We start from the raw sequence: 51,015 nt of genomic DNA on the forward strand, positions 1-51,015 counted from the left end.
TGTGATTCCAGCGATAGCCTTTCACGTTGAGCAAATACAGGAAGCACAGGCCAAAACCCCAGTTGCGCTGGTTGTGTATATGTAGTGGTCAACTAATCCCGGACACTGCGTTAAGTTTTTTCTCAGCCAACGCAGGCGGTAACCCAGCGTTGAACTGAGGTGTCCGTTCCCAGTTGTACCAATGCATCAGAAATCGGCCGATATCCTGCTGCGCCAGCGATGCGCTCATGTAACCCACGCCAGGCGCCATAACGGGGTCACGAAACGCGCCACCACTAACGGGTCCGCAGCTTCGCCTGGATCAAGTTTTTTGACGGGGACTTAGCCTCCCAAAAGCGGACGGCCACTGTCCAGCGATATCAGTATAGTGGGCGTGTTTCTAACCCAATGGGGCGCGGAACGCCGGGGAGGCGTTTTTTTAGAATCGACTTTTCCCGTTCCAGGCGATTGATCCGGGACTCTAGTTCTTGGATCTTTTGCTGCTCGGGCGTCAACGCTTTACTGGTCGGAGTAATGCTGTTTCGCTCCTTCTGGAGCTGGGTTACCCATCGACGCAGGGCCTACTCAACCAGCCCGAGCGAACGGGCTGCTTCGATATGGCTGTAGCCTTGGTCGAGCACCAGGCAGGCTCTCGTTTGAACTCAGGCGTGAACGTACGACGTTGTTTGGCCATCAGACACCTCTCTCTATGGCGAGTATTCTCGCCCTAAATGGGCATCCGGGTTCAGTAGACCACTACAAGCAACGCTCAGTGCGAGGCGAAAACTGCAGAACTAGTATCTCGAACTGATCGTCATCGGCCGCCCACTTGATGATGAATAGGGGTAGGAACTCAAGTCGCAGTGCTCCTCTTGATGACTCGCGCGACTTTGTCAGCAATCCCCATCAGCAACCTATTCCCCGCCGCCCATACAGCTAGGTTTTGACCTGTGGTGGCGATCAGTGCGTTAGGATCTTCGCGTCCCATCTCGGGGTTCTTGTGGCAGGCGACAGGGGCATTGAGGATCAATCGACGCAGACAGGAGTTACTGTGATCGCACCAGATGATCTCGCTATCGCGTCCTTCAAGGACCTTCACCGCATAATCTGGGTCAGCGAGCATCTGCCGAGCTAACATACTGCCGTCGACATGACCTGCCACGATTGCCGCAGCCGCCTGAAACGGCTTGGGCGTACTCGAAAGGAACAACCGCACCTCGCTACCAAGCGCTTTCCGGAAAGCCTGTGGCTCCCCATGATCAAGCATGTTTCCAGAGGTGCTAGGCACGTTGTCGCGCATCGACTCGTAGTTGCCCTCGCTGAGCGAAACGAAATCGAGTCCGGCTTTGGCAATGTGAGCAGCCACCTCCGCAAAGCCCTCGGGCCCTTGGCCGCCGGGCATATGATCGTTCACGCTCATTCGTACACCCACGGGATAATCCGGCCCCACCGCGGCACGAACTGCAACAACCAAGTCATGAAGGATACGAGCGCGGTTCTCAGTTGTACCACCGTACTCATCGGTACGCTGATTCGACAGAGTCGAAAGGAATGACGAGTAGAAGTAGCACATGTGTGCTCCTATCTCGACGCCATCGAACCCGGCCCTTTTAACGCGGAGTGCTGCAGCTACAACGCTAGCCTGCAGCTCCTGGATCTCTTCCTCAGACGCCTCGTTTGGCGTCGGTGAGACATGGCCACCTGGGATGTAAAGGTGGTCAGGCAAGCCTCCTGATCCAATGCGCACGGGCCTCGGGCTAGCAGCAGAGATCGGCTTACCATTACGGGGAATGCCCATACGGCCAAAGCTTGGGAAAAGTTGGGCAAATACTGCCGCGCCTTCATCATGCACAGTATCAGTAAGCCTCTTCAGGTCATCAAGAAACTCCTCCTTGTCGAAACGAAGTACTGGCACAAAGGGAGACTCGCTCCAAGCACGCTCACTGCAGACAGCCCCACCAACAATGACAAGACCTACTCCTCCCTGAACTCTGCGCTTCAGAAACGCAATGCTTTGATCACTGGGGCGACCATCCTCTTGCGGCCTCAATACAGCCATTGGCCCCAGGATGATTCGGTTCTTGATCTCCACTACATTAATTCGGAGTGGGCTTGCCAGCACCGCAGCAGCACCTCGTGGGTTCGACATTTTCGTGGCTTCTCTCGGTATAGGAATGACGTCAAATCGGCTCTCTAGGGCCAAATCTTGCTTATGAGGGAATAGCTGGCGTAGCGCGCCGAAAAAACTCAATTCAAAAACTGCATTTAGAACGAGCCTTCCAGGGCTCCGTCTCACGCCCCCTGACGGCTTGCTGTCTCTCTCAAAGGGACACAAGAAGACGCGTTAAAAGCCATCCTTAATGAAAGGAACACTCAAACCATTGAGGAAAATCTGACCTCGTAGCTTATAAATCAAGAAGCCAGCTTCTTGATCACAAGAAAAACACCAATGAAGCCACTGACCAGTCCGCTGAAAAAACCACTCATGCCGTTGCCAATGGAGTTATCAATCGGATTGAGCGGGAACGGAGCAAGGTAATATGCAACCAGGAAGGCCACGACTGCAGAGACAACTCCACCAATAAGACCAGCAATAACAGATTCTTTCAGGGCAAGATTCATAGCAGTTCCTCTGTTTTTTATTTTCGGGCGTGCATCAGCAAAAAACCTCCTCTAGCGAGGAGGATTACTAACTTAGGTATTTCCTTAAGTTTTCTAACCATCCTCAATTCACCGTTTCCAAGCGAATCGAGGATTCATCCCTGACAAATAAGGGATTAAATGGGGTTCCCCAAATACTGGTAGGTCTGCAGAAGCAGCCCAGCCGATTTCTCTCGGTTACCCAGGGCATCTTCCTGTTCATTCCTACACAGTTGAAGCGATGCATTGCAGATCGTCTTGCAACGTTCGAATCGACGATTGGAGTACATCTCAAGAGCAGATTTTGCTGTTGAGGTGGCCGCGATGCTCTCGGCAAGGACAACAGCATCTTCAATGGCCATGCCACCACCAGAGGTCATATGAGGCGTGGGAGCATGCGCCGCGTCGCCGAGCAGAATCACACGATTGCGATGCCAAGGTGCAGGCACCAGCGTGATATCCAACGGACGGAAAATAACCTGCTTGGCATCGGTCACAAGCTCGAGCGACTCGCGGATTGCCGGAGCGGTGTATTCCATCAAGCGCTCCCGAATCAGGTGGTGAGCCTCTCCTTCAGGAATGCGCAGAGGCTCTTTGCTGTTTTCGAGATAGAAGATGTAACAGCTCGCGCGCGAGGTCGGGAACGATCCCACCGTATGCCCCGTGGGGGTGCGATAAAGGCAGAAGGAATCAATTTCAGCCGGCCTCGGCGCGTTAAAACGCCAGACGCTTTGACCCGCGAATCGGGGGCTGCAGTCCGTACCAAACACCTGATCTCGGATCTTCGAGTAAACCCCGTCGGCCGCAACCACCAGGTCGTAAGTTGCCTCGCGGCCGTCCGAGAACCGAACGTCGACGCCATCCTCACGATTGACCAGATTCTCTACCGTCAGACCACGATCGATGACTGCACCGACACCCTCTGCGGTAGCCTCCAGGATACGAGCCAGTTCAGGACGGCGAATCCCACAGCTGGGTGGAGCGGGATTGGTTACCAGAAGCTCGCCTGCCGAGTTGAACTGGCGAAACTTATCGAATCGGTAACCACTGTCTAGGCAGGGTTCCGCGAGGCCGAGACTTGTGAGCGCTCGCATCGCGTTGTGAAGCATGCAAATTCCAGAGCCGGCAATCGGAGCCTCAGGCTTGATATCGATGCAGTGAACATCGACACCAATTCTACGAAGCGCAAAAGCTGCTGTAGCGCCACCGATTCCGCTGCCCACGATCAGGACGCGTTTAATTGCATTCATTTCTTGTCTCCTCTCCGCTTCTGTGGCGGGTGGTAACTGCTAAAGCGGGTGTAGTCGCCCGCACATTGCTCAAGGCTCTGCACGAAGCGGGTAACACTGCGCTTCTTACTGACCGTGCCGATACCTCGCTGCACATGGCTACAGCTTGGCATCGACGCCCGGCTGATCCGCCCGGATGCTGAACTATCCACCCAGAACGAGTCGCGTCGCCTTTGAACCTCTCAAGCCTCGCGGCTTGAGAGGTTCAAAGGCATAAATTAATAGCAGTACATCTGTTGCTTACATGAACGGCTTGCGACGCTCAGGCCACCAGGACTCTTCCGGTCGCTGTCCAATGCGGTTGCGCAGAACACCGACTCCGGCCACGTCCAGCTCAACCACATCACCAGGGTTCAGGCTACGCCCCAGCTCGAGGGCAGAACCGTTACCCATGGTGCCGGAACCAATAACGTCGCCAGGCTGGATGTGATCGCCGATCGAGACGTAGGCGATCAACTCCTCCGGGGTCCAGAGCATCTCGGACGAATCGCCCTCGCCCCAGGTCTCGCCATTGACACGAACGGACATTTTAATGGCGTTTAGGTCGGAGAACTCGTCAATCGTGGTGATCCACGGACCAATACCGTAGGCGAAGTCCTTACTCTTGGTCGGCCCCATGCCAATTGCGAACTCGTTGGCCTGGAGATCGCGAGCGCTGAAGTCGTTGAAGATGGTCACACCAAACAGGTGGGAGAGAGCCGTGTCGGGACTGATGTTGTTGGCGCGGCTACCGATGACCCAACCGATCTCGAGTTCGTAATCGATACGCTGGCCGCGCGCCGGCCACGGCACCTCGGCGTCATGACCGATGACAGTCCAAGGCGAGCCTTTGAAGTAACCGGGTATTTCCAGCAGGGCCGGTTGCGGAGTGACGTTCATCCGCTCGTGGAATTGGCGAATGTGCTTGGTGAAGGTCAGGCCGTCACGGACGACCGAAGGATCGCATGCAGCGCCCCACTTCAGACCGTCTATCGCCAACGACGCATCATCACCGTATTTCTCCGCAGCGTCAGCGGCGCTGTCCAAGAACTGCTGCCCCAGGGCAATGGCGGCAGACATGCTTTCAGGAAACACCGTAGACGCATAGCGAAGGGCGGCCTCGCGGGTAGCACCTTGTGCCTGAAGACGCAGAGCTTCAGCGGCACGCAGGTCGATAACCCGATTCTGCTCCGGCAGAACCATGCAAATACGCTCTACGGGACCGTCCAGTCCTTCAACCACAAACCGACCTATCTTCATCACTTTCTCCCGATGGATGTTTTGTTCTTTCGATAACAAACTATACGTATCGTTTCATAATTTCAACCACAATCAACCACTCCGTAAATCACATTCTATGAATTGGCTGAATGGTCTTGCTTTAGGAAATCATTTTAGATACGATCCGTATCGTTTATACCAAAAAAACCTTATTACACATCACAATCAAGGGCTTAACTGAGCTGTCATGCACATTGAGAGGGTCGCATCAAAAGACCTTCGAGGCGCTGCCTCACGAGGCAAACTATCTGGCTGCAGTTCTAGAGGGGCTGTGTAGTCAGAACGCCTCGACAACATGCTGATCACGGAAGCAAAACCGCTCTACTCTCGCTCACCCCGTAACCGCCGCTTTTGGGAATCAATCAGATGACTGCCAATCTCCAGAACCCTGTATTCGTTTCTAGCGACACAGCACGAGCCGTCTTTCGCTGGAAAGATGCAATTGCCGCTCTCCAAAAAGCATACGGCCACTCAATCCCTGCCAAGGCGATTCCGCCTCGCACGGTAGCGGTGCTTGAAAAGACCTGGTTGCGCAACCTGCCCGCAATACCTCCTGGCAGCCGTTACTACGGCGCCAAACTGATGGGTTCGAACATGGGGGGCGACGCTCCTCCTGGCATCGAATACGTCATCGTCCTGTTCGATCGGACCACCAACCGAATCGCCGCCTTCGTCGACGGCAACCTGGTTACGGGCTACCGCACAGCGTCTACCTCGGCCGCAGCGGTGGATCGACTCGCCCCCCAAGGCCCCGCTCGCCTGGCAGTGCTTGGTAGCGGCCTGGAAGCAGCAATGCACGCCCGCGCCTTTGCAAGTGTTCGCGAGCTAACCGAAGTCAACGTATTCAGCCCGACTCCTGATCGGCGCACGGCCTTCGCCAAAGCAGTGACCGCAGATACCGGTGTTCCTGCCAAAGGTGTGGCATCCGCCAAAGAGGCAGTGGAAGGCGCCGACATCGTCCTGACCGCAGCGCGTTCCCGTGGCGAGGAGCCGATTCTCTTTGCCGAGTGGCTGAAGCCCGGCGCAACAGTTGTCTCGATTGGTTCGACCATTCCCGAGCAGCGCGAAATAGACGTTTCGGTGGTTGAGCGCAGCGACATCATCATCTGCGACACCCTGGAAGAAGTACTCGAGGAGACCGGCGACATGCTGGCTGCCAAGGCAGCGGGCATCGAGTTCCACAACAAGGCATTCAGCCTGGCCGACCTCATGAGTGGCGTCTGCGCCGATGCGCTGGCGAAAGCTCGCGCCCCGATGTTCAAGTCCGTCGGCGGCGGCTTGCAGGACATCGTTGTCGCCGAGCTGATCCTCACCAAAGCAATCGAAGCCGGCCTTGCCACCCCACTTCCCATCGAATTCGAAACCAAAAGCTAAGCAAGCGTTGGGTCCAGATAGAACAATCCACAGAGGAAACCGAACATGGCCAATTACAACAAAAAGGACGCCCGTGAGTGGGCACGCGAACACCTGCTCGGCGTGGCCAACGTCACCATTCCGACGATGACCTCCGACTTCAAGCGCATCAACGAAAAGGCTGTGCGCCATGACGTCGAACTGGCGATCCAGCATGGCTTCGTGGGCACGCTGTCCTGCTCTGAGGTTGCAATCACGCAGGACCAGTACGTCGAGTTCTGCCAGATCATGGCCGACCAGGCAGCAGGCCGGATGGTCGTGGTTCACCATGCCGTATTCAACACCCTCGAAGACAACATCGAAGCCGTGAAGCGTGCCGAAGCTGCCGGCACCGATGTGGTCCTGCTGGGCTACCCGCCCTACTTCTATCCGAAGGACTACGAAGAGGTCTTCCAGTACACCAAGGCAATCTGCGACGCGACCAATCTCGGCGTAATCATCTTCCCACTGCCGGCCTGGGGCTTCAGTCGACTGCACCCTGCAGACATCCCGGTATCGGTCCTGCGCCGCATGGTCGACGAAATTCCGAACGTTGTGGCGATCAAGGCCGAAGGCGGTCTGCCCTACATCATGTCCGCCATTGAGGTACACCGCGAGTTCCACGAGGAAGTCGTGATCTCGTCCCCCCTGGAATACGAATACGTGCCCCTGGCCCAGGTCATGGACATTCCATTCTGCGGGACCAACTACTCCGCCTACTACGGCCCTCTCCTGCCTCAGATCCACAAGCTGATCCGCGCTGGCAGTTACGATGAAGCCACCCAGCTTTGGTACAAGATGGACCCCGCTCGCAAGGCCTTCGCCAGCCTCCCGATGGCTGCAAACGGCCTGCTCAACCGCATGATGTGGAAGTACCAAGGCTGGCTCCAAGGCTACAACGGCGGCCCGATGCCACACCCTACTCAGCGTGTATTCCAGCGAGACATGGCAGTACTCCGCAAAGGTCTCGAGGCCGCTGGTCTCAACCCCACTCGCGACACAGACGAAGCCTTCTTCATTGGCCGTAATCCCGTTTGAGGCCCGCCATGACCAGTGCAAATACTCTGCAACTGAAAGACCCCGACCTGCTGCGTCAGGCCATGCTGATCGATGGCCAATGGGTTCAAGCCGACAACGGACAGACCATCGAGGTCCGGAACCCAGCCACCGGCGAGCTGGTGGCTCGTGTTCCCAATGGGGGGATGCACGAAACTCAGCGTGCAGTAGCAGCCGCCGAGCACGCTATGAAAGGCTGGCGTAAAACGCTGCCGAAAGAGCGCGCCAAGGTTCTGCGCAAACTCTTCGATCTGATGCTGGAAAACATCGACGACCTGGCGAAGATCATGACCGCCGAACAGGGCAAGCCCCTTGTGGAATCGCGCGGCGAGATCGTCTATGCCGCGGGCTTTATCGAGTGGTTTGCCGAGGAAGCAAAACGCGTTTACGGCGACATCATTCCGCACAACGTCGAAGGTCGTCAGATCCTCGTGCAGAAGGCGCCGATCGGGGTGTTCGCTGCGATCACGCCTTGGAACTTCCCCTCTGCGATGATCACCCGCAAAGCAGGCCCTGGCTGGGCTGTTGGTTGCGCCGGGGTGATCAAGCCCGCAAGTCAAACGCCACTCTCTGCGCTGGCACTGGCAGTTCTCGCAGAGCGTGCGGGTCTGCCTGCCGGCGTCTGCAACGTCGTGACCGGCTCGGCTCGAGCAATCGGCGGCGAGCTGACGTCCAACCCGACCGTACGCAAGCTCTCCTTCACCGGCTCGACCGAGGTCGGTGCCCAACTGCTGGCGCAATGTGCACCGACCATCAAAAAGACCAGTATGGAACTTGGCGGCAACGCCCCGTTCATTGTCTTCGATGATGCCGATGTGGACGCGGCAGTGAAGGGTGCCATTGCAGCCAAATACCGCAACACCGGGCAGGCCTGCGTCGCTGCCAACCGGATGCTGGTTCAGTCAGGTATCTACGACACGTTCGCCCAGAAACTCGCAGAGGCCACCGCGGCTCTGAAGGTTGGCAACGGCATGGACGAAGGCGTGGTGCTTGGCCCGCTGATCAATCATGAGGCGGTCAAGAAAGTCGAAGAGCACATTGCCGACGCGGTAGCGAAAGGCGCCCGGGTAGCAACTGGCGGTAAACGGCACACCCTGGGCGGGAGCTACTTCGAGCCGACCGTGCTCACCAATGTCCCGAACGAAGCGTTGATCTTCAGCGACGAAACCTTCGGCCCGGTAGCGCCCTTGTTCCGCTTCGAGTCCGAGGAAGACGCGATCTCCATGGCAAACGACACTCCGTTTGGCCTGGCCGCATATGTCTACGCACGCGATGTGGGCAGAATCTTCCGCGTCGTCGACAGCCTCGAATTCGGCATGGTCGGGGTGAACGAAGGGATGATTTCTACTGAGGTTGCTCCCTTCGGTGGCGTGAAAACCTCCGGCCTCGGCCGCGAAGGCTCCAAGTACGGGGTAGAAGACTACCTGGAGATCAAGTACGTCGCCCTTGGCGGCCTGAGTCAGTAACCGCAGGCATCACGAGTACTCGGCAGCCAAAGATGGCTGTCGAGCACACTCCTCTCCGGCTTCGCAATGAAGCACTGGCGTCACCTGTCAGCCTCCCCCTATTGGCCTTCCGCTCTGCTCCTCAGGGTTTCACGCTCGACACTGGAGCTGCCCCGGTACATTCGCACCTACGAAGGCTGGCTGTACTTAGAACCTGTTCACGATCTGCTGCGCGTCGCGCCAAACAAGGTTGAAAGCGACCTGGAATGCCAGCCCAGTCGGAATGCTCATTTACAGCTCGTAAAGTCGCCCGCGACTCCGACCGTTCCTCGGCCACTTTCGCCCCTGTTTTGCTCTAGCTCGCGAGATCGTGAACAGGTTCTTAGCGCCATGGCTTTCAACGTCATTGATCAGCCCAGCCTGTATGCTTGGCAGCCTCGTCAGGCAGGTGGAGAAGGATCATCTGGCAAGTCGTCGTTGAAAAGTATGAGCAACAGGCTCCCGCCGCTGTAATGGCTCGCCTGGCACTAGACCAGGCGCTTCCGGCGCAGTGGATAGACGAGGTGTTCGAGCAAAACCGCCAACGCCAGTATCCGCGCGAGCTGCTGTTCTCCAGCATCGTGGAACTGATGTCGCTGGTGGCTCTGGGATTGAGTCCTTCGCTGCATGCGGCTGCCCGCAAGATGGCTGATCGCCTGCCAGTATCAATGGCGGCACTGTATGCCAAGGTCAAACGCACGGAGCCTGCCTTGCTGCGGGCGTTGGTGAGCGGCAGCGCCCAGCGTCTGGAGCCTGTTCTGGCTGCGCTGGATATCGAGCAGAGCCTACCAGGTTGGCAGGTTCGCCTGATCGATGGTAACCATTTGCCTGCCAGTGAAAAGCGGCTGGCCGAGCTGCGCGGTTTACGTGGTGCCGCGTTGCCTGGGCATACCCTGGTGGCGTACGACCCAGACAGCAGCCTGGTCTGCGACATCGTCGCCTGCGAGGATGCTTACGAGAGTGAGCGAGTCGGTGCTGCGCAACTGATCGACAGCGCACAGCCAGGTCAGGCCTGGATCGGCGACAGGCACTTCTGCACGGCAGCCCTGTTGGGCGGGCTTCATGCGCGCGGTGCAGGTTTCATTGTGCGTGAGCATGCCAAGCACCCCCGTCTCCAACAACAGGGAGCCTGGAGTACGCCCAGTGCCACCGAGACCGGACAGGTACGCGAGCAATCCATTGAACTGATTCTGGACGGGAACGAGTCGAACTCATGCGCCAACTGGCGGCGCATTGAAATCGAACTGCATACGCCCACCGACTCGGGTGACCAAACGATCACCCTGTGGAGCAACCTGCCCTCGGCTATCACGGCGCAGACCATTGCTCAGCTATATCGCAAGCGTTGGCGTATCGAAGGGATGTTCGGACGCCTGGAGTCGATGCTCAACAGTGAGATCAAGACCCTGGGCCACCCACGCGCAGCACTGCTGGGGTTTGCCGTAGCGGTACTGCCCTACAACGTACTGTCACTACTCAAGGTTGTCACCGAGCAGGCGCATCGGACCACGCATCCGACGCTAGATGTGTCTACCTATCACCTAGGCCTTGAGGTCGCCAGCAGCTACGGATCGATGCTCGTACTTGTACCCAGCGAGCATCTGCCTTGCGCCGATGTTGACCCTCAACGCCTGCTACTGCGGCTGTTGCGGCTGGCCAGTGGGCTCAGCCCCAAACAACTAGCGACCAGCAAGCGAGGCCCCAAGAAAAGCCAGGTCAATGAGGGCTATGTCGATGGAGCCACCGCCAGAGCACACGTCTCCACTGCCCGGCTTATTGCTGAACAGGGGAAAAGACGTTGAAAGGCATGGTTCTTAGCGCTGGTGCTCGACCTGTTTTCACGGCCGCTAATCGGTTGATCAATGAAACCACGGATAATCAGCGACTTGGTCACTGATACATTGCTGACGGCAGCCTGGTGGAGCAAGAGAAGATCCACTCAGACCAGCGCAGTCGGTTCAGCAGCGGCTGATTGGCAGAGTTATCTGAAAGCCAACAATCTACTGAGCAGCATGGGCAGGCGCAGTAACAGCCATGCCAATGCAGTCTTTCAACTGCTTTCGACTACATCGAGATGCTCTACAACGCCAAGCGTCGACATGGTTCCAACAATCAACTGTAAGCAGTAGCCGTTGAAAGGCAATATTTACCAACCATGGGGAGTATCTAATGAATCCGAGACAACTCACTTGTTAATATCGCGAACAAGAACGCCGGTTTGTAGATGTGTTTGCTCGCACGAACATCATCTATCAAACCGGCGTTCTTGTTTCTATTACTTTATTGGGCGCAGTGAACAACCTGGAAAAGCCCAAGCATGCGAACTGAGCACCTCAGTAGAATAAGTCAGTACTTCAAAAAGCCATTGAGCATGATAGTGTCACCTCCCGAAGTATTGCGGGAGTAGATGTCGTTCTGGTACGCGGCAACAAAGCCCCAGTCGCGCGTGCCGTAGCCGATCTGCGGGCCAATCTTGGTGCTGCGGCTGCGGTTACCTACATTATGACCGCCAGACTGGTCGTCGGTCAGTTGAGTAGAGATGAACCCGCCCACGCCAGCCAACCAGTTCTGGGTCACGCGATAGTTCAAGCCATAGTCAGCCACCAACTGAACGCCCGACTGGTAGTCAGTATCGTTGTTTTCCCAACTATAGTTCAGGCTGATCTTCGAACTCAGTTCGACTCGTTCCATCGGAAACCAAGTAAAGGCATAACCCATGTACAGGGCCCGGCTGTTGTTACCCGCGTTGATGAGTGCGTTCTGGTCATACTTACCCCAGGGTTCGATCAGCTCAATATCAATGTTTTGCAGGTAGGTCGCAGACATCCAGCTGACCAGGAAACCAAACATCGGATCGCCGATACCACTGACGGAGTCACGCTCGTACGGACCAAGAGCCGGGATGTTGATGTGGCCCTTTACATAAGGCAGCGCGGCCTGCAGAGAGACATCACCACCCAGGAACTTCGGACCGTCCAGGGTATGAACAACTCGAATAGCATGGGCATGAATCCGCCCCTTGGCCTTGGGGAATACCTTGTCGCCATCGTTATCTCGAATCGAATCGATATCAATGAGCTTATTGTAGGTATAGACGTGAGTCTCACCAGGAGCACCCACTGCGCCACTCATCACTGTTACAGTACCTGCGGGATAGCTAGAGGTTCCGCCCTCCAACGCATAGGCATGCAAAGTCAACAGGGAACCACCCAAACAGACAACAACGCGTAAAGCACCAGTACGTTTCATGGAGAGACTCCGTATTTTTGTTTTAATTTGATTTGAGTCACCCGGAGAATAGAGTCCCCACCCAGCCATTTATTGGATTAAGGCAAAAGGGCGGAAAAACTACTCTAGGCGTTTACTATAAAAACATTACCATCCTTGTCTATTTCTATAGACAGAGCGGTTAGCTTTTCCCCCAGGCAGGGGCCGTGAATACAAACACCTGTATCAATCTCAAATAACGCACCGTGCCCGTGACAGACTATATATCTCGATTCTCCATCGAGATATTGCCCCCTCCTCATAGGCAGTGTTGATCCGGGCCAGTGCGGACAAGAGTTACGATAGGCATATATTTTCCCGGACTTATTAACCAAGAAAATATCGTCTTTGCCATACGACGAATATCTGAACCCGATGGAGCTTCCAGGCAGAACATCATCGATATGGCAGATTCGTTCCATAGCGGTTCGACCCAGTTAACTCCTATTGGGGGCGTTCACCGCCCGGCGCCCACTGTTCGCGCCAGTGGAACAGGAAGACCTGGGAGTTATCCATGACGCCCGGAGCAATGCGAGGCTCCCAGTTGTCATCGTGCTGGTCCATATCCGCGTCATATTCGATATGGCAGCCCATCGGGGTGTTGAAGTACCAGAACCAGTTGGAGCCGAAGCGATGGCGACCAGGGCCCCAGAAGGTTTCATAACCTTTCTCGACCAAGGCGGTGCCTGCACTGAGCACCTCAGTCGGGCCGCCCATGTGGAAGGTGAAATGCTCACAACCTTGCAGTTGCGGCGGGGTCTGGATGAAAAACAGGGTATGGTGCTCGAAGGTACCTGCCGGACGCAGGAAGGGTCCCATGCCTACAAACTTATCAGTCAGCTTGAAGCCAAGGCGATTGGTATAGAAAACCTCAGCCTTCTCGATATCGGGAACAAAGAAGACGACGTGGGAAAGTGACCGCGGGCGCGCATCGATAGGAGTAGCAACGTCAGATGGAACACCGGTGACGTTTGCAGGACGATGGACATCGCCTGGCGCGTTCACCACCTCGGCGGGCAGATCGAGAGGCGTGCGCACAGTGACCTGGAAACCCAGCGCGAAACCAAGATCGTCCACGAGCTCCAGGGAACCATCGGCCAGGATTTTGACCTCGCGCTCACCTTCGAACTCTTGCTTGATCTGCTGGAGTACCGAGGCATCTTTAACGCCGTAGACAGTCTTGCGCAGCATGTTGGCCGTCGGAAGATCCCAGACCGGCAGAGAAGGATCGTTGCGATGCCTCAGCTCAACGCCAGTGCCATCAAGGGCTTCGAAACGGCCGTTGCCGACAGGCTTCAGACCGTAGTCAGCCAGAAACTGCTCGCAGAGAGCAACGTCATCCACACCAAATACAAGCGTATCCGGGCCAATAATGTTCATTCGATCACCTTTTTATTATTCATTGTGCCGTCGGTTCGACCAGCAGGCCTGACGAAGCCAACCAGCGACTCATACATGAAAGGCCTGCGCTCTTGCGACCACCTGCCACCATATTCTGCCAACGCTTACTGCTTCTCGACGCATCCAGTCATGACCACCTGCCCGGCGGACGCACCAAGCTGCACTTCTGATCATCGCTCATAGTACAAAGCAACAATCCAAGGCTCCTGGGCAGCGATCTCCTCTACAGGCTGAATGAACCTGATGGGTCCTTAAGGTCGGAATAAATATATACGGTACGAATCGTTTTGTAAAGTGATTTACCTGATCAAGTCACGTGAGCCCGGCAATGCCTAATCCTAGGCTTCTAACCTCAAGCTTCACAGCACTGCGCTAGTAAAACCAAAGCGCTGACAATATACTGATCGATTCGTATCGTAAGAATCGCCAAAGCAGGCTGTACAAGCGTTTTAGTCAACTCGAAAGGACAGATGCATGCAGGTTAAGAAGACCGCATCGAACGAAAAAACATCGGTCGGCCGCCCCCGCAGCGAGGCAACTCGCCGCCAAATCCTCAGTGCGACCATCGCCCTTCTCCAGGAAAAATCCATTCAAGCGATCTCCATCGAGGCAATCGCTCGCGAAGCTGGGGTGAGCAAAGCGACGATCTACCGGTGGTGGGACTCCAAGGCACTCATCGTCATCGACGCCTTCATGGAAAACCACCTGGTTAAAACCACCATCCCTCACGAGCTTGGGCCACGTGAAGCACTGGCCTATCACTTCAAGTCTCTGGTCGAGCAATATTCAGGCTGGCCGGGCCGCCTGGTTGCCCAGATCATTGCTGAAGGGCAATCGGACCCTTCGATTTTGCGTGCCTTCCGTGAGCGCTTCCACTATGGCCGCCGAGCTGTAGTGCGAGAGGTGCTCGAAGAGTGGAAAGCCACTGAAGAGATTGCCGCAGACACCAACATCGAGATACTCATGGATGTGATCTACGGCGCGGTCTATATGCGCCTCATGCTCGGCCACGCACCACTGGATGAGGCTTTTGCCGAGTCGCATATCGACTACGTGTACCACCTGCTCAGCATCGACTGAACATCAAAAAAGCCGGCCATGAGGCCGGCAAAGAGGTAGACAAACCTCGGACTTAGAACGCGGTGTTGTCTCTACCTTTCAGCGCCAGGATTTCTCTCGCCTCCGCTGGATTAGCGATTTCGATGCCCAGCCCCTCAAGGATTTCCCGAATTTTGCGCACCTGCGCCGCATTCGATACGGCGAGTTCGCCACGACCGATGTACAGGCTGTCCTCCAGACCGACGCGCACGTTGCCACCCAGGATCGCGCTGATGGTCGACAGCGGAATCTGATCCTTCCCTGCCCCCAGCACAGACCAGTGATACTGATCGCCAAACAGGCGATCTGCGGTGCGCTTCTGGTGCAGAACATCCTCGATGTGAGAGCCAATGGCACCGCGCAAACCAAAGATGGTTTGAATGAACAACGGCGGCTTGACCAAACCCTGATCAAAAAAATACTTCAAGGTATAGAGATGACTGACGTCGTAGCACTCGAACTCAAAGCGAGTCCCCGTGCCACCAATCGTTTTCAGGATCCACTCGATATCCGCATAAGTGTTTCTGAACACCAGGTCCTTGGTCGACTCGAGGTGCTGGACCTCCCAGTCGTACTTCCATTCTCTGTCCTTTTTCGCCATCTCGGACAGATTGAGGTTGATCGATCCCATGTTCAGCGAGCACATCTCTGGTTGCAGATCGATACCGGCGGCGGCGCGCTCATTGATCGGCATGCCCGGACCACCACCACCGGTGGAGATATTCACGATCGCATCGGTTTCACGCTTGATGCGCCCGACAAATTCGCGGAACACCTCTGGGCTCCCCGTGGGACGGCCATCATCAGGGTTTCGTGCATGAAGGTGGACAATGGCAGCCCCGGCCTTAACCGCTTCAATTGCCTGCTCGGCAATCTCGTCGGGAGTCACCGGGAGGTAAGGCGACATCGATGGAGTATGTGCGCCACCGGTGATGGCAGCGGTAATGATCGCTTTTTTCACAGTTCCTCTCCTTCATTGAGAGCCAGGAGGACAAAGAGCATCCGGCAGTTCTTGCCCGACCTGTTCGACCAGCTATGGTTGGTGGCGCGCTGGATCAGGACGTCCCCTGCCTTCATCAGCGACTCACCTTGATCAAGCATTGCGTAGATCTCGCCCTCGAGGACGACTGCGTAATCCAGCGACTCGGTTTTGTGGAACCAGAAGTGCCGTGGCTGCGCTTTATCGCGTACGCCTTCCATGTCGAGAAACTCGAGGAGCGTCTCTTTGTCATACGACTCGTCCGGCGGGAAGTCCACGATCCGCAGCAGCGAACCACCTTCGGAATGGAAGCCGAACTTGTGCCCTGCCGGCGCAGGCTCTCTACCTGCAGCACGGCCTTTGCCAGTAGCCCAGAGCACCTGAGCAACAGGCTTACCTGGCTCGGCAATGACATTCAGCGCATGGCCATCGCTGACGATGACCGACTCACCTTTTGCGTTGTGCCCGGTAACAATTCGTCGTGCTGCTGCGTAGCCCAGGTTTGCCGACTTATTCATTTTTCCCCCAATAAAACGATACGTTTCGAATTTTAATTTATTAAATTTTTTTGGCCTCTGGACTCACATCCATGACAAAGAACGTTGCCGAGGCATTAGCGATCAATGAGTTTCTCTCAAGGTCATGAACCTCACTTCTAGCGAATGCAACTTGGCGACCGACACGATCGACGCTACCAGTAACCTTAAGAAGCTTCGGAGTGGCCGCAGACTGCATGTTCACAGTGATGCTGGTCGTGGCACAGGTCTTTCCAAACGGCAGTTTACTGAGGACCGCATATGCCATTGCATAATCCAGCATGGTCATAAGAGTTCCGCCGCAAACAACTCCATTGCCCTGAACAGCTTTGGGCGAGACGAAGAAACTGAATTCCAACTCACCTGGAGAACCCTTCACCAGTCGAGCACCGAGTTCCTTCAGTCCCCCGGTTGTTTCGAGAGCAACATCAAAGGCCTGTTCGGAGATAATTTTCTCGAGTAATGCACGGTCGGGATTGTCTTTGAGCGCCTGCATGATTTATCTCAATTCGCCTCTACGACACACTTCTGACGCTGATATCCCAACCCGGAAATCTCGCCCCACATTACATCCCCATCAGTGAGATAACGGTTGTAATGGGTGCCGTTACCGGCAGGAGAACCCGTGCAGATAATGTCCCCGGGCAAGAGCCTGGCGTACTTGGAGATGTACGCGATCTGCTTTTCAATATTGAAGAGCATATCGGCTGTCGTCTCGTCCTGCATCGTTGCTCCGGAAACCGTGAGCTTCATCAGCAGATGGTAGGGGTTGTCAATGAAGCACTTGGGCACAACGTACGGCCCCAGCGGCAGGAAACCCGGCTGCCCTTTCGAGCGGAACCAATCGGTGCCAAGCATTTTATAATCGGTTCGCGGGATCAGGTCGCGGGCAGAGATATCATTGACGATCGTATACCCGGCCACATAATCCATCGCATCAGCTTCGCTGATGTTGTATCCCTGCTTGCCAATTACGACCGCCAGTTCCAACTCCCAGTCAGGCTTTTCAGTGGTGGGAGGCAGAATCAGATCGTCATAAGGACCAGAGATAGCGGAAACAGGCTTGGTAAATACATACGGCTCGCCGTTCGCGACCCGATTGTCCATCATCTCCTCAGCCCACTTCTTAAGCTCTTCTTTGCTGAGTCCTTCAGGGCCGACATTGGCATCGACGGTCATATCGATCACATGCTTTCGATAATTTGCGCCGGTGCAGAAGACTTGGCGAGGAAGATCAACTGCCGGGTGGAATTTCAAATGGCTCTCATCGCACCATTCGCTAGTATCAACCCTTTCCACCAGTGCCTTGAGCGCCTGGAAGGAGTTGGACCACGACTCGAGAAGCGCAAGTACGCTTTTCCCGCCAAGCTGCGGCAAACCGTACTCTTCTGCCAGCCTGGAGATTGGAGCAACCTTCCGATCCACAACCAAGCCAGCGAATTTCTCAGCATCTGCATTTCGAGTAGAGAACGTACCCAATGCGAACTTCTTCATGTCTACTATAACCTTATTTTATCAACCCAGGTATACAACTTGACCGTACGTAGCATCTGAGCCGATAAGCCCAAGCAGCCGCCGATGTTCAATTAACAGATTTACCCCACGCTCATCAGGAATGAGCGATACCGGGACAGACTGGAGCATTGCACTAACGGCCTCATCAGGAAGCCCTTCGCTCGAAAGACTATTCCGGAGCTTTTCCAGATTCGCGGGAAGTTGAACGAGGGCCTCTACAAGGCTCTTAAGCCACAGCCGTATGCCTGGATTCGAGGACAGCGATGGTTTTCTGACGACCAGCCCCTGACCTGGGAACTCGGGGTAAGACGCCTGCACTTCAGCGACCTTATGCATCCCCTCCTTGATTGCAAGAGCATCAAACGGAGGGCCAAGGAGAGTGGCATCGCCCTCACCCGCGACCAGCGCCGCGTAGCGCTCTTTGACCCCCCCCACCGGGGCAAGCGTGTAGTCAGGCAACCTCAAGCCTGCTTGCTTCAGCATCGCTCTAAGGGCAATGACAAATCCATTCTCAGGGGCATCGACCAGGATTTTTGCACCACCGAGATCGCTGACGCTCTTGATGCGTGGGGCGGCAACGATAGACAGTGGCGTCGTCGCCTCTATTTGAGCCACTATGACGAAGTCTTTGGGGCCTGGCCGATGATTCCAGTGGAAGACGTTATCCATCGAGGTCACGACGGCATCTACGCGGCCGTCCGAGAGCGCCGCGAACTGCTCATCTGAAGACTGGGTCCGACTCGCTTCAAGCGACAAGCCCACGTCCTCTTGCCAAGAGGCGGCAACCGCGATCGTGGGAGGTACGAACCACATTACTCGGAGTCTGTGATTGGTCATTTTTTGTTCTCTTTCTGCCTTAATCAAATATAATACTATACGTATCGTATTGTCAAGCAAGCGCAGATCAATCTGGCGAAAAGACCATATAAATCAGCGAGTAATGGAAAAGCTGGATACCAGCGAAAGCGACTGATACAGCGCTTCTGGCGTACTTTCGCCGGGACGCCAAAAGGGAGGTGGCCGTTGCCCCTCCCTCGTGCGGGATTAAAGGTCCAGCACAAGTCGGGGCGATTTGCTCCCGGAGCAGCAGACGAACATTGTTTTATTGCTCGAGCGCTCAGACTCGCTGAGGATCGAGTCGCGATGGTCTGGTTGGCCTTCAAGCACCTGGACCTCACATGCGCCGCAGATGCCTTCACGGCACGAGTTCATTACCTCAACACCAGCCTGATCCAAAGCATCCAAGACAGTCTGCCCTGCGACGACACTGATGGTCGTGCCAGAGCGGGCAAGATGGACTTCGAAGCCGCCTCCGATGCTGGCTTCCTGCAGCGGTACGAAGCTCTCGTAATGGATTCGCGCGGAAGGAACGGCCTTCGATACTTCCAGATACGCGTTCAGCATCCCGGAAGGACCGCAGCAGTAGAAATGAGCCTCACCGTCGCCAGCGCTCAAAAGGGCGCCGATCGTGTTGACAGTCTCGTCCACAGACTTGGCAAAATGCAGGTGCACCTCACCGTACTTGAACGAGTTCTCGAGCCGATCCAGGAGCGCTGCGCTTTCACGTCCCCGTGCGAAGTAATGCAGCTCCCAGTTGATGGCCAAGTCTTCCAGCCGCTGGGCCATCGACCAGATAGGGGTAATACCGATTCCGCCCGCCAGCAGAATCGACTTGCCGCCACCTTCGTAAAGCTCGAAGCAGTTCTTGGGTGCGCTGACTTTAATCCGGTCGCCGCAGTGCAGCTTGCCGTGAATCAGCTTGGACCCGCCTCGACTCTTAGGATCCTTGGCGACCGCGATCACGTAGCGATTCTTGTCGCCTTGGGAGTTCAGAAGCGAATAGCTTCTGAGTGGCGCGCCCTCAATGATCAGGTCGATGTGCGCTCCCGCGGTGAACGGCGGAAGTTCGACCCCTGCATCCGGCACCGGCAGGAACTCATAGGACAGAATGTCGTGAGCTTCGTGGACGACAGACTTAACGTAAACAGGGAAGGAATTCTGGGAACTCATGACAGCAATCACCAAGCTTCTGGAGCCAAAAAGCTGGGCGCCAGAAATCTCTGACGCCCATATGGGTAAGCCTTATTCGAAGCGCTCTCTGCGTTCCTGCTGCTTCCGATTCGTGAAGTCCTGGATGTTCGTACCGACAGGAATCATCTCGGCAAGTGCGCGCAGAGCGCGGTAATCACTGATTTCTGCCTGCACACAATCCTCTCCCGCATCAGACTGGCGAATTCGCTCCATCAGTTCGCGACGTAACCGAACGATCGCCAGGTCGCCGCTGCCCAGAAACTCGCGGGTACGATCAACAATCGGAATGCTCTCCGCCACCGCATAGTCTTCGAAGATCACGCCCGGAATACCACTCCAGGTTTTCCCGGCACGCATGGCTTCGCGATCCTGGCCGTAGTTCGGCAGCCCCTGACGCGACCCCGCGAAGTTGTCATCCGACTCGTCCGTACCGAGCAACGCGAAGTCAGGCAGGTTGCTATCGATGTCCTGGCGCGGATCCCAGTAGATGTACCACTGGAGACTGCAGGTGTTGTTCACAGGAACCACGATGATGAGGAACCCAGCCTCAGCGTCAGTCGTGCCGATGAACGCCGAACCAGGGGCAACGTACTCAGTGACTCGTAGGTAGTCCTTCTCGCCACCGGTAGTACGCAGCGAATAAGAGCGGAGCCCGTAAGGGCGTTGTTCGAGGGTGTACTTGGGCGTGTCGTTCCCTGTGACAAGCTGCAGACCGGCTTGCGGAAGGCTCGCATCAGCGGTCGTATCGTGATGCAGAAGGCCGATATGCGCCGAGTCCATCAGCGTCTCCAGATTTTGCAGCCAGTTGGCCTCGTTGTAAGAAGCGCGCGGGCGGGAATTCTGACGACTCAGGTGGGTGAACGCGAAATCAGAGAACTTCGGCATATCGCCTTCTCCCAGGTATACCCAGACGATCCCGCCCCCCTCGCGCACAGGGAAGCCCTGTCCCTTCACCTTCTGGCAGAAGCTCTGATCTTTCTCGGTAGGCATGCGGGTGCAGCTACCGTCCGCGTCGAAACTCCAACCATGAAAGATGCAGGTCAGGCGATTGTTTTCATTCCGGCCAAGCGCGAGAGACACACCTCGGTGCGGACAAGCTTCGTAGAGGAAGCCAACTTTTCCATCGTGCCCACGAAATGCAACGTACTTTTCGCATAGCAACTCGACGCGCTGCGGATCGCCTCCCGCAACCAGTGCCTCGCTGCGTAGTGCTGGAATCCAGTGACGTTTCCAATACCGGTTAAGCGACGTCCCCGGAGTGACGTCCGTCAGAAGGCGGTTCTGTTCTGCAGTTAGCATAGGATTTTTCCTTGTTTTTATAGCCAGCCATGGGCTGATCAGGCTTGATTAATCTTAATGACTATACTTCTTAGCAATTAAGATAAATCCAAGCTATCCACCGCACTCTTTGATGTCAATGAATTTTGTTAACATATAAACAAGCCGCCATAGAACCAGAATGCCTTAGCTGGTCCTGTATCTAACGGCCTTGAGGTATGATCGCCTGATTCAAAGCCCTGGAACTGACCATGAACGAGCTGTTCTCCCCCACAGCAAGCCCCGAAACAATTGCCCAAGCATGGATGAAGGAGCGGCCGGATCTGGACCACACTGGTCTCTCGGTCGCCCTGCGCGTCAGGAGCCTGGCAATGCTTATCGATCAGAGCCTGTCCGAAATTGCTTCGGGTCTTGGGCTCGATCACAAGGAACTGATTCTGCTCTTCGCCCTCAGGCGCAGTGGCAAGCCTTACTGCATGAGACCCACTGATGTGTTCAGGCTGTTGAAGGTGACTTCCGGCGCCGCCACCTATCGCGTCGACAAAATGGTCGAAAAAGGGGTTGTTGATCGAGTGGCGGACCACCTCGATCGTCGGAGCCAACTGATTCGGCTCACAAAGAAGGGAAAAACAGCGATCGACACCGCCGCATCTCAGTTGGCAACCACCAGTGCCACGGGGCTCGGAGAGCTATTAGGCGATGCCGCGCGCCTTGAACAACTGAACGAATTACTTCGCTCCCTGGAGAACGGCTGGCTCAAGCTGACTCCGCCGGAGCAGAATCCCTTGGTGCATCAGAAGATCTCGGCAGACGACGCGGCAGACTGAAGGCTCACGTCAGGGGCATGCCCAGGTTCATGGTGTATCCCTAGGCTAGCTCATGAACCGATCAAAGACCTGCTTCATCATCAATTGACGAAGCCAGATGTCCCCAGAAGGGTAGATTCGCATACGTGCGTACTTGGTCGTTCAGGCCGATCTCACCGTTGGCTAGGGTCTGTTGCCGTTTTGCGCTAACTAACTGATCTATAAGCGCAAGTGCTTCGATTTACGCCACCATGACGAAATTCTTCGACCCCGAACGCTGATTCCAATGCGGGATGTTGTCCATTGAAGTAACAACTGCATCGACATGACCGCTCACTAGCGCACCGAATTGCTCGTCAGAGGATTGGGTAGGGCGGCCCTCAAGACTGAAGTCGGGCTGTGCGCACCAAGTGGCAGAAACGGCAATAGCAGGTGGTACGAACCACATTACGCGAAGAGTCTGATTGTTCACTTTTTGTACTCATATGGCTCGGATAAATAAAATACCATTCGTATCGTATCCTAATTCAGGGCAAATTAAACCGGCCATTTGGTGATCGTTTTCAAGATAGGCAACGTCCTGTCTGACGCGTTGAATCCGAGCCACACCACGACGCGTTAGCTAACGCCAAGGAGTGACCCGATGATTGATACTTCCCTTCTCCATCCCACTCAATCTGATCGCCGTGTCATGCGCCTGCATGAAGTTGAAAAGCGTACCGGCTTCAAGCGCTCCCACCTGTACAACCTGATGAAGGACGGCAAGTTCCCACACACCCGCCGCATCGGTCTACGCGCAGTGGGCTGGGATTCACAGGAAGTCGAGCAATGGATTAACGATCAGCTCGCGCAGGACTGAGCGATGGATGTGCTCTCGATCATCTCGACCAAAGGTGGCGTCGGCAAAACGACAATTGCTGCGAACCTGGGCGGCTATCTGGCCGAGGCAGGCCTTCGAGTTCTGCTACTCGATCTGGATAGCCAGCCGACCCTATCCAGCTACTACGCAATCAAACAGCGAGCAGCACTCGGTGCCTTTGAGCTCATCGCCGAAAACACCCAATCACTCGACCAGCTTGTTTCAACCACGGATGTCTCCGGCCTCAGTCTAATTCACTCAAATGACGATGAAGGCAGGTTAGCTATCTTGCTGTTGCACGCTCCAGATGGCCGGCTTCGCCTGCGCAATCTCATCCCGTCTTTCGCAGATGCATTCGATGTGCTGTTGATCGACACACAGGGTGCCCGAAGCGTCGTATTGGAAATGGCGGTGCTGGCTTCTGATCTTGCCGTCGCCCCTGTCACGCCCCAGATGCTTGCAGCACGTGAGCTACGACGAGGCACACTGAAGCTACTGGCAGAACTTGAGCCGTACCAGCGACTCGGTGTTCAGCCTCCCCCACTGCGACTGTTGTTCAACCAAGTCAGTACTGAAACTGTCGATGCCCGCGTGATCATGCACAGCTTGCGGCAAGCCTTTGCCAACAACTCAGGCGTTTCATTACTCAACACCATCATTCCTGACCGAGTTGCTTACAGAAACGCTGCAACGCTGGGTGTTCCTGTCCACCGCCTTCCACATAACACAATCCTCAAGTCATTAGCGCCTGCAGAAACCATGCAGTCCCTTGCTCTGGAGTTACTACCGGAGTGGGCCTGGCGATTCGGAAAAATATCTCCTGTGGCCTGATTACAACCACACTTCTCGAACCGAGGTTTTCATGTCCAAGATCCGCAACATTCAGAAGATATCCAATATCTTCAGCCCACCAATTGCAGTGAATTGGCCAGAAGAACACGTCACGGTAGTTATCCGTGTGAACCCGTATCGTCTGAATCACGCGAAGATGCACTTAGGACTTTTGCGCGATGACTTAGGAGAGGTAGTCAAATTCAAGGTCGGTGATCACCTCGTTTGAGCAACTCCATGAAAAAGCTCTCTCAAGATCAGATCGCTGAGAAACTGCAAGCCGCCCCCTACCCTCGTGCGTCCTCCAACGGCGAGCTTGCTGATCCGTTGGTAGAAACGCCGATGCGGGTCACCTTGGTGAGGTTGCGTCCGTACGAGCACAATCCGCGCTTCATTCGTAACCCGCTGTTCGACGAGCTGAAGGCATCGATCCGCGAGCGGGGTCTCGACCAACCGCCACCGATCACCCGCCGCCCGGGAGCCAAGCACTTCATCATCCGCAACGGCGGCAATACACGCCTCACCATACTTGGCGAACTGTGGCAGGAAACACGTGATGAACGTTTCTTCCACATCCACTGCCTGTTCAGACCCTGGGATGGAGAAATCAGTGCCCTGCTTGGCCACCTAGCCGAGAACGATCTACACGGACAGCTCACTTTCATCGAACGAGCCGTGGCCGTGGCAAAGGCTAAAGAACTGATTGAGTGCGATGGGGAGCAGTTATCTCAGCGCGAACTGGCCCGCCGATTAGCAGCAGGTGGCTACAGCATTCCTCAGCCTCATATCAGCCGTATGTTCGACACCCTGGAGCATTTATTGCCGGCCATTCCTCAGGTGCTTTACCAAGGTCTTGGCCGCCATCAGATCGAACGCCTGATCATCTTCAGAAACTACGCGCTCAAGGTTTGGCAAGAAGGCGGCGATAGTAGTGAGCGATTCACCGAATTCTGGTTCGATACATTGTCTGGCTGGGATACCTCGCCAGCAACCTTTGAAGTCGATCAGGTCGAGCACACCATTCAATTGCGGCTGAGTGAGTTATTCCCTCCCCGCTCGTATCCTCAAGAACGCGCTGAGAAAGCAGTCCTCGATCGAGGGAAAAGCGAAGAAACGGCGGTTGATAAACCGGTTCTGTTGCCAACGACAGGACCTCCAGCATCCCCTCAGAATGCCCCCCTTGAGTTCTCGTCTTCTCGAGTGAAACAGATCCGAGAGATGGTCGATCAAGCTTGCGCCGACCAGCCTGTTCACTCTGTCGAGAGCACACCACCTGAGTCCTTCGAAGCTGCCTGGAATCTGGATCAGAGCCTCGATACAACTAAGCAGTTACGCAAGCAGATTGCTCATCAAACCAGGCAACTGCTTGCGTCAGGAAACAGCTTGGCCAAGGTCCACAGTAACGAAGAAGGACTGGGCTTCACTCTGAGCCTGGAACAGGCCTCAACGGACACACCACTGGCCATATCCGTCAACCTGCTACTCGGCGCGTTGATGCGTGAGCACGACGGCCTTGACTGGCAGGACCGCCAACTCCTGCCCTCAGCCCTATTCGGGCAACTGCTCCTGGGCATCTACGACATCGATCTACCCAATCGTCCCGCACAGGACATTGGTCTAGCCAGGCTGCCGGACGATGTGTTGCTGAGCTTCATTCGCCTGCTGCGCTTGGCCCGAAGACTGGTCGACTACGAATCCACACCTTAGAGGAGGACAGCTGGTGAGCCACAAACTGCTTCACCACGCCATGATCTCGCAAGTACTCCATGAGATTCAGAACGGCAATTTCGAACGCTGCTTTGAACTAGGGTGGAGCCCGGAAGACCTTCGGCTCCTGCAGTCCCTCCCTGCCCAAACCATCATGCGCCTCAGCCACTCCTCGGTGATGTGGGTCGAGGTCAATGTCGACTCCACCGTTTTGCGTCGGCTGGCCGATCAAGCAGCTCGGGAAGAAGCTCACGAGCGCACGATCAACCGCGCACTGCACTTGGGCGCTAGCACCAACCTGATGTACCGTTTCTTCGGACTCAGCCATTCAGAAACCGCTGCACGTCGACGACTACTCAATATCGATGCCCGGCGGGGACGTCCGACACAGTTGAGCGAAGAACAAGAGATAGCGCTTTGGAAGCGTTGGGTTGAGCTCAAGGACCGCGACAACAATTCCGAGCAGCTCGACCTGCTGATGATATTGGCCGAAGAACAGAACCTGAGCCTCACAGCTGTGTGGCATCAGATCATGTTGCACAGTGATCCGTGATGCCCTCGCCAGCTCATTCACGCTGGAAGGGGCTGATCCGGCATTACAGGCCAACAGCCAAGCCAAACCGGCATCTGCAGGATGGGATGCCGGTTTTCTGTTCAGCGGCCAACGCCAGGACATCGTTCCATGCCTGCTGCTCTTGTATAATCGCCTAACACCACTGGAGCGCAATGCCTGGCAAATCCTGCGCATGCTCACCTCTCAAGGACTGGCAAACTCACGCTACGAAGATCTGCAGCCTTTTCTGAGCAATGTCCCCTGTGGCGGTAGGGCTTCACGAGAGACCGTTGCACGCGTGCTGACCATGCTACGTCTGACACGCTGGCTAACCCTCGTCGATCGGCCACGTCGTCCTGGCGATGGACGTTTTTCAGGCTCGCTCTACGTCCTGCATGAAGAACCCTTGACCCACCGCGAATCGCTAGAGCTCGACAAAGAGTATTTGGAGCTGCTGGGCAACAGCTTGTCCCACGCCACCAAGGCCATTCGCATCGTTGCCGAGGACGCAGTTGGTGATCTGCTGAAAGACAACAGCCTTGATCTGCCAGTACTGCCAACACGCCTGGAAAAATGGGCAGAGCGACTTATCCACAATGAAGGACTGCACGATTCCGAACGCGGCAAAAATCACCGAGTTCGGAATGCTTCAGGCCCGAGTTCGGATTCCGAACCGGGTTTCAAAGCACCGCCTCATCACGCCGTTCGGAATCCGAACGGCAGTACTGTACAAGGTATTAAAAAACATACCGCGCGCGCTTGTACGCAAGAGGGGGCTGGTCTCGTCGACTGGGCTAGCGCGTTGACGCTCTCTCCAACGGAAACCTGGACCTGTCGTGCGGCGTTGGAGAAATTGCCGCAGACCAGTCGCCAAGGTGTGCTGGACGAAGCCATAGCACGCCACGCCAGCGGAACGGTTCGCAAACCTGCTGCGTACCTGTTGGGCCTGGTGCAGAAAGCCTTGGTGGGTGAGTTCGTGCCTTGGGCGGCTCAACCGCCTCCTGAGTCAACCTCGGTAGAAGCCGCTGTCGCAGCACCTTCTCTGCAGCCTCCACGAAAAGCTCGCAGCAAGGGCGAGGCAGTGTCTCCTCTCGCCCAGTCCTACCTGGCTGAACTTCGCGTGCTGACAGGAAGAACGCTCCCGGCTGGAACAGAACTAGACGACCCTGATGGGTGATACCCGGGGTATCACGACAGAGAGCTGCGGCAAGGAGCAATCGACCAGGCAAAAACAATGGCGCAATGATCAGCTTGTTTGCGACAGCACACCTATGGCATCAGCAACGTGTTTCGTAATGCAACTGCGAGGACGCCACTGCGGCCGATCACCACCCAGCCAACGCATCTACACATTGTCGCAGCGCCTCTTCCAATGACGCCTGCTGCGCCCGGAACCGTCGTATTGGAGCAGGGATTGCGATTGCATGACGCTCTGCGGTTCCAAGGTCGATCACGCACGCTAAAGCGCAGATATCGTAGGCGTGCTCTTCATGATCAAAGGCCAAACCGGTCTTGCGTATTTTGTGAACATCCTTCATCAGAGCAGTCATTGTATTGCGGCTATGGGCTGTAGGCCCAGGTTGCGAGCGAGCAACCAAGGTTTCAATGTCGGCATCCCTCCAGCCAGCTAAGAATGCTTTACCTGGCGCGGTGCAGGTCAGTGGGAACACACTGCCAACGGGTACGACGATTCGCACCTCCTGTGGGGCAACGACCTGATCAACCAGTACCGCCGCCTCATCTCGAAGAACCCACAGGTCGATCGACTCGCCCGTTTGCTCCGACAACCTCTCCAAGTGTGGACGCACCCGTGTGCGAACGTCCTGATGGGCAGCAGCGGCCAAACGCGCCAACGCAACCCCTAAACGGACCTGACCGTCACTGACAGCTACCAATTTCTCGGCCTGCAGCGAACTGACAAGCCTTTGCACCGTAGTTCGAGGCAAGGTACTCGCACGCGTGATCTGCGCGATAGTCAGTCCGTTGGGCGCCTGCTCCAAGGTGCGAAGCACTTGGGCCGCACGGGCAATCACCGCTCGACTGCCATCATCTCCGACACCTATCGCAGTGTTTGGATGCTCATCGGTAAGTCGTTTCATCTTGGCCCCAAATAACCATATAACGGCTAATATATCCGAATAACGGTCAAAACACGCCAACGATAAATTAATCCGGGAATGCTATGAACTCCAAGTCTTCCGCCACCATGGTCAATAGCTCCACCACCCGCATCATTATCGTGCTGGCAATGCTGTCGGCTTTAGCTCCCTTCGCCACCGATATGTATCTCCCGGCATTCAGCAAAATGGCAGAGTCGTTCAACACTGATCACGGACGAATCGAGTCCACTCTGTCAGCGTTCTTCCTCGGACTCGCTTTGGGGCAAGCCTTCTATGGACCGCTTATTGATCGCTTTGGCCGCCGTATACCATTACTGATTGGGGTTGGCCTGTTTGCCTGCTCTACCATCGGTTGTCTGTTCATTCACGATATAGATCTACTCACCGGGCTACGCGTCCTCCAAGCTATCGGGGGATGTGCCGGAATGATCATCGGGCGAGCAATCGTTAGCGATCTGTTCGATCAGACAGAAAGCGCTCGTGTACTGTCGTTACTGCTAATGCTCATGACGCTCGCGCCTATCGTGGCACCATTGTTGGGCGGCTGGATTCTTGTGCTCGCGGGCTGGAAAGCCATCTTTGTGTTCATGCTGGTGTTTGCGTTGTTGTGCGGGGTTCTTGTCTGGAGATACGTTCCCGAGACCCAGCCAATCCAACGACGCACCACGCTCAGCGTGAGTCCGATTCTATGCGCCTATGCCAACTTGTTTCGGCATCGCGCCTTCATCGTTCCAGCTATGGTTGGCGGGCTGGCGCAAGCGTCCATGTTTGCCTTCATCACCGGCTCGCCTTTCGTTTTCATGGGGCTGTTCGAGGTCGGCGAGCAACAGTACGGTTGGCTATTTGGACTCAACGCCCTAGGGATCATCGTTGGAGCACAGGCCAATCGCTTAGGACTAAAGCGATGGTCCGCCCACACGATGCTGACAACTGGTCTTTTGATCAACTTAATGGCTGGAGTGACGCTATTGGCCATTGTTCAAACCAAGAGTTTGGCAATTTTGATGCTGCCGTTGTGGTTTGCCATCGCCTCTCTAGGTTTCATCGGTGGAAATGCGGCGGCTATCGCTATGGCAGCCAGCGGCAAGCACCCAGGCAGCGGCTCAGCTCTAGTCGGTATCCTGCAATTTGGTAGCGCCTTTGTGATCAGCAGCCTAGTAGCGCTCATGCAAAATGGCACGGCCTATCCGATGTCACTCGCTATTACTGCAGTGGGTATTTCGGCCACTCTGCTCTGGCTCATAGGAAGGGACAGCCCTGAGCCGATATGACAGTTTGAAAATTTTTCTAAGACTGTCATTGCCTGGCGCCTCCAAGCAGTCCACCGAACGCAGAGGCATTGTTTAGCCGGCTCGCTGGGTTGCCGCGCAGTTATCTCAAGGTTGCTTCTAACAAAATCCCCTACAGATCCGCGTAGCATGAGGACTCGGTCAAGAGTGATACCACTGGTATCACCCACAAAACGACAGCGGCAATGCATCCGGCGTAGCTGGAAAACGATGGCGCAATGATCGGCTTGTTTGCGGCAGCGCACCTACTGCTACGGCAACGTGTTTTCGCAATGCAACGGCGAGGACACCACTGTGGTCGATCACTACCAACTCAACCTGGGTTCACTGCGCAGCACCATCACCCTGACCCTGCACACCCACCATGCGGCTCGTCTGTGGCAAGGCCGTGCAGCCCGTGAAGGTGTGCAGCCAATCATGGGCATGGCTGGCTATATCAGCGCGACCAACCTGATGAAGCAGGCATCGGCCAACGATGATCCGTATGCCGACTGGGCCATGCTGCAGGTCGAGGAGAAGCTGACGCAGGCCAGGAGTGGGATGGATACCCTGGCCCAGCAGATGGGTCAGTTGAGGGAACGGCTGCCGCAACAGATCGATGTCAGCGATAACCTGAATATCCAGCCCGTCACCCTGCCCCTGTTCATCGGCAGCCAACTGGGTTTCCTTGCTGTCTACCTGCTGACCGATTACGACACGCTGGTGCGCCACGCGCTGCTGGCCCATCACACTGCGCTGCTCAGTCGGCGCGAGATGGAGCAATGCATCGATGCCGGCGCACATCTGCTACGTAGTCTTTTCACTCTGGCGCAAAGGTTCAAGCTCGCGGGTGTCACACGCGCTGACATGGCTGCCAATAATGCCCGAGCCCGCGTGGTGATCGAACGGTTGGGAGAACTGCCGCAGGATGTTCTGGAAGGTACTCGGCGCTCTGAATTTGCACCGCCAGTCGTGAAACGTTCGTCATCACCTGAAGCTGAAGATGAGCCTGCTGCGCTTGCCCTTCCCCATGAGGAAACGGGGGAAGAGGCATGACCCAGATACAGCGTCGTCCCCTTTACCCGGGTCTATCACAGGATGCCTATCGAAACCTCGAACAGGGTGCCTCCCTAAAAGGCCTTTTAAGGGTCTTTAAGGGTAATAGGGATCTGGAACTGCTCGCGGTCTCTGCTGCGAAGTGGGAACGACAGTTGGCCGATCTGATGCAAGACCTGGTCGCTCAAGCCAACCAGCCTCCGCTGTCGTTGCTCGACATTCGCCTCGTGCGCCAGGACACCTTAGCCGGCAGCAGCTTTCTGCGCTGGCGTACACGTGACTACTCACAGATGGGCGTGGCCGTGTGGCAACGGCTAATGGACAACCCTGCGCTATCGCCGGCTCTGCGAGAGGGCCTGCATCGTCTTGAGTGCGATCGCATCACCTTAAACATGCAGATGAGCGTGGTGCATTCACTGCTGCGCCAGAGCGCCGAGTGCGTGAACAAGTTCAACAGCGCCGAGCAGGCGCTACACCGCTTCATTCCCAGCGAGGTACAACCATGAGCACGTTCTTTCTTGGTGAAGGCAATATCGGCAGTGCGCCGGAGTTTTTCGAGTTCGGATCAGGCAACGACGAGCCACGGCGATTGCTCAAGCTCAACGTCTATTTCGACAACCCGGTACCGAAGGATGACGGTTACGAAGATCGTCGCGGGTTCTGGGCACCAGTTGAGCTCTGGCACCGCGAAGCTGAAGCGTGGAGCAAGCTCTATCAGAAAGGCATGCGTATCCAGGTCGAGGGCCGTACGGTCCTCGATCGGTGGGAAGATGACAACAACACGCCGCAGTCGACCTTCAAGATCGAGGCGCGCAAGATCGGCATCATGCCCCATCGGCTGCAGTCCATTCAGATGATACCCCGGGTATCAGGCAATACGCCGGTCACTGAAGCAGGAGGCGCCGAAGAGGACGAGACTGAAGACAGTCAGTGAATAGCAGGCACCAGCACCTCCGGTAGATCGGCGATCCGCTCGAGCAAGTCGTCGATCTATTCAGCAGCCACGTGATCTCAGACCGCACAGAGGTAGACGCTCCATTTCTCGCAAGTAACCAACACGGCGAGCTTGTCGTTAGCATCTGGAACATTCCAGGTAGCCTACGAGAAGTTCGCCGTCTCCGTTGAGCGAAATGAACTTCCCCGCGAGCGCTGCGCCTGATGTAATGCATAGACCCTTGTCACCACTGGTGACTGTCCCAAGATCGCAACGCTCCGGTAGACTCGGTCGGCCTTTCAGGTTGGAGCCACTTTCTCTCTTTTTTGCACACGTCTTTGATTGCAGGCGGATGCCCTGTACTGCTTCGCCATTTGCGTGATACCCGGGGTATCACTGGCCAGGCCATACAGGACATCCGCGCTGCGGTCGCACTCAGTGCCGGTGCCCGTCGGCGAAACACTGGGATCCTTTTGTGCGCGGATGCGTGCCTTGCCCTTTCGATCCCGGCCACGACACGGATCGGCTGTCTAGCTCGCTGAAATGACACGCAGCAGAGTCGACAGAGGTGGCCTTTCTTGAAGTCGCCTGGACATGTGCCAGGCCCCTTCGTCGCCTTTTTCAATCCATCGAACGCCAGCCAAATCCATCATTCAAAAACGCCCCTATTTCTCGTTGACGCTGTGTTTTAACGGACCTATACAAGGTGCGTGAACTGCTGTCGTTGACGGCACACGCCCAGGTAGCTTGGACCTTTGAGGCTACGCCACTTTAGTGGTGGTCCATCCCAAGTGCGTTGCGCATCCGGTAGTACGCACGCTCATCAATGATGATGGATGCTGACTGAACATCTGACTCACTCTGCCCCAACGTCCTGGTCTTTTCTCAGGTCGACCTTTACTAACCCAGACGGGATTCCACTCCCGTTATGGGCTTGTGGATTTTCCGTTTTTATAGGAGATCCACCATGACTCACTCCACTCAAGAAGCAGTCACCTACTTCAATCTGCACACCACCGGCATTGGTTACCTGAACCGTATTCGGGAAGTGCCTGTACGCCGTGGCAAACCCTTTATGGCCTGCGATATCGCAGCGCTGCATGGGGCTGCCGATGACGTCGAGTACACCCGCTTTGACTTGAAAGTGTCGGGTGCCGATGCCGAGCAATTGGTGCGCGAATACAGCGATGCTGTCCAGGCCGAGCAGAAGGTCCTTGTGTCCTTCCGCATTGGCGATATCTGGGTAGCACCGTTCATGTACGAAAAAGGCGAACGTGCGGGTCAACCGGGCGCGAGTCTCAAAGGCCGACTGCTCTATATCGACTGGGTCAAGGTCGATGGCGAGATGGTTTACAAGGCCCCCTCAAAAGACGGCAGCTCTCCTGCTGAACAAGCAGAGCCTGAAGATCCCACTGCACTACTAGCCCAAGCAAAACGTACTCGGCGTGCGGCTGCTAAGGCTTGACCCAACCGAGAAGCCGTTGGCTTTTTTCCTATCCCAGGCGCTCATTCGAGCGCCTTTATTCAACCATCAGGAGACGCCATGGAGACTTTCTGGCTGTGTGACGACTGCCTGCTTGCCGAAGCGTATGGCGATTTCACTGCATTGTCCTTCAGCTTGCCGGAGCATGAAGTCGATCAATGTATTCAGCAGATTGAATCAGCACTGAAGGAGTTGATGCCATTTAGTGCTGATTTCGATTCTGAGAGTGGCTGGGGGATCGATGAGTTTTCACGATCACCTTGCGGCTGTTGCAATTCACTTTCACACGGACGCCGGCATCGATTCGTCCGGCTCTAGCTTTCACACTGTTCCTACCACAGGGTTAACCATCCCTGTGGGGCTGGTGCCCTATATTGGAGACCCAGCATGACTACTCAACTGAGCTTGATTCAAACCCCTAAGGGCTGTGATGAGCAACGTCGACACGAAGACTGGATCCTCGCACAGGCTCGTATAATCCTCGAACACCGCATGTACACCCGTGGTGAGGAACTGTCCTCGCCAGAAGCAGTTCGAACCTATCTGAAATTCGCCATCGGTGAAAATGAGCACGAGGTCTTCGGCGTTGTCTTTCTCGACTCGAAGCACCGCGTACTCAACTTCGAAGTGATGTTCTACGGCAGTATTGATGGTGCCAGTGTTTACCCCAGGCAGGTTGTGAAACGCGCTCTTGCTAACAATGCAGCTGCTGTCATCCTTACCCATAATCACCCTTCTGGTATTTCGACACCCAGTGAAGCAGATCGAATTCTGACGGCACGGCTGAAAGAAGCTTTGCTACTGATTGAGGTTCATGTGCTAGACCACTTCATCGTCGGAAAAGGTGAACCACTGTCAATGGCAGAAATGGGTTGGCTCTAACCTAAAGGCGTCCTCGGACGCCTTTTTTGTAGTCTGTATCCGGTAAGCCAAGAGGAGCAATCATGCCCTCTGCGCCATAACATCTTCCAGGCGATAGGCCGGTTAGAAACCGACCTATCCTAGTCACTACGCACTCACTCGGGCAGCGCGTAAGTAATGACGTAATCTCCTGTTGGCGTCTCCATGAAGTGATGGCCAGTGGCGACAATCATCAAGTACTGACGGCCATTGGCCTCATACACCAATGGATTGGCCTGGCCACCGGCTGGTAATACGTCCTGCCATACCGTCTTGCCGGTTTTAATATCAATTGCCCGTATCAGATCATCCGTAGCGGCAGCGATGAATATCAATCCACCAGCTGTGACCGCCGTTCCACCATTATTCGGTGTGCCGATATCGATCGGCAGACCCGACTTGATATGCCACGGTCCATTAGAACGGGCAGTTCCCAAAGGGCGATCCCATAAGGTCTTGCCGGACTTCAGGTCGATGGCGCGGATGCCGCCATAAGGGGGCTGCTTACACAGCAGCCCTGTGTATTTTAAGCGCCACCCCGCATTGACATTGATCGCATAAGGCGTGCCAGTCTGCGGGTCGCCGGCCCCCTCTGCGCCACCACGATCCGAGGAGAGTTCCTCACGAGGTTTCCAGCCCATACGATCAGCATCTTTGCGCGGGACCAGTTCCACGTAGTTAGGCATGTCGTTGTAGTTGGCAATAATCACTCCGCGCCGGGTATCGATAGCGACACTGCCCCAGTCCGAACCACCGTTGTAACTGGGATATTCGATGCTCGGGCTACCAGATTCAGGTGGTGTGTAAATACCGTCGTACGCAGCTTGCTGGAACTGGATGCGACATGCGAGTTGATCGAATGGGGTCATACCCCACATATCATGGGCAGTCAGGTCAGCTTTGCGCAGACTGTGGTACGTCGAGAACGGCTGGGTCGGCGACCGCTGCTCAGGCTCAGCGCCACCCTTAGGTACTTGACGCTCTTCAATATCAAATAGTGGCTTACCTGTTCGTCGATCAAACACGTACAGCTCACCCTGTTTGCTAGGCAATACAACTGCCGGTACCGGACCATTGGCGGTGGGAAAATCCACCAGACTGGGCTGCGAGCCCAAGTCGTAATCCCAGACGTCCTTATGCGTGGTTTGGAATTTCCATGCAGGTAGGCCAGTTTCCACGTTCAACGCCACCAAAGCGACGCTCCACTCATTCACATCAGACGTACGCGACGTACTCCAGTAGTCAGCGGCTGCGTTACCCATTGGCAGAAAAACCAAACCCAGCTTGTCGTCGCCCGTGGCGATGGTCCACATGTTCGGCGAGCCACGCACGTAGGTTTCACCGTCGGGCAACGGCTCGCTCTGATTGGGCCGGGCAGCATCCCATGCCCACTTCAACTTGCCAGTGGCAGCATCAAAGCCCTTGATGACGCCTGAGGGTGGATCCACGCGCTGGCCGTCTAGCACCTGGTGGCCGGTAACGATGGTATTACGCACGATTACCGGAGGCGAGTTGATGGATACATAGCCTGCTGGAGTGGATCCCATACCGGTGGTGATATCTACCTGACCGTTGTCGCCGAAGTCGCTGCAGGGCTTGCCAGTTTTGGCATCCACGGCAACGATACGGCCGTCTAGGGTGCCGGAAATAACTCGCGCCTGACAGACTGCTGGTGCTTGCGCCCCATCCTGTTTGGGCACCTCGTAGTAGGAAACGCCGCGACAGGCTGCTGTGTAAGGAATAGCGTCCTTGGGCACCTTGGGATCGAAGCGCCACAGCTCCTTGCCACTGGCCGCATCTAGACCAATCAAAATATTGCGTGAAGTACACAGATAGACAGAGTTGCCGATCTTGAGCGGTGTTGTTTCCGCTCCCCAGCGATAGTCGAGTTGATCGCCAGTACGGTAGACCCACGCACGCTGCAGCTTGCCTACGTTGTCCGCGGTGATCTGCTGCAAAGGTGAATAGCGTGTGGCGGCGGCGTTGCGGCCATACGCGGCCCAGTCGCCGTCCTGAGGTGAATCCGACTGCTGCGCGGCTCCAAGATCGCTTTCCAGCGTGGTCTCTTGCGCATCCGGCACGTCAGCCAAGTTCACGTATCCGAAGGGAACGAAAGCCAGCGCCCCTGCGCCGATCAGTCCAAGGAACAGCACGGTGGCGAGCCCTCGCGACAGGCTGCGTGAGAAGGCCGGCTGCAACCGCGGCAATAGCAACGCAACGATGATCGCCAAGATCAGCACGACATCCAGTCGGGGGATCCAGCGCCAATAGTTAAGTCCAGACTCCCAAGCGGACCAGATGAAGGTGCCGACAAAAACCAATGCATACCACCCGGCTCCTGCGCGCCTTCGCTTGGCTAGAAATACCCCTGCGCTCAGCATGCCGACTCCAGCCAGGAGGTAATACCAAGAGCCACCCAGTATCACCAACCAGGCTCCGCCGACGGCAAGCATTAAGCCAACCAAACCGACCAAAAATCCTGTTATCAGAAGTGGAATGTCACGCCTAGGGCGATGTTCGTGTGTATCCGTCATGACCAGACTCCATGGGGTTGCCTACAGAAACAAAGCCCGACGGCCTATCTGGGCAATTAATGTAAGTCGATGTTTCAAGGAGCAGGAAGTTCAGGAATAAATCCCATCCAGTATGCAAAGAAATTGGATTACTCAAGGGGCGGGCTGAATGAGCACGAGGTCTTCGATGTTGTTTTTCTTGACTCGAAGCACCGAGTACTTACATTCGAAGTGATGTTCTATGGCAGCATTAATGGCGCCAGTGTCCACCCTAGGCAGGTTGTGAAACGAGCTCTGGCTAACAGCGCCAATGAGGTCATCCTTACTCACAACCACTTTTCTAGCGGATCTAGTTCTGACAGTGCGGCTAAAAGAAGATTTGCAGCTGATTGAGGTTCGTTTGGAACACTTCATCGCCGGGAAAGATGATCCACACAAGCACCTTTGGGCGTTTTTTTACCGCTACTGGAGAGCAATCAACTGGCCTGTGAGCGTCAGACTGACCTTCTATCTCTTCGGTTTCATCGCATAGTGAATCTCTCTGGCCCGGCTAATCCTCTAGCCTGGCCATAATTGATCCGGTTTATTTTTCCCTTCAAGGCCAACCAAGCACCGTAAAGACGATCAGCCTCGGTGTAATCGACCTGCTGTTTCATACTGCCTCCAAGTGCCTGCAGAACGGCACTGCATTTAGAAACGATGCGGCGCCAATCGTTTTTTTGACTGACGAGCCGACCGGATTTCATTGAGCTTAGCTGCACACCTCAACGAGATCCCGTCATGAATCGTGTGAGCTTGATCGTCATCGCCGCTCTGACCTGTGCCAGTTGTACATCATCTTTGAAGCACACACAGGAAGCCACTGAGCCAACCACCGCCAAGCGAACTGAAGGCATCGCCAACGACTCTGTTCGTTACGTTGAGCAGGGTCGCTACACCCTGCTGAGCGTTGAGCCACGCCCGGAACAGATCGACCTGTTGAAACAGATCATCGACATCCGTATTCCAACCGGGCATACGCCGGCTGTTCGTGGCGCCATGCTTCATGTGCTGCAGCGAACCGGGTATAGCCTTTGCGCGGGCTCAGCTTCACAGGCTGCTCTTTTCTCTCGACCGCTTCCTGCCGCCCATTACAACCTGGGACCAATGCCTCTAAGCAGCGCATTGCAGGTACTCGCGGGCCCCTCATGGAATCTGCTTCACGACGATGTGCAGCGCACCGTCTGCTTTGAGCTACGGGAAGCGAAACAGCCATGAGTAGACAGATGCGATTGATCGCTTTGGGATTGTCCGTTGCCCTGGCAATTTCTGGAGCTGTGCTGGGCTATTACCAGCACTCACAGCGATTGGAAGCAGTTGAAGGAGCCAGCAATCAGCAGGCAGAATGCCTTGAAAACTTCTCAACCAGCCTCGGTCCTAGCCGAGTAGCGATAGATGGCTTTCGACAGCAGCAAAAGGCTCTCGATAATCGTATTTCATCACTCGAAACCCATTACGCCACTTGGCAGACTGAGAAATCCAAATGGTCTGCTCAGCTTGAGGCCATACGCTCGGAGCTCTCTTCGCGTGCATCAGAGGATGCTGTCGAAGGTCTCGTACTAGAGCAGCGCGATCTAGCCAATGCAGTAGCCGACATTCGTCGTCGAATCGCCAAACCCTCGAACCGAGCGGCACAAGTCGTCACGCCCCGAAAGCCGACCGAGAAACCACCTACCTCTCCGCCCCCTCCATTTCGTGTGCTCGGCATTGAAGGCCGCTCCGATCAGCTATTTCTTCTTGTCTCCCCTCCGCACAAGTCCACGCTTACTGACGTCCGCTTACTGGGTCTTGGCGAAACTATCGGCGGATGGACGCTGAAAGCACTACGGCCGAATGCAGCGACCTGGTCGGTGAAAGGTTATCTGGACCAAGTCACTCACTTGGAGCAACGATGATGGATCGTCGACTGACAGGGTTACTCGCTTGCGGACTGCTCATCGCCCACGCATCGAGTGCTTCATACGCCGCAAATCTGCACATTCAGCGATCAGTAAAGCAGCCTCTCTCAGCAGATGCGCCATCACACACAAAAGCCTGGGGTTTGAACGAGCAGGAATGGTCTCGCTACCAAGACATCCAGAAAGGTCCGCGAGGAATTTGGAGCCCAAACCTTGATCCGCTGACGGCGCTGGGGGTAGAAGCCAGAAGTGATGCGGAGCGGCAGCGCTATGCCGAACTGCAGGTGAGGCTTGAAGCACAACGGGCAGAGCGTGAACTGGCTTACCAGAAGGCCTATAACAATGCCTGGGCTCGCCTCTACCCTGGCCTAATGCCTGTTGAAGGCCTTGGCACAACATCTACCCCCTCCGTAACCCGCCTTGCATTGTTCGTCGAGGACAACTGCCCATCGTGCATGGATAGGCTCAAACAGCTCCGAAATCGGGGCTCTCAGGTTGATGTTTATCTTGTCGGCAGCAGCAATGATGATGCCCAAGTGCGTAGGTGGGCGGCTGAGGCTGGGGTCGATGCCAAGCAGGTCCAACAGCGGGTCATTACCCTCAATCACGACAATGGTCTGTGGTTCAGCCTTGGAGCTAAGGGTGGCCTTCCTGCTGTATTTCGTCAGGAAGCTGGCCAATGGCAACGTGTCGAATAGCCATGTTCGCATTCCTGGCATTTTGTGGGCCACTCTCGGCTGAGAGTGAAATTCCTGATGCGTATGTGGTGATCGCGCAACAGGCCGGCATACCGCCTGAAGCCCTGTTCGCCGTTGCGTTGATTGAAAGCGGAACACCGCTTGAGCATGGCCTCCGCCCCTGGCCCTGGACGCTCAACATCGCGGGCGAACCTAGACGCTTTTCCACGCGCCAAGGCGCTTGCGACACGCTCACAAGAGCTCTGAGTAAAACCGATGCCAAGCGTATCGATGTGGGTCTTGGCCAGACCAATCTTGGCCATCATCCAGAGCGCTATGAATCGCCCTGCGATGCTCTTGATCCCTACAAGAACCTGATCGTCACCGCACAGTTGCTCAAGCAAAGTCGTGATCAAAGCAGCAATTGGAAGGCGGCGGCTGGTCGATATCACAGACCTGCTGGTGGCGCGCCTGCAGCCCGATACCGCGCCCGCTTCTCTGCCGAACTCGAGCGACTTACGTATCCCTCGATAGGTGTCCGATGAAATCTTGTTCGCTTGCATTTTGCATGGGTGCAGCTCTGTGCTGCGCCAACTCGCTCGCTTTCAGCAACGAACAGGAATCGCCCTGGATGCGTGCCGATGTCCAGCAGGCACTCATTCATGAAGACGCCATGTTGCCCGTGAAGAGCCAAGTCCTCAGTCCCGGAAAGCTTCAAGCGCGGAAGCTAACGATACCGGGCCTACCGCCCTTCTTCCTGGTGGGGGCAGATGAGTTTTCTATCCAGTGGCTGCGTGCTCGTGCAGCCGATCTGAGGAGTATCAATGCTGCCGGCCTGGCTGTTGAGGTCCATACGCCAGCCGACCTGGCACGCATACGAGCTACTGCACCGGGTCTGATGATTCTGCCAGTCAACGGAGATGACATCGCACGACGTCTCCAGATCGAGCACTACCCCGTGCTCATCACTGGCCAAACGCTTGAACAGTAGCGGTGGCGGATCATGTCATGGAGTCCATGCTTCGGCCTGCCGTAGAGCTGTACTCCGTGGCGATGTGTGCCGCAACAGCAGGTCTTTGTATTCACTCACCGTGGGCAGTGGCGCTCTCTCCTGAAATAGGATTAGGTGCTGCGGCCGGCTTCTGCAGCCTCGGCACGGTTCGTTTTCGCCAGGCCCAAGCCGTGTTGCGTTACCGCCGCAACATTCGTCGGCTTCCACGTTACGCCCTGACTAGCCGACAGATTCCGGTCAGCTCATCACGCCTGTTCATGGGCCGTGGTTTTCGCTGGAACCGCATCCACACACAGAGGCTGGTGGAAGCACAGGAGCCTGAGGTTGCTCGCTACATCGATCAGCCAGCGCTCTATCGTTTTGCACGTGCGATGGAGCGACAGCTTGAGCCAGCCCCCTACCCGCTCAACCTCATTGGCAAGGCCACGCGCTGGGACAGTCAATTCAATCCGGTGCGCCCATTGCCCCCGGTGGGAGGCTCACCACTGCTGCATGGGGTAGAGCCCAAGGAAAGTGAAGCGTGGCTACCTCTTTCTGAACGGGTTGGGCATACCCTGGTGCTGGGCACCACACGAGTGGGTAAGACACGCCTCGCTGAGGTGTATATCACCCAGGATATCCATCGTAAGCCCCATGAAGTGGTGATCGTCTTCGACCCCAAGGGCGATGCAGACCTGCTCATCCGCATGTACATAGAGGCCAAGCGAGCAGGACGGGAAAACGAGTTTTACATCTTCCACCTTGGCTGGCCAGCTATCTCCGCGCGCTACAACGCCGTCGGCCGGTTTGGTCGGATTTCGGAGGTGGCCTCTCGAATTGCCGGGCAGTTAAGCGGAGAAGGCAACTCGGCCGCATTTCGAGAGTTCGCCTGGCGTTTCGTCAACATCATCGCCAGAGCGCTGACCGAGCTTGGGCGGCGACCTGACTATCTGCAGATCCAGCGCCATGTAGTGAATATCGACGCCCTGTTCATCGAATATGCCCAGCATTTTTTCGACCGTACTGACCCCAAAGCCTGGGCGTTCATCGTCGAACTCGAAAGCCGGTTGAATGAACGCAACATCCCCCGGCATATGCAGGGACGCGATACACGCGTGGTTGCCATCGAACAGTACCTATCGGCCAAACGCGTATTCGATCCGATCATGGACGGTCTGCGTTCAGCCGTGCGCTACGACCGGACCTTCTTCGACAAGATCGTCGCTTCGCTGCTGCCATTGTTGGAAAAACTCACCACCGGCAAGACTGCGCAGTTGCTCGCCCCCAACTACACAGACCTCGAAGACCCAAGACCGATATTCGATTGGATGCAGGTCATTCGAAAACGCGGGATCGTCTACGTAGGCCTGGATGCGCTGAGTGATGCTGAGGTCGCGGCAGCAGTTGGCAACTCGATGTTTGCGGATCTGGTATCGGTTGCCGGGCACATCTACAAGCATGGCGTCGACCATGGTCTGCCCAATACAGGCAGTCGTACCAGCCGACTGCCCATCAACCTGCACGCGGATGAGTTCAATGAGCTGATGGGCGATGAGTTCATTCCGCTGATCAACAAAGGCGGTGGTGCTGGTCTGCAGGTTACCGCCTACACCCAGACCCTGAGTGACATCGAAGCCCGAATAGGCAACAAGGCCAAGGCCAGCCAGGTCATTGGTAACTTCAATACGCTTCAGATGCTGCGTGTGCGTGAAACAGAGACGGCCGAACTGCTAACGCGCCAGTTGCCGAAAGTGAATGTCCTGACCCGGACATTGGTCTCAGGTGCAACCGATACGGCAGATCCAGATAGCAAGACCGACTTCACCTCCTCGTCACAGGACCGAATCAGCAGTACAAGCGTGCCCCTGATTGAACCTGCGCACATCGTCAGTCTGCCCAAAGGACAGATGTTCTCTCTGCAGGAAGGCGGCCAACTCTGGAAAGTGCGCATGCCGTTGCCCAAGCCAGCACCGGAAGATGAGATGCCTGCATCGCTCCAGGAATTGGCAAATCGGATGCGAGCTTCATACAGCGAGAACGCCGGTCAGTGGTGGAAGGCCAGTAGCAGTGGACAGACCTCAGACTTGGTGTTGAAAGACCTGGATGAGCGGGAAAGTGCCGCCAACACAGATGCCCATAACAAAGAGTCAGTCGACGATGGCTGAACCAACTCCACGCCCCTCACACACGCACGAAAACAGGAGGCTGATCAGCCGGCTGCTGGCATTCATCAGCCAAGCTGTAGCGGTACTGATTATTTCGTGGGTGTGCTCAATCATCATGGAGTGGATCGGCCTCGCCTTCTTTTGGCCTGAGCAAGGCTGGCATCACAGCCAAGCGATGCTCAGTACGGAACTGAGCTTTCTGGACGAAGATTTCAAGCAGTCACTGCTGATCGATGAACCGGGACCGACACTGCATCAATGGCTGGCCTTAGCTGAGCAGTGGTTGTGGGAGCGCTCGGGCTTTGGTGCATTTGCGACCGGGGCAAGAGATGCATCCGCACAAGACACTTTCTGGGGAGGTATCAACCAGATCTATGTGAGCATTGAGGACTACGCACTTGCAGCCGTGTTCGTCAGCCTGACATTTGCGGTGCGGATTTGGATTCTGCTTCTAACCACGCCCATGACGATGCTGGCGGTTATCACTGGCGCTATGGACGGGCTCGTGCGTCGAGATCTACGGAAATTTGGCGCCGGACGCGAGAGCAGCTTCGTCTATCACCGTGTAAAACGAATGATCCTGCCGTGCGTATTTCTACCCTGGATGATCTACCTGTCACTGCCGTTCTCACTGAACCCTGTCTGGGTACTTATTCCAAGCACGGTATTACTCGGATTATTAGTCGCAATTACAACATCAACATTCAAAAAATATATTTGAAAATTAGCATTAACCAACAATCAAACCAATCACGAAAGCAACTGGAACCAACACAACCAGCAAAGTAATAAGGACATTTACTTTCGTAACCAATCCGGCCATCAATGAAACCATCTGACTCAAATCACTGCCTCGTTCTGCAACACTGTATTTCTCTCTATCAGAGGAACTTCCATCTGCGAACGCGGCAATAAGGCTGCCGCCGGCGCCGGAACATGCCAACATAATAATCTGTGAAAAATTCTCAAGAGTTTGCTTAGACTCCTCAGGCATAGTGTCATGAGTCCCTTTGACAAATAGGGGAATAACACCCGATATAAAGACACCATAGGCAACCAGTGCAATACCTTTGACAAATCGATCTTGCTTGACTACGAGAATCGCTAGCATCGCAACTGCACTGCTCAAGTATGTCAGTGCGACAGTTCCTTGCCAGAGTCCGTAAAATTTTAAAAGTGGGATGAATATAACCCAACACAAAACTGCAAAAACAATGAAAGCTATTCGCATAACACCTACCGAATCAATAGAATTTTAGTTAAGCACATAGGGATCCCACATCTCTAAACATGCAGTATTAAACAGACGCATACCATATCGCATTAATAGCTGACACAGATCTGCCCGACGCTCACCCTGATCTTACACGAGGATCAGGCCATGCCCAAAAAAATCAACATCATACCTATAATGCTCTTATTGTTTTCAACAGGAGCAAAGTCTGCACATAAAGATGACCTTGCGCTAGCTCTTAGGCAACTAACTACAATTGAACAGCTGGTAGTTAGAGCCAACTCAACTGCGGGCCCATCACGTTACACTTTCAACACCTCACGTTTCTCAGAAGACCTGGAGCACATCCGTTCCGGTATCCGTGACTACCTCTCCCCAGTGCGCGCTCAGCCACGCGATCTCTTTGAGATCAAAGGGGACTACCGCCTCGAAACGCCTGACGGTGATGCGAAATGAGCATGACCGCCGCCCAGCTATCAGCCTTCGAAAACTCCGCAGGTTTCAGCCCTCAAGTCAGTGCCGTTTTCTGGGTATCACTGACGCTCACACTGGCCCTGCTCTGGTGTGCCTGGGTCGTGTGGATGGGCTATCGCGGCTGGGCAGCCGGCAACGTCCGACTCGGTTCTCTTGGCGGCAGCACCATCCGCGTCTTGGTCCTGCTGCTCATCCTGATGTTTTTCACCTTGTCCTGACTTACCGGAGAGACAGCCCATGACATCGCGTCGCCACATCACTTGCACTCGAGCCTGGCTTGCCTTAACCAGCTTGGCAGTTAACGTCGCTCAAGCAGATCTGCCCACCATGGAAAATCCCTCCAGAGGTGCTGGCGGCGGTTTGTTGGACACGATCAAAAACTACGCCTACGACGGAGGGATTCTGATCGGTTTGTTGATCGCCACGCTGGCCTTTCTTGGCGTCGCTTGGCACTCGCTGACGGTTTATGCCGATGTGCAAAACCAACGCAAAACCTGGAAGGACCTTGGAGCCGTCGTAGGTGTTGGAGCCCTCCTCGTCGTGGTCATCATCTGGTTCCTGACCAAAGCAGCTGAGATTCTCTGAGGCAGCTATGAGCGACGCTATTCAGCGGCTGCCTGACGGCACACTCGCCTTTCTGCCCGAGCGCCTCAACCGGGACCCGGATGTGCTACGAGGTCTGACCAACGATGAAATGTGGGCTGCACTTGCTGTCGGTGCAGCGTTTGGCTTTGTGCTGGGTATTCCGCTGGCCATCGTTATATCGATCGCCATGGCGCCAACCACCATTATCGCTAGCATGGCCGTATCACTCTTCACCAGTGGCAACTTGCTGCGTAACTTCAAGCGCGCCCGTCCCGAGATGTGGCTGTATCGCCAGGTGCAGTGGGTGCTGCAAAGCCAGCTACATATCGGCCATACCTTGGTTACACACAGTGGGCCTTGGACTGTGCGTTGTACGCACCGACGTCTGATTGAAAAGGCCAAGCCATGAGCCGGTTCAAGAACAAGGTTGATGCCCAGCAGGCCCACATCACCAGCCTACGCATTGCAGTGGGTGTATTGGGGGTAGTCTGTAGCGGGCTCTGGTATGGCTGGCAGGCCGCACCGAGTGACCTGAACATCCACGTGCCGCCGGATCTGCGCTCCGGCAGTACGCGCAAATGGTGGGACATACCGCCTGAAAACATCTACGGCTTTGCCCTGTACATTTTTGGGCAGCTCAATCGCTGGCCAACCGATGGTGATGTCGACTACCGCCAAGCCATTTCTAGCCTCAGCCCCTACCTCACACCGATCTGCAAGAATTTCCTCGAAGGCGACTACGAATTTCGCAAAACAGCAGGTGAGCTGCGCCGTCGTGTACGGGGAGTCTATGAAGTACTCGGCCGCGGCTACAGCGACGATCCTGAGCTACGTGTGCGCTCACTTGATCGTGATACTTGGCTGGTCAATCTCGACCTCAACGCTGACGAGTACTACGCCGCCGAACCGGTAAAACGCGTAGTCGTGCGCTACCCCCTGCGCGTAGTGCGGTACGACATTGACCCGCAGCGCAATCGCTGGGGACTCGCCCTCGACTGCTATCAAGACACGCCTCGCAAACTCTCAACAGAGGAGCCTTCGCCATGAATACCGGGTCGTTGGGATTAACCGGTTTTGCCCTTTTGCTGAGTAGCTTCATGGCTAATGCCGTCGAGGTAATGCCCTGGGGACGTATTCCATTAAGCGTGCCGCTGACGGTGGGCCAGGAGCGCGTGGTGTTTGTCGACGAGACGGTGCGTGTAGGCGTTCCCGCCTATCTTACTGATCGCTTGCGTGTGCAGAGTGCGAACGGTGCAGTTTACCTGCGCGCGTCTCAGGAAATTGCCTCAACACGTATTCAGCTTCAGTTGCAGGAGTCAGGAGAAAACGTCCTGCTGGATATATCGGCCGTACCCGGCGATCAAGTGCTGGAGCCAGTGCGCATAGTGCGGGAGCCAATCACTCCCTCCCACGAGGGTAGGCCTGAACACTCAGGACCGAGTGCCAATACACCTATTCCCGTGACTTTGGTACGTTATGCAGCCCAGAGTCTGTATGCCCCGCTTCGAACACTTGAGCCGCTTGCTGGTGTACAACGAGTGCCCCTTCGATTGAAAAGCGCACTCCCCCTCTTTACCGAGTATTCGATCAACGCAACTCCGATGGCAGCCTGGCGTCTGAACGACTTCTGGGTCACTGCCGTGAAGCTGCAGAACCAGAGCACAGGCTGGATCACGCTCGATCCTAGGGCGCTGCAAGCAAGCTTGTTTTCAGCGTCATTTCAGCATGAGCAGCTTGGCCCCCACGGGCGACCTGAAGACACGACAGTGGCCTACCTGGTGACCCGCTCGGCCGGCCTGGAGAAGGCTCTATGGCTGCCTACCTCCTCAGCAGAGGAGAATCAGGATGCGCGCTAATGTCCTGCTGCGCTGGCTTGTTCCTGGCCTTCTGATCGGTGTGGTGTTTGTCATCGTCAAAGGCTGGATCTCCGATGAAAAGAGCGCTGCCACAGCTAAGGACGACAGTCAGGAAAAACTCGAGCTCAGCCCTGAGGAAGCCAAGGACTTGGGCATCGCCGGTGATACACCGCGCGACACAGTGGCCACATTGGTCGGTCAGGTCAAAGCCATGCGCAGTGAAATGCTCAGTCTAAAAAAGAGCAACGAAACGCTGCAAAAAGACAACAACCGACTACGTCAGCGCGAGCAGAACGTCGACTCACGCATCAACTCGGCGCTCAGCTCTGTGACCCAGCAAGCCGACAAGGATCGTCAGGTTGCCGAATCAACCCGTGCTGCGTCGGAACAGGAACGCAAACAGACGCGCACGTTGTTGGACCAGGTCGAATCAAGACTGGCCAAGCTCAAAGGCGAGGATTTACCTGTCGGGTTTGGTCTTGAACCGGGAGACGGGAAACGCTTCAGCAAACAGCCTAATAATCCTGACCTGCTTACTTGGATTGAGCCTGAAGGTAATACCTCGAAGCCTGAATCCGGTACCGATACTACAGACACGTCCCCTAAGGTCTTTCAAAAGCTCGATTCGCTGTCGAGCGACGCACTGGATCGCAGCCAGAAAACGCTTGAGCGAGATTCTCCAGCATCCGGACGCTCGGTTGAGCGGACGCAGGATGCCCACCCGGTCTACACAATCGCGCAAAACTCCACGTTGACCGGTTCGGTAGCCATGACAGCGCTGATTGGCCGAGTACCGGTCGATGGCACGGTCAACGATCCTTTCCCTTTCAAAATCCTGATCGGCCCAGAAAACCTGGCAGCCAATGGCATCGACCTGCCCGATATTGAAGGGGCAGTCATGAGCGGGACGGCATCGGGGGACTGGACCCTGTCGTGCGTGCGAGGTCAGGTTGAGTCAATCACTTTCGTGTTTGCTGGCGGCACAGTGCGTACCGTGCCGGAGCCCGATGCCCCCAGTCGCGGCAAGAGCAACACGACTCAAAGCAGTGACCTCGACAAGGTCCGTGGCGGTTTGGGCTACCTCTCCGACCCGTATGGCATTCCTTGTATTGGAGGCGAACGGCGCTCCAACGCGCAGCAGTACCTGGGTACCCAAAGCCTAATCACAGCGGCCGGTGCTGGCGTTGCCGCACTGCTCGGCAACGACCAAAGCAGTACCAGCGTCGTGGGGGCAGGCGGCAGTGTGGGTATTACCTCGCAAAGCGCTGGCAACACCGCACTCAATACCATCCTGAGCTCGGGTGTGAGCGATATCACCGACTGGAGCAAAAGCCTCTACGGCGAAGCCTTTGCTGCGGTGTACGTCCAGCCAGCCGCAAAGGTGGCAGTCCATCTAGATCAGGAAATCGCAATCGACTACGAGCCCAATGGCCGGAGAGTCCGTCATGAACACAACTCAGAACACTCGCTGGATCTGGATTAGTGCCCTACTGCTACTCGGTGGCTGTTCCTCGGATAAGGACGCCATGCTGCCCTATGGGGACAACACCATGCTGGATGTCTGGAATGGCTCTGCCGGAACACAGCAGGCCGTCCATGACGCTCGACAGCAGCTACGCCGCCCTCTGGAAGATGTGGATACTCAAACCGCCTACACACGCACTGCCGCCAATGAGATTCGCAACCTGTTCCCTCGCCTACCCAATCCTGACTTAGTGATGTACGTCTACCCGCACTTGACCAGTAGCCAGCAGACTCCGGTACCGGGTTACTCGACTGTATTCCCCCTCTATGAACGCGTGCAGTACGCGCAGCCAGGTGAGCGTTTGGAGGATTACTGATGCGCCAGAAGCCTTCGCACAGGCGCGCAACGCGGGCTGACGAGGCAACAGCCTACCGACCCAATCCAAGCTTCACCGATCACCTGCCTTGGGTTGAGTTTCTTGAAGACGAGCAGTGCCTCCTGCTGGAGGACGGCCATTCGGTAGGTGCTATTTTCGAGTTGTTCCCCATAGGCACCGAAGGTCGAGAACCTGACTGGCTCAGCCAGATCCGCGACATCATTGAGAACGCCCTACAGGACAGCTTCGATGAGCATGAAACCTCTCCATGGGTGGTGCAGTTCTTCTGCCAGGACGATCATGACTTTCGTCCCTACCTAGACCGACTGAAGCAGTACATCAGTGAAGCGGCTCGAGGTAGTGCTTTTACCGAGACCTATCTGGAACTGGTGGCCAAACACCTTGAAGGTGTCGCCAAGCCTGGCGGGCTTTTCAACGACACTGTCGTATCGCGTCTGCCCTGGAGAGGAAAAAATCGCCGCATCCGCATGGTGGTTTATCGCTGGATCGAGTCTGCGACACATGACCCACTCCATGATCCTGTCAGCAGCTTGAATGATGTCTGTGGGCGTATGACTGGGGCCTTGCATGCAGGCGGTATACGTACCCAACGTTTGGATGGTCGCGCGTTCTATGACTGGATGCTCCCCTGGTTCAACCCAGCACCAGCGGCTGAATCATCCCAGGCTTTTTATGAGCAAGTGGGCTATCCAGAGCCGGCCGATGACGAGTCAATCGAGCTGCCGTTTGATCACGACTTCAGTGAGCGCCTGTGTTTTAGCGAACCAACGTCAGATACCGAGCAAGGTCTGTGGTTCTTCGACAAACGTCCGCACCGCGTCATCGTTGTCGACAAGCTGCGTCGTTCGCCCAGCATCGGACAACTGACCGGTGAGATGCGCAAAGGCGATGCGCTTAATGCCGTGTTCGACCAGTTGCCCGAAGGCAGCGTGCTGAGCCTCACTATGGTCGTCACGCCCCAGGATGTGCTGGAAGAACAGTTGAACCGGCTCGCGCGAAAAGCCATAGGTGAAAACCTGGCCTCTACACAAACACGCGAAGATGTGGAACACGCCCGAGCGATCATCGGACGTCGGCATAAGCTCTATCGCGGTTCGATCGCCTTCTACCTCAGCGGGGCCGATGAAACAGAGCTCCATCAGCGCGCTGTTGCCTTGAATAACGTCTTGCTCGGCGCGGGTCTGCAGCCTGTTCGCGAAGCGGACGAAGTGGCGGCATGCAACAGCTACTTGCGCTGGCTGCCCATGGTCTACAACCCCAATCGCGATTACCGTCAATGGTACACCCGTCTGATGTTCGCTCAGCACCTCGCCAACCTGCTGCCGGTATGGGGCCGCAGTATCGGTACCGGTAATCCCGGCATCACCTTCTTCAATCGCGGTGGATCGCCATTGAGCTTCGACCCGCTATCACGCACCGATCGCGCCATGAATGGCCACTTGCTGTTGTTTGGTCCGACGGGCGCCGGCAAGTCCGCCACCCTTGTATCGATGCTCATGCAGATCATGGCGATCTACCGCCCTCGCCTGTTCATTGTCGAAGCCGGCAACTCATTCGGTCTGCAAGCAGATTACTTTCAAGAGTTGGGGCTGAGCGTCCACAAGGTGAAACTCTCGCCAGGTGCTCCTATCAGCCTCGCTCCATTTGCAGATGCGTGGCGCTTGCTCGATCAGCCCAACACGTCGCTCGAAAACTTTACCGATGAGGAGGCCAATGATGAGTCAGAGCAGCGAGACATTCTTGGTGAGCTGGAAATTACAGCTCGGTTGATGATTACCGGCGGCGAAACCAAAGAAGAGGCACGTCTCACGCGGGCTGATCGTAGCCTGATCCGCCAGGCACTTGTCGACGCAGCAAAGGTCTGCAATGCAGGCGAACGTCAGGTGCTTACCAAAGAGCTGCGCGACGCCCTTTGGCGCATGGCTGAGGACACCTCTAGACCGACACGCCGTCGTGAGCGCGCCCAGGAAATGGCGGAGTCTATCGACTTGTTCTGCCAGGGGTTTGAGGGTGAACTCTTTGATCGTGAAGGCACGCCGTGGCCGGAGTGCGATGTCACCGTAGTGGACCTCGCAACCTACGCACGCGAAGGCTACGAAGCCCAAATGGCGATCAGCTACATCAGCCTCATGAACCGAATAAATAACCTGGCCGAGCGGGATCAGTTTCTCGGCCGGCCCATACTGATGGTCACCGATGAAGGCCACATCATCACAAAGAATCCTCTGCTCGCCCCCTTCGTTGTAAAAGGCACGAAGATGTGGAGGAAGCTCGGTGCCTGGTTCTGGCTCGCGACCCAGAACATGGCCGATCTACCTGACACTGCTCAGACCATGCTCAACATGATCGAATGGTGGATCTGCCTAAACATGCCACCGGCCGAGATCGAGGAAATCGCTCGCTTCAAAACACTCAGTCCTGCGCAGAAATCATTGCTGCTCTCGGCAAGCAAAGAGTCAGGGAAATACACAGAGGGCGTCGTGCTCGCGCCTAACGTCGAGACGCTATTCAGAGCAGTACCGCCCAGCCTTTTCTTGGCTCTAGCTATGACGGAACCAGAAGAAAAGGCCGAACGTTGGCGATTAATGCAAGGTCATGCGATTAATGAATTAGAAGCAGCATTAGGGATTGCAAAAAAAATGGACCACTCCCGTAAAATCAATACGACCAATAATCTCTGACGTCTCCAAAGCTATATCTTCTGAAACATCTATTTTGCCTTCATATATTCTTTACCGACAGGATCTTTCAACACCACATCTGCACGTGCTAGCGCCACTGCTAAAAACATCAAGAGAAACGCCAAAAACAATGTCTCGATCAAACTACGCACATTGAAAGTTTCCGGCTCAACCCAGTACCAGACAAATACAAACCCAATCATCGCACCAAGGCCGGTCCGAATGGCCGTTAGAAAACTACCACCTAAGGAAACTCTGAATTTAACTTCCCGTTTCTGTTGAAATACGCCGATCCCGTTGCCCGAGTATCACGATGAA

At 55.6% G+C, this 51,015-nt stretch carries 52 protein-coding genes and 3 pseudogenes; 37 read left to right on the forward strand and 18 right to left on the reverse strand.

Going from position 1 to position 51,015, the window contains the following annotated elements; all coding sequences use genetic code 11:
* Nucleotides 1–413 precede the first annotated feature (413 nt).
* From ACSZPK_RS25800 to ACSZPK_RS25820, 5 genes and pseudogenes are all read right to left on the reverse strand, one after another.
* A pseudogene (locus ACSZPK_RS25800) lies at nucleotides 414–673 on the reverse strand (transposase); the annotation flags it as partial.
* Between the two features lie 159 nt (nucleotides 674–832).
* Nucleotides 833–2,128, reverse strand: a complete 1,296-nt coding sequence (locus tag ACSZPK_RS25805) for a hypothetical protein (RefSeq protein ID WP_437884482.1) — start codon at nucleotides 2,126–2,128, stop codon at nucleotides 833–835.
* A 263-nt stretch (nucleotides 2,129–2,391) separates the two neighbouring features.
* Entirely contained in the window at nucleotides 2,392–2,601 is a 210-nt protein-coding gene (locus ACSZPK_RS25810; RefSeq protein ID WP_437884483.1) for a hypothetical protein, read from the reverse strand.
* A 155-nt stretch (nucleotides 2,602–2,756) separates the two neighbouring features.
* The gene (locus ACSZPK_RS25815) at nucleotides 2,757–3,869 is read right to left on the reverse strand and encodes an FAD-dependent monooxygenase (protein ID WP_437884484.1); all 1,113 of its coding nucleotides are present in this window, start codon (nucleotides 3,867–3,869) and stop codon (nucleotides 2,757–2,759) included.
* 279 nt (nucleotides 3,870–4,148) lie between these two features.
* Complete coding sequence (locus ACSZPK_RS25820; protein ID WP_437884485.1) at nucleotides 4,149–5,147, reverse strand: fumarylacetoacetate hydrolase family protein; 999 nt, start codon at nucleotides 5,145–5,147, stop codon at nucleotides 4,149–4,151.
* A 387-nt stretch (nucleotides 5,148–5,534) separates the two neighbouring features.
* Here ACSZPK_RS25820 and ACSZPK_RS25825 point away from each other — a divergent pair, with 387 nt between their 5' ends.
* The 5 genes and pseudogenes from ACSZPK_RS25825 to ACSZPK_RS25845 form a co-directional block, all read left to right on the forward strand.
* The gene (locus ACSZPK_RS25825; protein WP_437884486.1) at nucleotides 5,535–6,542 is read left to right on the forward strand and encodes an ornithine cyclodeaminase family protein; all 1,008 of its coding nucleotides are present in this window, start codon (nucleotides 5,535–5,537) and stop codon (nucleotides 6,540–6,542) included.
* A gap of 45 nt (nucleotides 6,543–6,587) precedes the next feature.
* Nucleotides 6,588–7,598 carry a dihydrodipicolinate synthase family protein gene (locus tag ACSZPK_RS25830; protein WP_437884487.1) on the forward strand — a complete coding sequence of 337 codons (1,011 nt, stop codon included), beginning with the start codon at nucleotides 6,588–6,590 and terminating at the stop codon, nucleotides 7,596–7,598.
* 26 nt (nucleotides 7,599–7,624) lie between these two features.
* The gene (locus ACSZPK_RS25835; protein WP_437884531.1) at nucleotides 7,625–9,082 is read left to right on the forward strand and encodes an NAD-dependent succinate-semialdehyde dehydrogenase; all 1,458 of its coding nucleotides are present in this window, start codon (nucleotides 7,625–7,627) and stop codon (nucleotides 9,080–9,082) included.
* Nucleotides 9,083–9,573: 491 nt separating this feature from the next.
* A complete protein-coding gene (locus ACSZPK_RS25840; protein ID WP_437884488.1) occupies nucleotides 9,574–10,902 on the forward strand; it encodes an IS4 family transposase in 1,329 nt (442 codons plus the stop codon).
* Nucleotides 10,903–10,911: 9 nt separating this feature from the next.
* A pseudogene (locus ACSZPK_RS25845) lies at nucleotides 10,912–11,222 on the forward strand (DDE-type integrase/transposase/recombinase); the annotation flags it as partial.
* A 224-nt stretch (nucleotides 11,223–11,446) separates the two neighbouring features.
* On the opposite strand, the gene ACSZPK_RS25850 reads toward ACSZPK_RS25845, so the two are convergent.
* The 3 genes from ACSZPK_RS25850 to ACSZPK_RS25860 all read right to left on the reverse strand — a co-directional run bounded on the left by ACSZPK_RS25850 (nucleotide 11,447) and on the right by ACSZPK_RS25860 (nucleotide 13,747).
* Nucleotides 11,447–12,349 (reverse strand): SphA family protein, encoded by a 903-nt coding sequence (locus ACSZPK_RS25850; RefSeq protein WP_437884489.1) that lies wholly within the window; start codon nucleotides 12,347–12,349, stop codon nucleotides 11,447–11,449.
* 104 nt (nucleotides 12,350–12,453) lie between these two features.
* Nucleotides 12,454–12,789 (reverse strand): Rieske (2Fe-2S) protein, encoded by a 336-nt coding sequence (locus ACSZPK_RS25855; RefSeq protein WP_437884490.1) that lies wholly within the window; start codon nucleotides 12,787–12,789, stop codon nucleotides 12,454–12,456.
* A 22-nt stretch (nucleotides 12,790–12,811) separates the two neighbouring features.
* Nucleotides 12,812–13,747 carry a VOC family protein gene (locus tag ACSZPK_RS25860; RefSeq protein ID WP_437884491.1) on the reverse strand — a complete coding sequence of 312 codons (936 nt, stop codon included), beginning with the start codon at nucleotides 13,745–13,747 and terminating at the stop codon, nucleotides 12,812–12,814.
* A gap of 495 nt (nucleotides 13,748–14,242) precedes the next feature.
* Here ACSZPK_RS25860 and ACSZPK_RS25865 point away from each other — a divergent pair, with 495 nt between their 5' ends.
* Complete coding sequence (locus ACSZPK_RS25865; RefSeq protein ID WP_437884492.1) at nucleotides 14,243–14,848, forward strand: TetR/AcrR family transcriptional regulator; 606 nt, start codon at nucleotides 14,243–14,245, stop codon at nucleotides 14,846–14,848.
* A gap of 52 nt (nucleotides 14,849–14,900) precedes the next feature.
* On the opposite strand, the gene ACSZPK_RS25870 is transcribed toward ACSZPK_RS25865, so the two are convergent.
* The 7 genes from ACSZPK_RS25870 to ACSZPK_RS25900 all read right to left on the reverse strand — a co-directional run bounded on the left by ACSZPK_RS25870 (nucleotide 14,901) and on the right by ACSZPK_RS25900 (nucleotide 21,226).
* Nucleotides 14,901–15,827: a 3-keto-5-aminohexanoate cleavage protein gene (locus ACSZPK_RS25870; RefSeq protein WP_437884493.1), complete on the reverse strand. Its 927-nt coding sequence runs from the start codon at nucleotides 15,825–15,827 to the stop codon at nucleotides 14,901–14,903.
* Nucleotides 15,824–16,363: a cupin domain-containing protein gene (locus ACSZPK_RS25875; RefSeq protein ID WP_437884494.1), complete on the reverse strand. Its 540-nt coding sequence runs from the start codon at nucleotides 16,361–16,363 to the stop codon at nucleotides 15,824–15,826. Before ACSZPK_RS25875 ends, ACSZPK_RS25870 begins: the two co-directional genes overlap by 4 nt.
* Nucleotides 16,364–16,403: 40 nt before the next feature.
* Nucleotides 16,404–16,877: a PaaI family thioesterase gene (locus tag ACSZPK_RS25880; RefSeq protein ID WP_437884495.1), complete on the reverse strand. Its 474-nt coding sequence runs from the start codon at nucleotides 16,875–16,877 to the stop codon at nucleotides 16,404–16,406.
* 8 nt (nucleotides 16,878–16,885) lie between these two features.
* Nucleotides 16,886–17,875 carry a fumarylacetoacetate hydrolase family protein gene (locus ACSZPK_RS25885; protein WP_437884496.1) on the reverse strand — a complete coding sequence of 330 codons (990 nt, stop codon included), beginning with the start codon at nucleotides 17,873–17,875 and terminating at the stop codon, nucleotides 16,886–16,888.
* Nucleotides 17,876–17,896: 21 nt separating this feature from the next.
* Nucleotides 17,897–18,733 carry an ABC transporter substrate-binding protein gene (locus tag ACSZPK_RS25890; RefSeq protein ID WP_437884497.1) on the reverse strand — a complete coding sequence of 279 codons (837 nt, stop codon included), beginning with the start codon at nucleotides 18,731–18,733 and terminating at the stop codon, nucleotides 17,897–17,899.
* A 207-nt stretch (nucleotides 18,734–18,940) separates the two neighbouring features.
* Entirely contained in the window at nucleotides 18,941–19,906 is a 966-nt protein-coding gene (locus tag ACSZPK_RS25895; protein ID WP_437884498.1) for a PDR/VanB family oxidoreductase, read from the reverse strand.
* A 72-nt stretch (nucleotides 19,907–19,978) separates the two neighbouring features.
* Entirely contained in the window at nucleotides 19,979–21,226 is a 1,248-nt protein-coding gene (locus tag ACSZPK_RS25900) for a Rieske 2Fe-2S domain-containing protein (protein WP_437884499.1), read from the reverse strand.
* Between the two features lie 230 nt (nucleotides 21,227–21,456).
* On the opposite strand from ACSZPK_RS25900, the gene ACSZPK_RS25905 reads away from it, so the two are divergent.
* From ACSZPK_RS25905 to ACSZPK_RS25935, 7 genes are all read left to right on the forward strand, one after another.
* On the forward strand, nucleotides 21,457–22,032 hold the full coding sequence (locus ACSZPK_RS25905; RefSeq protein ID WP_437884500.1) for a MarR family winged helix-turn-helix transcriptional regulator: 576 nt from the start codon (nucleotides 21,457–21,459) through the stop codon (nucleotides 22,030–22,032).
* A gap of 622 nt (nucleotides 22,033–22,654) precedes the next feature.
* Nucleotides 22,655–22,870 carry a helix-turn-helix transcriptional regulator gene (locus tag ACSZPK_RS25910; protein WP_437884501.1) on the forward strand — a complete coding sequence of 72 codons (216 nt, stop codon included), beginning with the start codon at nucleotides 22,655–22,657 and terminating at the stop codon, nucleotides 22,868–22,870.
* Nucleotides 22,871–22,873: 3 nt separating this feature from the next.
* Nucleotides 22,874–23,701: a ParA family protein gene (locus tag ACSZPK_RS25915; protein ID WP_437884502.1), complete on the forward strand. Its 828-nt coding sequence runs from the start codon at nucleotides 22,874–22,876 to the stop codon at nucleotides 23,699–23,701.
* 31 nt (nucleotides 23,702–23,732) lie between these two features.
* The gene (locus tag ACSZPK_RS25920; RefSeq protein ID WP_437884503.1) at nucleotides 23,733–23,930 is read left to right on the forward strand and encodes a hypothetical protein; all 198 of its coding nucleotides are present in this window, start codon (nucleotides 23,733–23,735) and stop codon (nucleotides 23,928–23,930) included.
* A gap of 8 nt (nucleotides 23,931–23,938) precedes the next feature.
* A complete protein-coding gene (locus tag ACSZPK_RS25925) occupies nucleotides 23,939–25,408 on the forward strand; it encodes a ParB family protein (RefSeq protein ID WP_437884504.1) in 1,470 nt (489 codons plus the stop codon).
* A 40-nt stretch (nucleotides 25,409–25,448) separates the two neighbouring features.
* Nucleotides 25,449–25,961: a DUF2857 domain-containing protein gene (locus ACSZPK_RS25930; protein WP_437884532.1), complete on the forward strand. Its 513-nt coding sequence runs from the start codon at nucleotides 25,449–25,451 to the stop codon at nucleotides 25,959–25,961.
* Nucleotides 25,951–27,138 (forward strand): STY4528 family pathogenicity island replication protein, encoded by a 1,188-nt coding sequence (locus tag ACSZPK_RS25935; protein WP_437884505.1) that lies wholly within the window; start codon nucleotides 25,951–25,953, stop codon nucleotides 27,136–27,138. Before ACSZPK_RS25930 ends, ACSZPK_RS25935 begins: the two co-directional genes overlap by 11 nt.
* Nucleotides 27,139–27,286: 148 nt before the next feature.
* Here ACSZPK_RS25935 and ACSZPK_RS25940 read toward each other — a convergent pair whose 3' ends face one another.
* Nucleotides 27,287–28,060 (reverse strand): IclR family transcriptional regulator, encoded by a 774-nt coding sequence (locus ACSZPK_RS25940; RefSeq protein ID WP_437884506.1) that lies wholly within the window; start codon nucleotides 28,058–28,060, stop codon nucleotides 27,287–27,289.
* Nucleotides 28,061–28,143: 83 nt separating this feature from the next.
* Here ACSZPK_RS25940 and ACSZPK_RS25945 point away from each other — a divergent pair, with 83 nt between their 5' ends.
* The 7 genes from ACSZPK_RS25945 (at nucleotide 28,144) to radC (ending at nucleotide 33,704) form a co-directional block, all read left to right on the forward strand.
* Nucleotides 28,144–29,352: a multidrug effflux MFS transporter gene (locus ACSZPK_RS25945; RefSeq protein ID WP_437884507.1), complete on the forward strand. Its 1,209-nt coding sequence runs from the start codon at nucleotides 28,144–28,146 to the stop codon at nucleotides 29,350–29,352.
* A 312-nt stretch (nucleotides 29,353–29,664) separates the two neighbouring features.
* The gene (locus ACSZPK_RS25950; RefSeq protein ID WP_437884533.1) at nucleotides 29,665–30,405 is read left to right on the forward strand and encodes a PFL_4669 family integrating conjugative element protein; all 741 of its coding nucleotides are present in this window, start codon (nucleotides 29,665–29,667) and stop codon (nucleotides 30,403–30,405) included.
* Complete coding sequence (locus ACSZPK_RS25955; RefSeq protein WP_437884508.1) at nucleotides 30,402–30,911, forward strand: DUF3158 family protein; 510 nt, start codon at nucleotides 30,402–30,404, stop codon at nucleotides 30,909–30,911. The genes ACSZPK_RS25950 and ACSZPK_RS25955 overlap by 4 nt, the downstream gene beginning before the upstream one ends.
* Nucleotides 30,908–31,339 (forward strand): single-stranded DNA-binding protein, encoded by a 432-nt coding sequence (locus tag ACSZPK_RS25960; protein WP_437884509.1) that lies wholly within the window; start codon nucleotides 30,908–30,910, stop codon nucleotides 31,337–31,339. The genes ACSZPK_RS25955 and ACSZPK_RS25960 overlap by 4 nt, the downstream gene beginning before the upstream one ends.
* Nucleotides 31,340–32,306: 967 nt before the next feature.
* Entirely contained in the window at nucleotides 32,307–32,804 is a 498-nt protein-coding gene (locus tag ACSZPK_RS25965) for an STY4534 family ICE replication protein (protein WP_437884510.1), read from the forward strand.
* Between the two features lie 78 nt (nucleotides 32,805–32,882).
* Nucleotides 32,883–33,140: a hypothetical protein gene (locus ACSZPK_RS25970; RefSeq protein WP_437884511.1), complete on the forward strand. Its 258-nt coding sequence runs from the start codon at nucleotides 32,883–32,885 to the stop codon at nucleotides 33,138–33,140.
* Nucleotides 33,141–33,209: 69 nt separating this feature from the next.
* Entirely contained in the window at nucleotides 33,210–33,704 is a 495-nt protein-coding gene (gene radC / locus ACSZPK_RS25975) for a RadC family protein (protein ID WP_437884512.1), read from the forward strand.
* Nucleotides 33,705–33,838: 134 nt separating this feature from the next.
* Here the strand turns inward: radC and ACSZPK_RS25980 are convergent, their stop codons facing one another.
* The gene (locus ACSZPK_RS25980; RefSeq protein WP_437884513.1) at nucleotides 33,839–36,256 is read right to left on the reverse strand and encodes a membrane-bound PQQ-dependent dehydrogenase, glucose/quinate/shikimate family; all 2,418 of its coding nucleotides are present in this window, start codon (nucleotides 36,254–36,256) and stop codon (nucleotides 33,839–33,841) included.
* Nucleotides 36,257–36,382: 126 nt separating this feature from the next.
* On the opposite strand from ACSZPK_RS25980, the pseudogene ACSZPK_RS25985 reads away from it, so the two are divergent.
* The 8 genes and pseudogenes from ACSZPK_RS25985 to ACSZPK_RS26020 form a co-directional block, all read left to right on the forward strand.
* Nucleotides 36,383–36,668 (forward strand): annotated as a pseudogene (locus ACSZPK_RS25985) (JAB domain-containing protein); the annotation flags it as partial.
* A gap of 347 nt (nucleotides 36,669–37,015) precedes the next feature.
* Nucleotides 37,016–37,492 (forward strand): PilL N-terminal domain-containing protein, encoded by a 477-nt coding sequence (locus tag ACSZPK_RS25990; protein ID WP_437884514.1) that lies wholly within the window; start codon nucleotides 37,016–37,018, stop codon nucleotides 37,490–37,492.
* The gene (locus tag ACSZPK_RS25995; protein WP_437884515.1) at nucleotides 37,489–38,169 is read left to right on the forward strand and encodes a hypothetical protein; all 681 of its coding nucleotides are present in this window, start codon (nucleotides 37,489–37,491) and stop codon (nucleotides 38,167–38,169) included. Before ACSZPK_RS25990 ends, ACSZPK_RS25995 begins: the two co-directional genes overlap by 4 nt.
* Nucleotides 38,169–38,870, forward strand: a complete 702-nt coding sequence (locus tag ACSZPK_RS26000) for a TIGR03759 family integrating conjugative element protein (RefSeq protein ID WP_437884516.1) — start codon at nucleotides 38,169–38,171, stop codon at nucleotides 38,868–38,870. The genes ACSZPK_RS25995 and ACSZPK_RS26000 overlap by 1 nt, the downstream gene beginning before the upstream one ends.
* Nucleotides 38,852–39,394: a lytic transglycosylase gene (locus ACSZPK_RS26005; protein ID WP_437884517.1), complete on the forward strand. Its 543-nt coding sequence runs from the start codon at nucleotides 38,852–38,854 to the stop codon at nucleotides 39,392–39,394. Before ACSZPK_RS26000 ends, ACSZPK_RS26005 begins: the two co-directional genes overlap by 19 nt.
* Nucleotides 39,395–39,480: 86 nt before the next feature.
* A complete protein-coding gene (locus tag ACSZPK_RS26010; RefSeq protein ID WP_437884518.1) occupies nucleotides 39,481–39,840 on the forward strand; it encodes an integrating conjugative element protein in 360 nt (119 codons plus the stop codon).
* A 2-nt stretch (nucleotides 39,841–39,842) separates the two neighbouring features.
* A complete protein-coding gene (gene traD, locus ACSZPK_RS26015; RefSeq protein WP_437884519.1) occupies nucleotides 39,843–42,005 on the forward strand; it encodes a type IV conjugative transfer system coupling protein TraD in 2,163 nt (720 codons plus the stop codon).
* The gene (locus ACSZPK_RS26020; protein WP_437884520.1) at nucleotides 41,998–42,726 is read left to right on the forward strand and encodes a TIGR03747 family integrating conjugative element membrane protein; all 729 of its coding nucleotides are present in this window, start codon (nucleotides 41,998–42,000) and stop codon (nucleotides 42,724–42,726) included. Before traD ends, ACSZPK_RS26020 begins: the two co-directional genes overlap by 8 nt.
* Before the next feature lie 9 nt (nucleotides 42,727–42,735).
* On the opposite strand, the gene ACSZPK_RS26025 is transcribed toward ACSZPK_RS26020, so the two are convergent.
* Entirely contained in the window at nucleotides 42,736–43,236 is a 501-nt protein-coding gene (locus tag ACSZPK_RS26025; RefSeq protein ID WP_437884521.1) for a hypothetical protein, read from the reverse strand.
* A 150-nt stretch (nucleotides 43,237–43,386) separates the two neighbouring features.
* On the opposite strand from ACSZPK_RS26025, the gene ACSZPK_RS26030 reads away from it, so the two are divergent.
* The 9 genes from ACSZPK_RS26030 to ACSZPK_RS26070 are packed head-to-tail and all read left to right on the forward strand — an operon-like array spanning nucleotide 43,387 to nucleotide 50,697.
* A complete protein-coding gene (locus tag ACSZPK_RS26030; protein WP_437884522.1) occupies nucleotides 43,387–43,695 on the forward strand; it encodes an RAQPRD family integrative conjugative element protein in 309 nt (102 codons plus the stop codon).
* Nucleotides 43,692–43,931: a TIGR03758 family integrating conjugative element protein gene (locus ACSZPK_RS26035; RefSeq protein ID WP_437884523.1), complete on the forward strand. Its 240-nt coding sequence runs from the start codon at nucleotides 43,692–43,694 to the stop codon at nucleotides 43,929–43,931. Before ACSZPK_RS26030 ends, ACSZPK_RS26035 begins: the two co-directional genes overlap by 4 nt.
* Nucleotides 43,932–43,950: 19 nt before the next feature.
* Complete coding sequence (locus ACSZPK_RS26040; protein ID WP_437884524.1) at nucleotides 43,951–44,298, forward strand: TIGR03745 family integrating conjugative element membrane protein; 348 nt, start codon at nucleotides 43,951–43,953, stop codon at nucleotides 44,296–44,298.
* A 7-nt stretch (nucleotides 44,299–44,305) separates the two neighbouring features.
* Complete coding sequence (locus ACSZPK_RS26045; RefSeq protein WP_437884525.1) at nucleotides 44,306–44,707, forward strand: TIGR03750 family conjugal transfer protein; 402 nt, start codon at nucleotides 44,306–44,308, stop codon at nucleotides 44,705–44,707.
* Nucleotides 44,704–45,345, forward strand: coding sequence for a PFL_4703 family integrating conjugative element protein (locus tag ACSZPK_RS26050; RefSeq protein WP_437884526.1), 642 nt, complete (start codon nucleotides 44,704–44,706; stop codon nucleotides 45,343–45,345). The genes ACSZPK_RS26045 and ACSZPK_RS26050 overlap by 4 nt, the downstream gene beginning before the upstream one ends.
* Nucleotides 45,342–46,154: a TIGR03749 family integrating conjugative element protein gene (locus tag ACSZPK_RS26055; protein WP_437884527.1), complete on the forward strand. Its 813-nt coding sequence runs from the start codon at nucleotides 45,342–45,344 to the stop codon at nucleotides 46,152–46,154. The genes ACSZPK_RS26050 and ACSZPK_RS26055 overlap by 4 nt, the downstream gene beginning before the upstream one ends.
* On the forward strand, nucleotides 46,144–47,637 hold the full coding sequence (locus tag ACSZPK_RS26060; RefSeq protein ID WP_437884528.1) for a TIGR03752 family integrating conjugative element protein: 1,494 nt from the start codon (nucleotides 46,144–46,146) through the stop codon (nucleotides 47,635–47,637). The genes ACSZPK_RS26055 and ACSZPK_RS26060 overlap by 11 nt, the downstream gene beginning before the upstream one ends.
* Nucleotides 47,600–47,995, forward strand: a complete 396-nt coding sequence (locus ACSZPK_RS26065) for a TIGR03751 family conjugal transfer lipoprotein (RefSeq protein WP_437884529.1) — start codon at nucleotides 47,600–47,602, stop codon at nucleotides 47,993–47,995. The genes ACSZPK_RS26060 and ACSZPK_RS26065 overlap by 38 nt, the downstream gene beginning before the upstream one ends.
* Nucleotides 47,995–50,697 (forward strand): conjugative transfer ATPase, encoded by a 2,703-nt coding sequence (locus ACSZPK_RS26070; RefSeq protein WP_437884530.1) that lies wholly within the window; start codon nucleotides 47,995–47,997, stop codon nucleotides 50,695–50,697. Before ACSZPK_RS26065 ends, ACSZPK_RS26070 begins: the two co-directional genes overlap by 1 nt.
* Nucleotides 50,698–51,015: the final 318 nt, after the last annotated feature.

Source organism: Pseudomonas sp. LRF_L74 (assembly GCF_965644255.1).
Taxonomy (GTDB): domain Bacteria; phylum Pseudomonadota; class Gammaproteobacteria; order Pseudomonadales; family Pseudomonadaceae; genus Aquipseudomonas.

Coding starts and splice junctions, on each gene's coding strand:
- ACSZPK_RS25980 (WP_437884513.1), bottom strand. CDS start 36,256: ATGACGGATACACACGAACATCGCCCTAGGCGTGACATTCCACTTCTG.
- ACSZPK_RS25880 (WP_437884495.1), bottom strand. CDS start 16,877: ATGCAGGCGCTCAAAGACAATCCCGACCGTGCATTACTCGAGAAAATT.
- ACSZPK_RS25900 (WP_437884499.1), bottom strand. CDS start 21,226: ATGCTAACTGCAGAACAGAACCGCCTTCTGACGGACGTCACTCCGGGG.
- ACSZPK_RS25965 (WP_437884510.1), top strand. CDS start 32,307: ATGACTCACTCCACTCAAGAAGCAGTCACCTACTTCAATCTGCACACC.
- ACSZPK_RS25895 (WP_437884498.1), bottom strand. CDS start 19,906: ATGAGTTCCCAGAATTCCTTCCCTGTTTACGTTAAGTCTGTCGTCCAC.
- ACSZPK_RS25830 (WP_437884487.1), top strand. CDS start 6,588: ATGGCCAATTACAACAAAAAGGACGCCCGTGAGTGGGCACGCGAACAC.
- ACSZPK_RS25875 (WP_437884494.1), bottom strand. CDS start 16,363: ATGAATAAGTCGGCAAACCTGGGCTACGCAGCAGCACGACGAATTGTT.
- ACSZPK_RS26060 (WP_437884528.1), top strand. CDS start 46,144: ATGCGCGCTAATGTCCTGCTGCGCTGGCTTGTTCCTGGCCTTCTGATC.
- ACSZPK_RS25815 (WP_437884484.1), bottom strand. CDS start 3,869: ATGAATGCAATTAAACGCGTCCTGATCGTGGGCAGCGGAATCGGTGGC.
- ACSZPK_RS25915 (WP_437884502.1), top strand. CDS start 22,874: ATGGATGTGCTCTCGATCATCTCGACCAAAGGTGGCGTCGGCAAAACG.
- ACSZPK_RS25825 (WP_437884486.1), top strand. CDS start 5,535: ATGACTGCCAATCTCCAGAACCCTGTATTCGTTTCTAGCGACACAGCA.
- ACSZPK_RS25805 (WP_437884482.1), bottom strand. CDS start 2,128: ATGTCGAACCCACGAGGTGCTGCTGCGGTGCTGGCAAGCCCACTCCGA.
- ACSZPK_RS25925 (WP_437884504.1), top strand. CDS start 23,939: ATGAAAAAGCTCTCTCAAGATCAGATCGCTGAGAAACTGCAAGCCGCC.
- ACSZPK_RS25990 (WP_437884514.1), top strand. CDS start 37,016: ATGAATCGTGTGAGCTTGATCGTCATCGCCGCTCTGACCTGTGCCAGT.
- ACSZPK_RS26030 (WP_437884522.1), top strand. CDS start 43,387: ATGCCCAAAAAAATCAACATCATACCTATAATGCTCTTATTGTTTTCA.
- ACSZPK_RS25820 (WP_437884485.1), bottom strand. CDS start 5,147: ATGAAGATAGGTCGGTTTGTGGTTGAAGGACTGGACGGTCCCGTAGAG.
- ACSZPK_RS25810 (WP_437884483.1), bottom strand. CDS start 2,601: ATGAATCTTGCCCTGAAAGAATCTGTTATTGCTGGTCTTATTGGTGGA.
- ACSZPK_RS25855 (WP_437884490.1), bottom strand. CDS start 12,789: ATGGAACGAATCTGCCATATCGATGATGTTCTGCCTGGAAGCTCCATC.
- ACSZPK_RS26040 (WP_437884524.1), top strand. CDS start 43,951: ATGACATCGCGTCGCCACATCACTTGCACTCGAGCCTGGCTTGCCTTA.
- ACSZPK_RS25850 (WP_437884489.1), bottom strand. CDS start 12,349: ATGAAACGTACTGGTGCTTTACGCGTTGTTGTCTGTTTGGGTGGTTCC.
- ACSZPK_RS26065 (WP_437884529.1), top strand. CDS start 47,600: ATGAACACAACTCAGAACACTCGCTGGATCTGGATTAGTGCCCTACTG.
- ACSZPK_RS26045 (WP_437884525.1), top strand. CDS start 44,306: ATGAGCGACGCTATTCAGCGGCTGCCTGACGGCACACTCGCCTTTCTG.
- ACSZPK_RS25885 (WP_437884496.1), bottom strand. CDS start 17,875: ATGAAGAAGTTCGCATTGGGTACGTTCTCTACTCGAAATGCAGATGCT.
- ACSZPK_RS26010 (WP_437884518.1), top strand. CDS start 39,481: ATGCGTGCCGATGTCCAGCAGGCACTCATTCATGAAGACGCCATGTTG.
- ACSZPK_RS25920 (WP_437884503.1), top strand. CDS start 23,733: ATGTCCAAGATCCGCAACATTCAGAAGATATCCAATATCTTCAGCCCA.
- ACSZPK_RS26020 (WP_437884520.1), top strand. CDS start 41,998: ATGGCTGAACCAACTCCACGCCCCTCACACACGCACGAAAACAGGAGG.
- ACSZPK_RS25945 (WP_437884507.1), top strand. CDS start 28,144: ATGAACTCCAAGTCTTCCGCCACCATGGTCAATAGCTCCACCACCCGC.
- ACSZPK_RS25890 (WP_437884497.1), bottom strand. CDS start 18,733: ATGACCAATCACAGACTCCGAGTAATGTGGTTCGTACCTCCCACGATC.
- ACSZPK_RS25960 (WP_437884509.1), top strand. CDS start 30,908: ATGAGCACGTTCTTTCTTGGTGAAGGCAATATCGGCAGTGCGCCGGAG.
- ACSZPK_RS25840 (WP_437884488.1), top strand. CDS start 9,574: ATGGCTCGCCTGGCACTAGACCAGGCGCTTCCGGCGCAGTGGATAGAC.
- ACSZPK_RS25995 (WP_437884515.1), top strand. CDS start 37,489: ATGAGTAGACAGATGCGATTGATCGCTTTGGGATTGTCCGTTGCCCTG.
- ACSZPK_RS26035 (WP_437884523.1), top strand. CDS start 43,692: ATGAGCATGACCGCCGCCCAGCTATCAGCCTTCGAAAACTCCGCAGGT.
- radC (WP_437884512.1), top strand. CDS start 33,210: ATGACTACTCAACTGAGCTTGATTCAAACCCCTAAGGGCTGTGATGAG.
- ACSZPK_RS25865 (WP_437884492.1), top strand. CDS start 14,243: ATGCAGGTTAAGAAGACCGCATCGAACGAAAAAACATCGGTCGGCCGC.
- ACSZPK_RS26025 (WP_437884521.1), bottom strand. CDS start 43,236: ATGCGAATAGCTTTCATTGTTTTTGCAGTTTTGTGTTGGGTTATATTC.
- ACSZPK_RS25940 (WP_437884506.1), bottom strand. CDS start 28,060: ATGAAACGACTTACCGATGAGCATCCAAACACTGCGATAGGTGTCGGA.
- ACSZPK_RS26050 (WP_437884526.1), top strand. CDS start 44,704: ATGAGCCGGTTCAAGAACAAGGTTGATGCCCAGCAGGCCCACATCACC.
- ACSZPK_RS25970 (WP_437884511.1), top strand. CDS start 32,883: ATGGAGACTTTCTGGCTGTGTGACGACTGCCTGCTTGCCGAAGCGTAT.
- ACSZPK_RS26070 (WP_437884530.1), top strand. CDS start 47,995: ATGCGCCAGAAGCCTTCGCACAGGCGCGCAACGCGGGCTGACGAGGCA.
- ACSZPK_RS25955 (WP_437884508.1), top strand. CDS start 30,402: ATGACCCAGATACAGCGTCGTCCCCTTTACCCGGGTCTATCACAGGAT.
- ACSZPK_RS26000 (WP_437884516.1), top strand. CDS start 38,169: ATGGATCGTCGACTGACAGGGTTACTCGCTTGCGGACTGCTCATCGCC.
- ACSZPK_RS26055 (WP_437884527.1), top strand. CDS start 45,342: ATGAATACCGGGTCGTTGGGATTAACCGGTTTTGCCCTTTTGCTGAGT.
- ACSZPK_RS25860 (WP_437884491.1), bottom strand. CDS start 13,747: ATGAACATTATTGGCCCGGATACGCTTGTATTTGGTGTGGATGACGTT.
- ACSZPK_RS25910 (WP_437884501.1), top strand. CDS start 22,655: ATGATTGATACTTCCCTTCTCCATCCCACTCAATCTGATCGCCGTGTC.
- ACSZPK_RS26005 (WP_437884517.1), top strand. CDS start 38,852: ATGGCAACGTGTCGAATAGCCATGTTCGCATTCCTGGCATTTTGTGGG.
- ACSZPK_RS25905 (WP_437884500.1), top strand. CDS start 21,457: ATGAACGAGCTGTTCTCCCCCACAGCAAGCCCCGAAACAATTGCCCAA.
- ACSZPK_RS25930 (WP_437884532.1), top strand. CDS start 25,449: ATGATCTCGCAAGTACTCCATGAGATTCAGAACGGCAATTTCGAACGC.